52 protein-coding genes and 1 pseudogene (1 of these 53 only partly in view) are annotated in these 55,902 nt (G+C 63.5%); 21 read left to right on the top strand and 32 right to left on the bottom strand.

Annotation, left to right across the window (positions count from 1 at the left end; all coding sequences use genetic code 11):
• Nucleotides 1-2,773, top strand: the 3' portion of a protein-coding gene (locus tag ACFORG_RS14375) for a baseplate multidomain protein megatron (RefSeq protein ID WP_386736231.1). 1,145 nt of this gene lie to the left of the window's left edge; the window shows 2,773 of its 3,918 coding nt (coding positions 1,146-3,918); the start codon falls outside the window, past its left edge; its stop codon occupies nt 2,771-2,773.
• A gap of 3 nt (nt 2,774-2,776) precedes the next feature.
• Nucleotides 2,777-3,073, top strand: a complete 297-nt coding sequence (locus tag ACFORG_RS23825; protein WP_449284308.1) for a DUF7742 family protein — start codon at nt 2,777-2,779, stop codon at nt 3,071-3,073.
• Here the strand turns inward: ACFORG_RS23825 and ACFORG_RS14370 are convergent.
• Nucleotides 3,054-3,392: a TraR/DksA family transcriptional regulator gene (locus tag ACFORG_RS14370; RefSeq protein ID WP_386736230.1), complete on the bottom strand. Its 339-nt coding sequence runs from the start codon at nt 3,390-3,392 to the stop codon at nt 3,054-3,056. The genes ACFORG_RS23825 and ACFORG_RS14370 overlap by 20 nt on opposite strands.
• 84 nt (nt 3,393-3,476) lie before the next feature.
• Between ACFORG_RS14370 and cysE the strand changes: the two genes are divergently transcribed.
• Complete coding sequence (gene cysE / locus ACFORG_RS14365) at nt 3,477-4,286, top strand: serine O-acetyltransferase (RefSeq protein ID WP_386736229.1); 810 nt, start codon at nt 3,477-3,479, stop codon at nt 4,284-4,286.
• 56 nt (nt 4,287-4,342) lie between these two features.
• Here the strand turns inward: cysE and ACFORG_RS14360 are convergent, their stop codons facing one another.
• The 5 genes from ACFORG_RS14360 to ACFORG_RS14340 form a co-directional block, all read right to left on the bottom strand.
• The gene (locus ACFORG_RS14360; protein ID WP_386736228.1) at nt 4,343-5,689 is read right to left on the bottom strand and encodes a pyruvate dehydrogenase complex dihydrolipoamide acetyltransferase; all 1,347 of its coding nucleotides are present in this window, start codon (nt 5,687-5,689) and stop codon (nt 4,343-4,345) included.
• A gap of 12 nt (nt 5,690-5,701) precedes the next feature.
• Entirely contained in the window at nt 5,702-7,099 is a 1,398-nt protein-coding gene (locus ACFORG_RS14355) for a pyruvate dehydrogenase complex E1 component subunit beta (RefSeq protein ID WP_386736227.1), read from the bottom strand.
• Nucleotides 7,100-7,148: 49 nt separating this feature from the next.
• Nucleotides 7,149-8,174, bottom strand: coding sequence for a pyruvate dehydrogenase (acetyl-transferring) E1 component subunit alpha (gene pdhA / locus ACFORG_RS14350; RefSeq protein ID WP_386736226.1), 1,026 nt, complete (start codon nt 8,172-8,174; stop codon nt 7,149-7,151).
• Between the two features lie 90 nt (nt 8,175-8,264).
• Nucleotides 8,265-8,576 carry an FtsB family cell division protein gene (locus tag ACFORG_RS14345; RefSeq protein ID WP_386736225.1) on the bottom strand — a complete coding sequence of 104 codons (312 nt, stop codon included), beginning with the start codon at nt 8,574-8,576 and terminating at the stop codon, nt 8,265-8,267.
• A gap of 107 nt (nt 8,577-8,683) precedes the next feature.
• The gene (locus ACFORG_RS14340) at nt 8,684-9,616 is read right to left on the bottom strand and encodes a hydrogen peroxide-inducible genes activator (RefSeq protein WP_386736224.1); all 933 of its coding nucleotides are present in this window, start codon (nt 9,614-9,616) and stop codon (nt 8,684-8,686) included.
• A 105-nt stretch (nt 9,617-9,721) separates the two neighbouring features.
• Between ACFORG_RS14340 and ACFORG_RS14335 the strand changes: the two genes are divergently transcribed.
• Both ACFORG_RS14335 and ACFORG_RS14330 read left to right on the top strand, forming a co-directional pair.
• Entirely contained in the window at nt 9,722-9,982 is a 261-nt protein-coding gene (locus ACFORG_RS14335; protein WP_386736223.1) for a DUF465 domain-containing protein, read from the top strand.
• Nucleotides 9,979-10,155: a hypothetical protein gene (locus ACFORG_RS14330; protein WP_386736222.1), complete on the top strand. Its 177-nt coding sequence runs from the start codon at nt 9,979-9,981 to the stop codon at nt 10,153-10,155. The genes ACFORG_RS14335 and ACFORG_RS14330 overlap by 4 nt, the downstream gene beginning before the upstream one ends.
• Nucleotides 10,156-10,161: 6 nt before the next feature.
• Here ACFORG_RS14330 and ACFORG_RS14325 read toward each other — a convergent pair whose 3' ends face one another.
• Complete coding sequence (locus tag ACFORG_RS14325; RefSeq protein WP_386736221.1) at nt 10,162-11,373, bottom strand: phosphoglycerate kinase; 1,212 nt, start codon at nt 11,371-11,373, stop codon at nt 10,162-10,164.
• A gap of 135 nt (nt 11,374-11,508) precedes the next feature.
• Here ACFORG_RS14325 and ACFORG_RS14320 point away from each other — a divergent pair, with 135 nt between their 5' ends.
• The 3 genes from ACFORG_RS14320 (at nt 11,509) to ACFORG_RS14310 (ending at nt 13,599) form a co-directional block, all read left to right on the top strand.
• Nucleotides 11,509-12,015, top strand: coding sequence for a peptidylprolyl isomerase (locus tag ACFORG_RS14320; protein ID WP_386736220.1), 507 nt, complete (start codon nt 11,509-11,511; stop codon nt 12,013-12,015).
• On the top strand, nt 12,008-12,553 hold the full coding sequence (locus ACFORG_RS14315; RefSeq protein ID WP_386736219.1) for a peptidylprolyl isomerase: 546 nt from the start codon (nt 12,008-12,010) through the stop codon (nt 12,551-12,553). The genes ACFORG_RS14320 and ACFORG_RS14315 overlap by 8 nt, the downstream gene beginning before the upstream one ends.
• Nucleotides 12,554-12,636: 83 nt before the next feature.
• Nucleotides 12,637-13,599, top strand: coding sequence for a DUF3179 domain-containing protein (locus ACFORG_RS14310; RefSeq protein ID WP_386736218.1), 963 nt, complete (start codon nt 12,637-12,639; stop codon nt 13,597-13,599).
• A gap of 72 nt (nt 13,600-13,671) precedes the next feature.
• Here ACFORG_RS14310 and ACFORG_RS14305 read toward each other — a convergent pair whose 3' ends face one another.
• The 4 genes from ACFORG_RS14305 to bcp form a co-directional block, all read right to left on the bottom strand.
• Nucleotides 13,672-14,208 carry a bactofilin family protein gene (locus tag ACFORG_RS14305; protein ID WP_386736217.1) on the bottom strand — a complete coding sequence of 179 codons (537 nt, stop codon included), beginning with the start codon at nt 14,206-14,208 and terminating at the stop codon, nt 13,672-13,674.
• Nucleotides 14,198-15,526 (bottom strand): DUF5930 domain-containing protein, encoded by a 1,329-nt coding sequence (locus ACFORG_RS14300; RefSeq protein WP_386736216.1) that lies wholly within the window; start codon nt 15,524-15,526, stop codon nt 14,198-14,200. The genes ACFORG_RS14305 and ACFORG_RS14300 overlap by 11 nt, the downstream gene beginning before the upstream one ends.
• Nucleotides 15,527-15,689: 163 nt before the next feature.
• Nucleotides 15,690-16,529 carry a ferritin-like domain-containing protein gene (locus tag ACFORG_RS14295; protein WP_386736215.1) on the bottom strand — a complete coding sequence of 280 codons (840 nt, stop codon included), beginning with the start codon at nt 16,527-16,529 and terminating at the stop codon, nt 15,690-15,692.
• 63 nt (nt 16,530-16,592) lie between these two features.
• Nucleotides 16,593-17,054, bottom strand: a complete 462-nt coding sequence (gene bcp / locus ACFORG_RS14290) for a thioredoxin-dependent thiol peroxidase (RefSeq protein WP_386736214.1) — start codon at nt 17,052-17,054, stop codon at nt 16,593-16,595.
• A 27-nt stretch (nt 17,055-17,081) separates the two neighbouring features.
• On the opposite strand from bcp, the gene ACFORG_RS14285 reads away from it, so the two are divergent.
• The 4 genes from ACFORG_RS14285 to ACFORG_RS14270 all read left to right on the top strand — a co-directional run bounded on the left by ACFORG_RS14285 (nt 17,082) and on the right by ACFORG_RS14270 (nt 23,641).
• Nucleotides 17,082-20,468 (top strand): YhdP family protein, encoded by a 3,387-nt coding sequence (locus ACFORG_RS14285; RefSeq protein WP_386736213.1) that lies wholly within the window; start codon nt 17,082-17,084, stop codon nt 20,466-20,468.
• A 43-nt stretch (nt 20,469-20,511) separates the two neighbouring features.
• Nucleotides 20,512-21,558: a tRNA preQ1(34) S-adenosylmethionine ribosyltransferase-isomerase QueA gene (queA, locus tag ACFORG_RS14280; protein WP_386736212.1), complete on the top strand. Its 1,047-nt coding sequence runs from the start codon at nt 20,512-20,514 to the stop codon at nt 21,556-21,558.
• A gap of 114 nt (nt 21,559-21,672) precedes the next feature.
• The gene (locus tag ACFORG_RS14275) at nt 21,673-22,944 is read left to right on the top strand and encodes an MFS transporter (RefSeq protein WP_386736211.1); all 1,272 of its coding nucleotides are present in this window, start codon (nt 21,673-21,675) and stop codon (nt 22,942-22,944) included.
• A 103-nt stretch (nt 22,945-23,047) separates the two neighbouring features.
• Nucleotides 23,048-23,641, top strand: coding sequence for a DUF924 family protein (locus tag ACFORG_RS14270; protein WP_386736210.1), 594 nt, complete (start codon nt 23,048-23,050; stop codon nt 23,639-23,641).
• Here the strand turns inward: ACFORG_RS14270 and ACFORG_RS14265 are convergent.
• Nucleotides 23,638-24,063 (bottom strand): hypothetical protein, encoded by a 426-nt coding sequence (locus tag ACFORG_RS14265; protein WP_386736209.1) that lies wholly within the window; start codon nt 24,061-24,063, stop codon nt 23,638-23,640. The genes ACFORG_RS14270 and ACFORG_RS14265 overlap by 4 nt on opposite strands.
• A gap of 161 nt (nt 24,064-24,224) precedes the next feature.
• Here ACFORG_RS14265 and lpdA point away from each other — a divergent pair, with 161 nt between their 5' ends.
• A complete protein-coding gene (gene lpdA, locus ACFORG_RS14260) occupies nt 24,225-25,628 on the top strand; it encodes a dihydrolipoyl dehydrogenase (protein WP_386736208.1) in 1,404 nt (467 codons plus the stop codon).
• A 106-nt stretch (nt 25,629-25,734) separates the two neighbouring features.
• On the opposite strand, the gene ACFORG_RS14255 is transcribed toward lpdA, so the two are convergent.
• Nucleotides 25,735-27,384 (bottom strand): hypothetical protein, encoded by a 1,650-nt coding sequence (locus ACFORG_RS14255; RefSeq protein WP_386736207.1) that lies wholly within the window; start codon nt 27,382-27,384, stop codon nt 25,735-25,737.
• A gap of 221 nt (nt 27,385-27,605) precedes the next feature.
• Between ACFORG_RS14255 and uvrA the strand changes: the two genes are divergently transcribed.
• Nucleotides 27,606-30,476, top strand: a complete 2,871-nt coding sequence (gene uvrA, locus ACFORG_RS14250; protein WP_386736206.1) for an excinuclease ABC subunit UvrA — start codon at nt 27,606-27,608, stop codon at nt 30,474-30,476.
• Nucleotides 30,477-30,852: 376 nt separating this feature from the next.
• Here the strand turns inward: uvrA and ACFORG_RS14245 are convergent, their stop codons facing one another.
• From ACFORG_RS14245 to ACFORG_RS14220, 6 genes are all read right to left on the bottom strand, one after another.
• On the bottom strand, nt 30,853-31,203 hold the full coding sequence (locus ACFORG_RS14245; protein WP_386736205.1) for a hypothetical protein: 351 nt from the start codon (nt 31,201-31,203) through the stop codon (nt 30,853-30,855).
• Between the two features lie 101 nt (nt 31,204-31,304).
• Nucleotides 31,305-31,505, bottom strand: a complete 201-nt coding sequence (locus ACFORG_RS14240) for a YgaP family membrane protein (protein WP_386736204.1) — start codon at nt 31,503-31,505, stop codon at nt 31,305-31,307.
• Between the two features lie 125 nt (nt 31,506-31,630).
• Entirely contained in the window at nt 31,631-32,503 is an 873-nt protein-coding gene (gene mmsB, locus ACFORG_RS14235; RefSeq protein ID WP_386736203.1) for a 3-hydroxyisobutyrate dehydrogenase, read from the bottom strand.
• A gap of 3 nt (nt 32,504-32,506) precedes the next feature.
• Entirely contained in the window at nt 32,507-33,547 is a 1,041-nt protein-coding gene (locus ACFORG_RS14230) for an enoyl-CoA hydratase/isomerase family protein (protein ID WP_386736202.1), read from the bottom strand.
• Nucleotides 33,548-33,555: 8 nt separating this feature from the next.
• Nucleotides 33,556-34,698, bottom strand: a complete 1,143-nt coding sequence (locus ACFORG_RS14225; RefSeq protein ID WP_386736201.1) for an acyl-CoA dehydrogenase family protein — start codon at nt 34,696-34,698, stop codon at nt 33,556-33,558.
• A gap of 157 nt (nt 34,699-34,855) precedes the next feature.
• On the bottom strand, nt 34,856-35,971 hold the full coding sequence (locus ACFORG_RS14220) for a carboxylate-amine ligase (RefSeq protein ID WP_386736200.1): 1,116 nt from the start codon (nt 35,969-35,971) through the stop codon (nt 34,856-34,858).
• Nucleotides 35,972-36,120: 149 nt separating this feature from the next.
• Here ACFORG_RS14220 and ACFORG_RS14215 point away from each other — a divergent pair, with 149 nt between their 5' ends.
• The gene (locus tag ACFORG_RS14215; RefSeq protein WP_386736199.1) at nt 36,121-36,963 is read left to right on the top strand and encodes a class I SAM-dependent methyltransferase; all 843 of its coding nucleotides are present in this window, start codon (nt 36,121-36,123) and stop codon (nt 36,961-36,963) included.
• Nucleotides 36,964-37,076: 113 nt separating this feature from the next.
• Nucleotides 37,077-37,544 carry a hypothetical protein gene (locus tag ACFORG_RS14210; protein WP_386736198.1) on the top strand — a complete coding sequence of 156 codons (468 nt, stop codon included), beginning with the start codon at nt 37,077-37,079 and terminating at the stop codon, nt 37,542-37,544.
• Nucleotides 37,545-37,562: 18 nt separating this feature from the next.
• On the opposite strand, the gene ACFORG_RS14205 is transcribed toward ACFORG_RS14210, so the two are convergent.
• The gene (locus ACFORG_RS14205; RefSeq protein ID WP_386736197.1) at nt 37,563-38,165 is read right to left on the bottom strand and encodes a L,D-transpeptidase; all 603 of its coding nucleotides are present in this window, start codon (nt 38,163-38,165) and stop codon (nt 37,563-37,565) included.
• A 121-nt stretch (nt 38,166-38,286) separates the two neighbouring features.
• Nucleotides 38,287-39,345, bottom strand: coding sequence for an NAD(P)H-dependent flavin oxidoreductase (locus ACFORG_RS14200; protein ID WP_386736196.1), 1,059 nt, complete (start codon nt 39,343-39,345; stop codon nt 38,287-38,289).
• 210 nt (nt 39,346-39,555) lie between these two features.
• Here ACFORG_RS14200 and ACFORG_RS14195 point away from each other — a divergent pair, with 210 nt between their 5' ends.
• On the top strand, nt 39,556-40,374 hold the full coding sequence (locus ACFORG_RS14195) for a DUF2189 domain-containing protein (protein WP_386736195.1): 819 nt from the start codon (nt 39,556-39,558) through the stop codon (nt 40,372-40,374).
• A 117-nt stretch (nt 40,375-40,491) separates the two neighbouring features.
• A complete protein-coding gene (locus ACFORG_RS14190; protein ID WP_386736194.1) occupies nt 40,492-42,150 on the top strand; it encodes an AMP-binding protein in 1,659 nt (552 codons plus the stop codon).
• A 44-nt stretch (nt 42,151-42,194) separates the two neighbouring features.
• Here ACFORG_RS14190 and ACFORG_RS14185 read toward each other — a convergent pair whose 3' ends face one another.
• The 9 genes from ACFORG_RS14185 to ACFORG_RS14145 all read right to left on the bottom strand — a co-directional run bounded on the left by ACFORG_RS14185 (nt 42,195) and on the right by ACFORG_RS14145 (nt 51,378).
• Nucleotides 42,195-43,196 (bottom strand): flavin monoamine oxidase family protein, encoded by a 1,002-nt coding sequence (locus tag ACFORG_RS14185; protein WP_386736193.1) that lies wholly within the window; start codon nt 43,194-43,196, stop codon nt 42,195-42,197.
• Nucleotides 43,193-43,864, bottom strand: coding sequence for a cupin domain-containing protein (locus tag ACFORG_RS14180; RefSeq protein WP_386736192.1), 672 nt, complete (start codon nt 43,862-43,864; stop codon nt 43,193-43,195). The genes ACFORG_RS14185 and ACFORG_RS14180 overlap by 4 nt, the downstream gene beginning before the upstream one ends.
• 142 nt (nt 43,865-44,006) lie before the next feature.
• Nucleotides 44,007-44,969, bottom strand: a complete 963-nt coding sequence (locus tag ACFORG_RS14175) for a pirin family protein (RefSeq protein ID WP_386736191.1) — start codon at nt 44,967-44,969, stop codon at nt 44,007-44,009.
• Nucleotides 44,970-45,031: 62 nt separating this feature from the next.
• Nucleotides 45,032-46,615, bottom strand: a complete 1,584-nt coding sequence (locus ACFORG_RS14170) for an MFS transporter (protein ID WP_386736190.1) — start codon at nt 46,613-46,615, stop codon at nt 45,032-45,034.
• On the bottom strand, nt 46,602-46,898 hold the full coding sequence (locus ACFORG_RS14165) for a GNAT family N-acetyltransferase (RefSeq protein WP_386736189.1): 297 nt from the start codon (nt 46,896-46,898) through the stop codon (nt 46,602-46,604). Before ACFORG_RS14165 ends, ACFORG_RS14170 begins: the two co-directional genes overlap by 14 nt.
• 27 nt (nt 46,899-46,925) lie before the next feature.
• Nucleotides 46,926-48,881, bottom strand: coding sequence for an amidohydrolase (locus ACFORG_RS14160; RefSeq protein ID WP_386736188.1), 1,956 nt, complete (start codon nt 48,879-48,881; stop codon nt 46,926-46,928).
• Between the two features lie 76 nt (nt 48,882-48,957).
• Nucleotides 48,958-49,659 (bottom strand): hydrolase, encoded by a 702-nt coding sequence (locus ACFORG_RS14155; RefSeq protein ID WP_386736187.1) that lies wholly within the window; start codon nt 49,657-49,659, stop codon nt 48,958-48,960.
• Nucleotides 49,660-49,810: 151 nt separating this feature from the next.
• Nucleotides 49,811-50,437 carry an alpha/beta hydrolase gene (locus ACFORG_RS14150; protein WP_386736186.1) on the bottom strand — a complete coding sequence of 209 codons (627 nt, stop codon included), beginning with the start codon at nt 50,435-50,437 and terminating at the stop codon, nt 49,811-49,813.
• Between the two features lie 11 nt (nt 50,438-50,448).
• On the bottom strand, nt 50,449-51,378 hold the full coding sequence (locus ACFORG_RS14145) for a VOC family protein (RefSeq protein WP_386736185.1): 930 nt from the start codon (nt 51,376-51,378) through the stop codon (nt 50,449-50,451).
• Nucleotides 51,379-51,488: 110 nt separating this feature from the next.
• Here ACFORG_RS14145 and ACFORG_RS14140 point away from each other — a divergent pair, with 110 nt between their 5' ends.
• Entirely contained in the window at nt 51,489-52,394 is a 906-nt protein-coding gene (locus ACFORG_RS14140; RefSeq protein ID WP_386736184.1) for a LysR family transcriptional regulator, read from the top strand.
• A 43-nt stretch (nt 52,395-52,437) separates the two neighbouring features.
• Here the strand turns inward: ACFORG_RS14140 and ACFORG_RS14135 are convergent, their stop codons facing one another.
• The gene (locus tag ACFORG_RS14135) at nt 52,438-53,391 is read right to left on the bottom strand and encodes a GlxA family transcriptional regulator (protein ID WP_386736183.1); all 954 of its coding nucleotides are present in this window, start codon (nt 53,389-53,391) and stop codon (nt 52,438-52,440) included.
• A gap of 96 nt (nt 53,392-53,487) precedes the next feature.
• Between ACFORG_RS14135 and ACFORG_RS14130 the strand changes: the two genes are divergently transcribed.
• Nucleotides 53,488-54,276 (top strand): class II aldolase/adducin family protein, encoded by a 789-nt coding sequence (locus ACFORG_RS14130; RefSeq protein WP_386736182.1) that lies wholly within the window; start codon nt 53,488-53,490, stop codon nt 54,274-54,276.
• A gap of 147 nt (nt 54,277-54,423) precedes the next feature.
• On the top strand, nt 54,424-55,431 hold the full coding sequence (locus tag ACFORG_RS14125; RefSeq protein WP_386736181.1) for an SH3 domain-containing protein: 1,008 nt from the start codon (nt 54,424-54,426) through the stop codon (nt 55,429-55,431).
• A 204-nt stretch (nt 55,432-55,635) separates the two neighbouring features.
• Here the strand turns inward: ACFORG_RS14125 and ACFORG_RS14120 are convergent.
• Nucleotides 55,636-55,902, bottom strand: a pseudogene (locus tag ACFORG_RS14120) (calcium-binding protein); the annotation flags it as partial.

The following is a 55,902-nucleotide window of genomic DNA, read 5'->3' as shown; positions in this document are numbered from 1 at the left end:
CGAAGATCAGCCCGCGCTGCCATGGAGAGGCCGGATCACCTTGAGCGAGGCGCCGGGTCGGGATGCCTCTCCCGATGGGACGGGCATAGCCGATCTTGAGGTCGCGGCGTTCTTCGGAACGGCTTCGGCCTCGGATTTTCAGGTGAGCGACGGGATCATTCAGTATTCCGGACCCGAGGAATGGGGAATGCGCCGTTTCATCTTGCATTACGCGGCGCTTTGCGCGGCGGCAGGCGGTGTTGACGCATTTTGCATCGGCTCGGAAATGCGCGGCCTGACCCAGATCAGGGGTGCGAACGGGTTTCCGGCCGTGGCCGCGATGCGCACTCTGGCTGCGGATGTGCGAAGCCTGCTGGGGCCAGACGTCAAGATCGGTTACGCTGCGGACTGGAGCGAGTATTTCGGGTACCAGCCGCAAGATGGCAGCGGAGACAGGTATTTCCATCTCGATCCGCTCTGGGCGGACGACAATATCGATTTTATTGGCATCGACAATTACATGCCGCTTTCGGACTGGAGAGACGGGCCGGGCCACCTCGATCATGCGAAAGGCGCGCGCAGTATCTATGACCTCGACTATCTCGGTTCGAATGTCGAAGGGGGTGAGGGGTTCGATTGGTGCTATCGCTCGCGCGAAGCAGCGGAAGCGCAGATACGCACACCAATCGTCGATGAGGCGCACGGAGAACACTGGATCTGGCGTTACAAGGATCTGCGAAGCTGGTGGGAAAACGACCATCATGAGCGGATCGGCGGGATCCGTCAGGCGGAACCCACGGAATGGATCCCCCGGTCCAAGCCTTTCTGGTTTACCGAACTTGGTTGCGCTGCCATCGACAAGGGAACGAACCAGCCGAACAAGTTTCTTGATCCGAAGTCTTCGGAATCGTCGGTGCCACGCTATTCCAACGGGTTGCGGGACGACCTGATCCAGCGGCAATACCTGCGCGCGGTTCTTGGCCATTGGTCACATTCGGAAAACAATCCGGTTTCGCCCGAATACGGCGGGGCGATGGTGGATCTGTCGAATGCCTTTGTCTGGGCATGGGACACGCGACCATTTCCGGCGTTTCCGAACAATCGGAGGCCGTGGGATGACGGCGCGAACTATGCAAGGGGTCATTGGCTCAACGGGCGATCAGGTTCGCGCAGCTTGTCCTCGGTGGTGGCTGAACTGTGCCATCGCTCGGGTGTGACGGCGATCGATACCACAAATCTTCGTGGTGTCGTCCGGGGTTATCATGTCGAGGACATGGGTGACGCCCGTGCGGCATTGCAACCCTTGATGCTGCGCTATGGTTTTGACGCGATCGAGCGCGACGGGATGCTTGTCTTTCGCATGCGCGACGGAGGAGACCCCGTGCCGCTGGACGCGGGAAAGTTGGCGCTCCACCCTGACCTGGAAGGGGATGTGGAAAGGCGTCGGGAATCTGCTGCGGAAATGGCCGGGCGGGTACGGTTGCGTTTCGTACAAGCCGACGCCGATCACGACGTCTTGTCCGAAGAAGCCGTGCTGCCGGACGATCGCACGCATTCCGTGGCGACCAGCGAAGTGGCATTGTCCTTGAGTCGGGCCGAAGCCCGGCAGACGGTCGAAAGGTGGTTGTCCGAAGCGCGGATTTCACGCGATACACTGCGTCTTGCGCTGCCGCCATCGGCCATGGCGCTGGGCGCGGGAGACGTTGTGACCCTTGCCGAACAAAACGAAGCGCTTTACCGGATCGATCGCGTGGAGCAGGGCGAGATGCAACTCCTTGAGGCGGTGCGTATCGAACCGAGCGTATACCATCCCGCGGAAATGCCCGATGACGCACCCGGATACCGGCCCTTCGTGGCGCCGACACCGGTTTATCCAGTATTCCTCGATTTGCCCTTGCTCACCGGAGAAGAAACGCCTCACGCGCCTTACCTCGCCGTGACAGCGCAGCCCTGGCCGGGGAGCGTGTCGGTGTTTTCATCGCTCAGTGGCGAGGATTACGGGTTTGATGCTGTGGTAGATCGGCGTGCCGTCATTGGCGTGACGGAGACTCCCCTGTTAAAGGCGCAGGTCGGTGTCTGGGACCGGGGGCCGGACCTTCAGGTGAAGCTAACGGGAGGTGCATTGGAAACGAAATCCCGAGACTCGATCCTCAACGGGGCGAACCTCGCCGCAATCGGCGACGGAAGCTCGGGCTGCTGGGAGCTGTTCCAATTCACCGAGGCTGAACTGATCGGCCCAAGCACGTATCTGTTGCGGGGGCGTTTGCGGGGACAACTGGGATCCGATGCTTTCATGCCGGAAGCCTGGCCAGAAGGATCTGTATTCGTGTTGATCGACGATGCCGTCCAACAGCTGGAAAGCCCTGGTTCTCAAAGGCGGCTTGCACGCCATTTCCTGATCGGCCCGTCGAGCCGCGGTTACGATGATCCTTCTTTCGTGCATTTGACGGAAGCGTTCGATGGCAACGGGTTGCGTCCGTATTCTCCTGTTCACCTTGCCGCCAAAGTGAATGGCGGAGATCTGAGGATCAGTTGGATCCGGCGAACCCGGATCGACGGTGATGACTGGACGGGTCTCGATGTACCGTTGGCAGAAGAGCGCGAGCACTATCTCGTGCGGGTCGTCAGTAAAGACCGCGTTCTCAGGGAGGTCGATGTCGCTTCACCCGACTGGACGTACACGGCTAATATGCATGCCGAGGATTCCGCCACCGGACCCATCGAAATTCATGTGGCCCAAGTCTCTGCGCGGTTTGGACCGGGGGCTTTTTCCAAACTGCCAGTCGGGGTTTGATCCATGCTTCCAGTTCTGCATGGAGACGTCAGTGCGGCAGCGCGCGCTTTGCTACGTGCACCGGTTGACGGGCGCGGGCGGCTTTGTCGCCGGATGATCGGTGAAGCAGCCCAAGCCTGTGCCCATGTCCGAAAGACCGGGTCTCTGCATCCTCTCTACGGGAACGGGTCTTTGATGTCGGCGGCACGAAAACGGGAACTGGCGGACGAACCTAGCTTCGATGATCCCGAGTATTGCCAGTGCTTTGAAATGGTTTTGCGAGAGATCACCTTGTTTCGGATCAGCCCGAAGCGCAGCTGACGCACCGGGTAGCGGCTGGATCGAGTTCCAGCCGCCCTTTCGCGATCTCTTCTCCGCAATCCTCACAGTAACCGAAGTCGCCCTCTTCGATCCGTTCGAGCGCTGCCAGCAGGCGAACCGTTTCGGTGTCCCGGCGGGTCTGTTGGGCTTTGGCCATGGCCTGGTTCTGCAGCGCATCCATTCGACTGAGACGGCCGACCGCCTGTTGATCGAGCGTGACAACCGATTGACCGTCGCGTCCCGCCTCGGAGCTTTGTTCGAGTTCCCGCAGTCGATCCGATATCAGGCGACTAAAAGCGGCAAGCTCGGTCTCGTTCATTTTCGTTGTGTCCCTTTCAAGGAATTGCGATTGGTCAAATGCAGCTTAGATGGTTAGGTTAAGCGCAGCAGAGGATGTTTGACCATGTTGGAAACACGCTCGAAACTGACGCCGGTCGATCCGGTTTGGAACAGGATCACCGAAGAAGCGGAAGCTGCGGTTCAACGGGAACCGCTCATGGGCGGCTTGGTCCATGCCTGTATCTTGCATCACAAAAGCCTTGCGAGGGCCTTATCCTACCGCATTTCAGCCAAGCTGTGCTCGAACGAAATGTCGATGATGGTGCTGCGAGAGATCGTCGACGAGGCATATGCGGACGAGCCTGCGCTGATCGAGGCGGCGCGCGCCGACCTGATGGCTGTGTACGAGCGTGACCCTGCATGCCACCGACTGCTTCAGCCGGTGCTGTACTTCAAGGGATACCAGGCAATGCAGGCCTACCGCGTCGCGCATTGGCTGTGGCTGAAGGGGCGGATCGATCTGGCCTATTTCCTCCAGATGCGTGTTTCCGAGATTTTCGGGGTCGATATCCACCCGGCCGCCAAGATCGGCAAGGGGATCATGATCGACCATGCGCATTCCATTGTGATCGGTGAGACCGCGGTGGTCGGTGACAACGTCTCGATGCTGCATTCGGTAACGCTTGGCGGGACCGGCAAGGAGGAAGAGGACCGACATCCAAAGATCGGTGACGGTGTTCTGATCGGGGCCGGGGCCAAGGTCCTTGGTAACATCAAGATCGGCCATTGCAGCCGCATCGCCGCAGGCTCGGTTGTTCTGGAAGAGGTGCCGCCGTGCAAGACGGTTGCGGGGATTCCTGCCCGGATCGTGGGTGAGGCGGGATGCGATCAGCCGGCGATCCGGATGGATCACATGCTTGCCCGGTACGAATGACCAACTGAAAGCGTTGGATCGTGAAGGAAGCCGCCCCATTCGGGGCGGCTTTGTCTTCATGCAAGCATGACCATCGGGTTCTCGAGGTTCTCGACGATGGCATGCAACAGCTGCGCACCGAGCGCGCCGTCGATGACGCGGTGATCGACCGAAAGGGTGACCGACATGACGGTGGCGACGCTGACGTCGCCATCGCCAGTCACGATCGGTTTCTTGACCCCGGCTCCAACCGCGAGAATTGCGCCATGCGGCGGATTGATGACCGCGTCGAAGTTGTCGATGCCGAACATGCCGAGATTCGAGATGGCAAAACTGCCGCCCTGATACTCATGCGGTGCAAGCTTGCGGTCGCGGGCGCGGGCAGCGAGGTCCTTCATCTCTGCGGAAAGCGCCGACAGGGATTTCATTTCGGCGTCCTTGAGAACGGGCGTGAACAGGCCACCTTCGATTGCCACGGCCACGGCCACGTCCGACGGTTTAAGCCGCAGCACACGATCACCAGCCCAGACGGCATTTGCGTCAGGCACCGATTGCAAGGCCAAAGCGCACGCCTTGATGATGAAATCGTTCACGGACAGCTTGACGCCGCGCCCTTCGAGTTGTTTGTTGAGCTCGCCACGAAACTTGAGCAGCGCGTCGATGCGGATATCCCGGCGCAGGTAGAAGTGCGGAACCTGCTGCTTCGCCTCGGTGAGGCGCGCAGCGATGGTCTTGCGCATACCGTCGAGTTTGACCTCTTCATAGTCGCGGCCCTCGTAGATCTTGGCGACAGCATCTGCGGAGGGACCGGCCGTCGGCGCGGGCGCTGGAGCCGATGCCTGCGCTTGCGGCTGCGAGGCCTCGGCCGATTGTTCGGCCTTGGCCGGAGCTGCCTGTGCGCCTTCGACATCCGCCTTGACGATACGACCATGAGGGCCGGAGCCCTTGATCGACGCAAGGTCGAGGCCCCTATCGGCAGCGATCCGTCGCGCGAGCGGTGACGCGAAAATGCGTTGTCCGTCAGCGTTTTGTGTCGCAGCGGGAGCAGGGCTTGAAGGCGCGCTTTCGCCACCGGAATAGCCGTTCGCCGCGGGTTCCTTTGCTTCGGCGGGCGCGGTTCCGGTCGCCTGCTCGGCGGGACGCGGAGAGCCGCCGCTTGAGCCGATATCGTCGGCGCTCTCACCCTCCTCGAGCAGCACGGCGATGGGAGTGTTGACCTTGACCCCCTCGGTGCCTTCGCCGATCAGCAGCTTGCCGATCACGCCCTCGTCGACCGCCTCGAATTCCATCGTGGCCTTGTCCGTTTCGATTTCGGCCAGCAGGTCGCCCGAGGAGACTGCGTCGCCCTCCTTTACGAGCCATTTGGCAAGCGTGCCTTCCTCCATCGTCGGCGACAGGGCGGGCATCAGGATTTCCGTTGGCATGGTCCCGTCTCCTCAGCGATAGGTCACTTTGCGAACAGCTTCGATCACCTCGTCCGTGGTGACCAGCGCCATTTTCTCGAGGTTCGCGGCATAGGGCATGGGCACGTCCTTGCCGGTGCAATTGATGACCGGCGCGTCAAGCCAGTCGAACGCCTCCTGCATCACCACCGACGAGATGTAGCTGCCGACCGATCCCTGCGGCCAACCTTCCTCGACGGTGACCAGCCGGTTGGTCTTTTTCACCGACTCGATGATCGCGGGCGTATCCATCGGCCGGATCGTGCGCAGGTCAATCACCTCGGCCTCGATCCCGTCCTGGGCCAGCTTTTCGGCCGCTTCGAGCGCATAGGTCATGCCGATGCCGAAGCTAACGATCGTCACGTCCGACCCTTCGCGCCAGATCCGCGCCTTGCCGAAGGGGATTTCCAGATCGTCGACCTGCGGCACCTCGAAAGACCGGCCATAGAGGATTTCGTTTTCCAGGAAGATGACCGGGTTCGGGTCGCGGATCGCCGCTTTCAGCAAGCCTTTGGCGTCGGCGGCGGAGTAGGGCATCGCCACCTTGAGACCGGGAACCTGCATGTACCAGGCGGCGTAATCCTGGCTGTGCTGGGCTGCCACGCGCGCCGCCGCACCATTGGGGCCGCGGAAGACGATGGGGCTGCCCATCTGCCCGCCGGACATGTAGAGCGTCTTGGCGGCGGAGTTGATGATCTGGTCGATGGCCTGCATAGCGAAGTTGAACGTCATGAATTCCACGATGGGACGCAGCCCGCCAAAGGCCGCGCCGACCGCGATGCCGGCAAAGCCGTGTTCGGTGATGGGGGTATCCATCACACGCCGGCCCCCGAATTCGTCGAGTAGGCCCTGGCTAACCTTGTAGGCGCCCTGGTACTCGGCCACTTCCTCGCCCATCAGGAAGACGTCGCCATCGCGGCGCATCTCTTCGGCCATCGCGTCGCGCAGCGCCTCTCGCACGGTCTGCTGCGCCATCTCGGCGTCTGCAGGCCAGTCGGGCGTGCGGTCGGATTGCAACGCGGGCGCAGGTGGCTTTGCCGCATCAGTCGGCGGTGTCGCGTCGTCTGCGGGCGCGTCGGAGCCCCCCGCAGGGGCTGCCTCCTTGCCCGCGTCGGCTGTCGCCTCCTGCGCTACGGCGTCGACGTCTTCGCCTTCTTCCGCGAGGATCGCGATGGGGGTGTTGACCTTCACCCCCTCGGTGCCCTCGGCAATCAGGATCTTGCCGACCACGCCTTCATCGACGGCCTCGAACTCCATCGTGGCCTTGTCTGTCTCGATCTCGGCCAGAATGTCGCCGGAGGAGACGGTATCTCCCTCCTTGACCAGCCATTTCGCAAGTGTGCCTTCCTCCATCGTGGGGGAGAGGGCGGGCATCAGGATTTTGGTCGCCATGGTTCAGTATTCCCCTTCGGTCCGGGCCAGCGTCGTCATGGTGTTCATCTCACGCCTCCTCCTTCTGCGGGACGGTGTCGGCATAGATGTCCGTCCACAGTTCGTCGGCGGCGGGTTCGGGGCTTTCCTTGGAAAAATCGGCCGATTTGTTGACGATGTCCTTGATTTCCTTGTCGATGGCCTTGAGATCGTCCTCGCTGGCGTGCTTGCCGGACAGAAGCATCGAGCGGACCTGTTCGATCGGGTCACGTTCCTCGCGCATCTTCTGGACTTCTTCACGGGTGCGGTACTTGGCCGGGTCCGACATGGAGTGGCCGCGATAGCGATAGGTCTTGACCTCGAGGATGTAAGGCCCCTTGCCGGCGCGGCAGTGTGCGACCGCCTTTTCGCCCGCATCCTTCACCGCCAGCACGTTCATGCCGTCGACGATCTCGCCCGGGATGCCGAACGGTTCGCCACGCTTGTGGATCTCCTCGGTCGAGGTGGATCGTTTCTGCGCGGTGCCCATGGCGTATTGGTTGTTCTCGATGACGAAGATGACCGGCAGTTCCCAAAGGGCAGCCATGTTGAACGTCTCGTATACCTGGCCCTGGTTCGCCGCGCCGTCGCCGAAATAGGTGAACGTGACACGGTCATTGCCACGATACTTGTCCGAAAAGGCCAGCCCCGCGCCCAATGGCACCTGGGCGCCGACGATGCCGTGGCCGCCGTAAAAATGCTTCTCTTTCGAGAACATGTGCATGGAGCCGCCCTTGCCCTTGGAATAGCCGCCCTCGCGCCCGGTCAGTTCGGCCATCACGCCGTCTGGGTCCATACCGCAGGCCAGCATGTGGCCGTGATCGCGGTAGGAGGTGATGCGCTTGTCGCCTTCCTCGGCGGCAGCTTCCAACCCGACCACGACGGCTTCCTGGCCGATATAGAGGTGGCAGAAGCCACCGATCAGGCCCATGCCATAGAGTTGGCCCGCCTTTTCCTCGAATCGGCGGATTAGCAGCATCTCGCGATAGTAATGCTTGAGTTCGTCGCCAGAGACATTGCTCTTGCGGGCCGTGGGTGTGGTTTTGCGCGTGGCCATCGCTCTTGCGTCCTCCCTGCACACATAGTTTAGCGTTAAACTAATTTTACAGCATTTCGTTCCGCAGTGCGAGGGGGAATCTGAAAGAGTTCAGCGGATGACGATTTCGTCCGACCTGAGCATGCCGAGGATCGAGCGTGCCTGCTCGTCCAGAAGGTCGAGGTCGAGGTAATCGTCCGAGAGTCTGCGGGTAAGGTTCTCCATTTGCGCGATTTCGGCCTGAAGCGCGTTGAGCTCCTCGGTCAGGGCGCTGCGTTCGGCCGCGATTTCGACCCTGCGAAAAAGGCCGTAATCGCCCTGTACCGCGGCAAAGGTGAAGTATGTGCCAAGGCCAAAAGCCACGGTAAAGAATGCCGCGGCGCCAAGACCGGGCCGGTTGGTTCGGAGAGCGGGTCGGGTCACGTTGTTGCTGCCGTATTGTCTGCCTCGGGGTCGCGCCTTGGACGACGCTTTGAGACACTATGGCACAGCCCGATCCGGTTGGGAAAGCGCAGACTGCGGCCAGTTCGTCACTGCGGCATGGGAATCACGGTTTCCGGAAACTCCTTTCGGGCAACGTCCCGGATGATGTCCGCCAGTCGGACGAAAGCTGGCGGATTGCCGGACGTGGCGCGCCACGCAAGACCGATCAGGCGGTGAAGGGCCGGGCGAAAACGAATGGTCTCGACGTCCGGATCGGGTTGCGCGACCTCTGACCGAATGTAAAGCGCGGGCAGAAGCGTCACGCCCATACCGAGGGAAACCATCTGTCGCAGCGCATCCAGACTGGTACCCTCGAAAGCCTCGTTTCGGGTGGCGCCCGAAGTGGCGCAGATATCTGCGACCTGCCTGTGCAGTTGATAGGCCGGACCAAGGCTCAACAGGGTTTCGTCGCTAAGATCGTTGTTTTGCACCACGGTCCGGTCCGCAAGGCGATGCCCTTGTGAAACGGCAAGCCGCAATTCCTCCCGAAACAGCGGCATGGTGCGCAGCTCGTCGTGCCGGACAGGAAGCTGCGTCAGGATCACGTCATGATGTCCGCCGGCCAGTTCCTCGGCCAGATCCTGAGGCGCGCCATCGCGGATGATAAGCTTCAGATCGGGATACTCGCCATGAACCCGCCGCAGCACCCGCGGCATCAGGTATGGACCAATGGTGGGTGTCGAGCCCAGTCTCAGCGTGCCGCTCATGTCGGTTTGCATGGGGCGCGCGAGCAATTTTAACGCCTCGACCTCGCGCAGGATGCGTCGGCTCTGCTCGGCGATCTCGCGCCCTTCCGGGGTAAGGATCAATCCTGTCCGCCGCCGCTCGATCAACCGGGTTCCAAGCGTTTCCTCAAGTGCCGCGATCTGCAGGCTAAGGGACGGTTGGCTTATACCAAGCAATCTTGCGGCGCGCTGGTACTGCAGCGTCTCGCTCAACGCAGAGAAATAGCGGATCTGGCGCAAGGTCAGGTCTGGCATGGGGCAACATAAAATAGGATTTTCCTATATATAAACTCATCAACATTGGCTTCAACAATTTCTGATGACCGCCATCTTGTCTTCTGTGTTAGGAAGGAGACTGAGATGAACAGCAAGAGTTTGAGGGTCCGACGCTTTTCGCTGGACGTAAAGCTTGCCGCACTCAAGGCGCGGCATCTGGAGCTGAAGAAGAAAATCGGCGACGAACTCAAACGCCCCGCCCCCTGCATGGAGTCCTTGCAGAGGCTCAAGCGCCGCCGTTTGCGCATCAAGGACGAAATGGCACGCTACGAAGGATTGTTGCGGACGTTAACGGCGCTTTCGCCCGGCCAGCGTCGTGACCGGGTCGGGGGGGTGTCTGCATGATTCCGTTTTTCTTCAGCACGAATGTCAGGCGATTTCACAGCCCCGATCTGTCGGACATGCAGCGTGCGCTGCTCGAAGACGATCCGCGCGTCAGTTCGGGGACGGGCGCAGCCGCGAGCCCTGTCGAGTTCGACCTGCCGTGGCACCAGGAGCGTCGTACGGTGCGACGGTAAGCCCGCTCAGGCAGGTTCGGTCGTCGGTTCCGCGTCCAGTACGGCGACCCCCGGCAATGTCTTGCCTTCCATCCACTCAAGGAAGGCGCCGCCGGCGGTCGAGATATAGGTGAAATCCGCAGCGGCGCCGGATTTGTTCAGCGCGGCCACGGTATCCCCGCCGCCCGCAACGCTGACCAGATCCCCGGCACGCGTCATCTCGGCCGCCTTGCTGGCGGCTGCATTTGTAGCCATGTCAAACGGTTCGATCTCGAACGCACCCATAGGACCGTTCCAGATCACGGTTCTGGCGGTTTCGAAAACCTCGCGAATGCGATCCACGGTCCGCGGACCTGCATCGAGGATCATGGCGTCGTCAGGGCAGGCATCAACAGCCACCGTTTCGTTGGCGGCGCCGGCCTTGAACTCGCGGGCGACCACCACGTCGACGGGCAGGACGATCTCGCACCCTGTCTTTTCAGCCTTCTCCATGATTTGGCGTGCGGTCGCGGTCATGTCCCGTTCGCATAGCGATTTGCCCACATCCACGCCGCGCGCCGCCAGAAAGGTGTTGGCCATACCGCCGCCGATCACGAGGTATTCCACTTTTTCAACAAGATTGCCGAGCAGTTCCAGCTTGGTCGAGACCTTGGCCCCGCCGACCACGGCAACCACGGGACGCTCCGGCGCTCCAAGCGCGCGTTCCAACGCAGTCAGCTCTGCCTCCATAAGGCGTCCGGCGCAGGACGGCAGACGCCTGGCAACTCCCTCGGTCGAGGCATGGGCGCGATGCGCGGCCGAAAACGCATCGTTGCAATAGACATCGCCGAGTTCCGCAATCTCCGCGCCGAGCGAAGGGTCGTTCTTTTCCTCGCCCGCATGGAAGCGCGTGTTCTCGAGCAGCAGGACAGCGCCCGCGGGCAGGCTTTCCACCGCGGCCCGGGCGGCGGGACCACGGCAATCGGCACAGAAGGCAACTGTCACGCCGAACGCTCTCTCAAGTGCCGGGATCAGCGGTTGCAACGACAGCCCGGGCACATGTTTGCCCTTGGGACGGCCGAAATGTGCAAGCAGGATCGGTGTGCCGCCTTTTGCCAGAATGTCCTGAACGGTCGGGCCCACGCGTTCGATGCGGGTCGCGTCGGTGACGCGTCCGTTTTCGACGGGTACGTTGATGTCCACGCGAACCAGAACCCGCTTGCCGTTCAGGTCCATCTCGTCGAGGGTCTTCCAGCTCATGGCTTTCGCTCCGTGGTGTTCCTGCTTCTCGGGGCGCTCTTTCCCCGGAATCACCCCTCAGGTCAATGCGTGACTTGGCATTGGTCGGGCCGCGGCTTAGGTATGCCGCGAGACACGGAACCACAGGAGGGCCAGATGGCCGAGATCAAGGATCCCGAAAACACCATTCTCATCGAGCTCAAGGGCGGCACCGTCACCATCGAGCTGTTGCCTGATGTCGCGCCCAAACACGCCGAGCGGATGAAGGACCTGGCCCGCGCAGGTGAGTATGACAACGTTGCTTTCCACCGCGTGATCGACGGGTTCATGGCGCAGACCGGCGATGTGCAGCATGGCGACATGGAAGACGGGTTCAACATCCGCATGGCCGGCACCGGTGGTTCGGCGCTGCCCGATCTGCCCGCCGAGTTTTCCAAGCTGCCCCATGATCGCGGCACGCTCGGTGCGGCGCGTTCGGCCAATCCGAACTCCGCCAACTCGCAGTTCTTCATCAACTTCAAGGACAACCATTTCCTGAACGGTCAATACACGGTCTATGGCCGAGTCATCGAGGGGATGGAGCATGTCGATGCGATCACCCGGGGGGAGCCGCCTGCGACGCCCGACCGCATGATCAGCGTCAAGGTGGCCGCAGATGCGTAAGCTGGCCGCGCTTCTCGTCTTTGCCGCAAGTCCGGCGCTTGCTACCGGGCTGGAAATCGAGGTTGCGGGCGAAGCCAACGGCATCGTGACCATCGACCTGTTCGAGGACGTGGCGCCTCGGCATGTGGAGCAGATCACGGCGCTGGCCGCAGCCGGGCAGTATGACGGCGTGGTCTTTCATCGCGTGATCGAAGGGTTCATGGCCCAGACCGGCGACGTGCAGTTTGGTCGCAAGGGAGGAGACATGCGCCGTGCGGGCATGGGTGGATCCGACCGTCCCGATCTTCCGGCAGAGTTCTCGGACATCGCGTTCAAACGCGGTGTCGTGGGGATGGCGCGGGCACAGGATCCCAATTCGGCCAACTCGCAGTTCTTCATTATGTTCGCGCCGGGCGATTTCCTCAACGGTCAGTACACGGTCGTGGGCGAAGTCACCGGCGGCATGGATGTGGTCGACGCGATCAAACTCGGCACCGGCCCCAATGGCGCGGTGGTGGGCGCGCCCGACATGATGCAGAAGGTGACGGTCACCGATTGACCCCACGCGCGGTCACATCCGCGTGGGGGCGTCTTCTCGCATCATTGCCAACAATGCACGATCAGGCGCATGGAGGAGACCCCATGCGCCTTTTCGCTGCCCTGATTGCCTGTTCCCTCGCACTGCCGCTTGCGGCAGATCCCGCGGCGTGGAGCCGCGAGTTCCCCAAAACCGATTTTTCGCAAAGCAGTATCGCCGAATGGTCCGAGATCCGGTCAGGCGGTCCGCCGCGTGACGGCATTCCGGCGCTCAGCTCGCCCGACTTCGTCCCCGCGTCGCAGGACGCCAAGCTGGACGAGCGAGAGCCTGTCATCACGCTTGATATGGACGGGGCACCGGCGCGCGCCTACCCGATCCGTTATCTGCTTTGGCATGAAATCGTGAACGACAGTGTTTCGGGCATACCGGTCGCTGTCACCTATTGCCCGCTTTGCAACTCTGCGCTCAGTTTCGACCGGCGAACTGCGGCGGGCGTGCTGGAATTCGGAGTGACCGGCAAGCTGCGCCATTCCGACATGGTGATGTATGACAGGCAAACCGAAAGCTGGTGGCAACAGGCGCGAGGCGAAGCGATCGTCGGATCGCTGACCGGCACCGAACTGACGCTGCTGCCGTCATGGATGGAAAGCTGGTCCGCCTTCAGGCAGGCGCATCCGGACGGGCTGGTCATGGCCGAGCCGTCCTTTCGCCGGGCATATGGGCAGAATCCTTACCGGGGCTATGACACGTCCCGGCAGCCCTTCCTCTATACCGGCGAGAACCCTCCGCATGGAATAGACCCATTGGCGCGGGTCGTACGCGTGGGGGAAAGGGCTTGGCCGCTGACCCGGCTGCGCGAATCCGGCCAATTGGACGAGGCAGGCCTGTCGCTAACGTGGCAATCTGGTCAGGCTTCGCCGCTGGACACCCGTGAAATCGCCAAGGGTCGGGACGTGGGCAATATCCGTGTGCAGGACGGACAGGGCCATGACGTGCCGCATGATCTGCTTTTCGCCTTCGCCTTCCATGCGTTTTGGCCGGACGGAACGTGGATGCTGGGGCAATAGTGCCAGACAAATGAAAAACGCCGCGGTATCACCGCGGCGTTGCATGTACTTGCACCTGTTCGGGCGCCGTACTCAGTCGGCCGACTGACCAGCAGCGGCGGGCTTGCCCTGAGGGGCGGCCTGAGCGCTGGCGGGGTTGCTGCCGGGCTTGGCGGCGCGGCCGGGGTTCAGCGGGTCGTCCTGACGCTGAACCGAGCCTTCGAAATGCGCGCCCGATTCGATTGCGATCGTCTTGTGGATGATGTCGCCCTCGACCCGCGCGGTGGAAGTCAGCCGCACCTTGAGGCCGCGTACACGTCCGACGATCCGGCCATTGATCACCACGTCATCTGCGGTGACTTCGCCCTTGATCGTCGCGCTTTCGCCGATGGTCAGCAGGTGCGCGCGGATGTCGCCCTCGACGGTGCCCTCGACCTGGATGTCGCCGGTCGTCTTGAGATTGCCGGTGATGTGCAGATCCGAGGACAGAACCGATGCCGGCGGCTTGGCCTTGGGCGCGCTCGGGCGGTGGTCCGACTGCGCGGGGGCCGACGACTGCGGAGTGGCAGGGGCAGGGGAGGGCTTGGCCGTATCCTGAGCGGGCTCGTTGATTTTGCTTTTAGAAAACATTGCGTGCAGCCTTGATGTAGATCATGGGGTTAACCGGGCGTCCGTTCACGCGCACCTCGTAATGCAGATGGGTGCCGGTCGACCGTCCGGTGCTACCCATATCAGCTATGTGGTCCCCGCGCGAGACTCTTTGACCGACTTTGACACGAAGCCGCGTGTTATGCGCGTAAAGCGTCTCGATTCCGAACGCGTGCTTGATCCGGATCAGCCGACCAAAGCCAGACTGCCACCCTGCATGGGTCACAACGCCATCGGCGGTGGCAAAGATGTCGGTCCCGTGCGAAGCCGCGAAATCGACGCCATTGTGCATCCGGCGACCGCCGGTCTTGGGGTCACGGCGGCTGCCGAAGCCGCTGGTGAAACGGAAGGACGACTTGACCGGAATGGCAAAGGGCGCCTGCTGGGCCGCGATGCGGTACAGGTTCAACTGGTCCATCTGTTGCAGGAGGGCATTGGCACGCAGTTCGTCCGCCGATGGCTCCTCACCGCGTGTCGAGAAGGATAAAGGGGTCAGCGGACCGCCCTGACCGCTATAGCCGCGCCGCACCTGTTCGATGATGCTGTCGGTGGGCATGCCCGCGCTGCGGAACATCTTGTCGAGCGGCTCGACCGAAATGGCCATCGCCTCTTCCAACTGGCGGAAGATCTGGTCGTTTCGTTCGCGCATCAGGTCGATTTCTAGCTCCAACTCCTCGCGCTGCTCCAAAGCTGCGCGGGCATCGGCCAGGATCTGGTCGCGTTCGGCTGCGGTATTTGCCAACGCCTCGGCCATGAAGCTCATCTGTGCAGGCGCAGCGGCCGCGACCTGCTGCACGGAACCGTCACCGTTGAGTTTCTGTTCGAACTCGGACGCTGCCATGCGCGCGGCCTCGCGTTCCTTCATGACGGTGCGAAGAGTGGTCTGTATGACCTCGATACCGGTTTCCAGTTCGCGCCTGCGGGTCTCGGATTGCAGCAGATCGGTCTGCATTACCGAGATCTGGCGCAGCGCCGCGTTGAACCGTTCCTGCGCGGCCAACGCCTCTTCGGCGCGGGCATCGCGTTCAGCGGACATCTGGTTAAGGCGTTCCTGGTAGGTCGCCCGGTCCCGCTTGGCCTGTTCCCGAAAATTGCCCGATCCGATGCTGTCCATCAGGATGATCGCTGTCGCAACGATCGTCCAGGCGATTGTGATGGTCACCCCGGCATACGCGGCCAGCTGAGTCCCGGATTTCAACCGGATGAAGCGCGTATCGGTATCGGATTTCAGAAATACCCGACGTTCCGGGAAATGACGCTCGAGCAGAGCATGTATGGTGATTGCCAGACGTGTTCGCACGCCGCCGTCCTTCCTTCCCCAACCTCGTCCGTCCCGGTGAGTATCAGGACGGTCCTTGGAGCGTTTGCATACCGTTGAGGCGGCAATTGGGCAAGAATGTTGACCGAGTGGACAGTTTTTCACCCGATTTGAAGCATTTATGGGCGGAAACCCGCCGATCAGATCACGTGGCGGCCCGGTCGCGGGCCGGCGTTTCCTCGGCAAGCGGCCAGTAGAAATCGGGGGGCAGGCCCGCTTCGGCGCGCTTCTCTTCGTTGAAGGGGGGCTTCAACGCGCCGTGGAAATACCGCCTGACAAGGGTGTGGAACACCTCCTTGGGGTCGACGTCTTCGCGTCCGCACAGGAAGTGAAACCACTTCGAGCCGTAAGCGACATGTGCCACTTCCTCGGCGTAAATCGTTTCGAGCGCGGATACCGCGCCCTCGGCTCCTGCCTTGCGGAAGATCTCGATCATCCCCGGGGTGACGTCCAGACCGCGCGCCTCCAGCACCATGGGGACAACTGCCAGCCGTCCCATTAGGTCCTCGGCCGTATCCTCGGCTGCGCGCCACATCCCGGCATGGGCGGGCAGCGCTCCGTAATGGCTGCCAAGCGCTTCAAGGCAGTCACAGACAAGGTTGAAATGCTTGGATTCCTCGTCGGCGCATTTCACCCAGTCGTCGTAAAACCCGATGGGCATGGGTACGTGACCGAACCGGGCGATGATGTCCCAATGCAGATCGACGGCGTTCAACTCGATATGGGCCACGGCATGCAGCAGCGCGATACGGCCCGCCGGCGATCCGGGCCGCCGGCGCGGCACGTCCCGTGGCGACAGCAGCTCGGGCCGATCTGGCCGGGCCGGGTGCAGGGGCGGATTGGCGGTTCCAATCTCTATGGCCGCCGCCTCTCCCTTGCGGGACGCGACCCATGCGGCTGCATGACGACGCGAAAGCGCTGTTTTTTCTCGGCCATCGGCCGTTGTCAGAACCTCGGTGGCCATCTGCGTCAGGGTCATCATCATGGCGCGATCCTCTCGTTCGTTCCCGCCGCGCGGCTTAGCGCAAGGTGCGCGGCGGGTCGAGGGTCAGGCGTTCTTCACGGCCTCCAGCACCTCTTCGACATGGCCGGGCACCTTTACCTTGCGCCAGACACGGGCGATCTTGCCCTCTTCGTCGATCAGGAAGGTCGAGCGTTCGATCCCCATCGATTTCTTGCCGTACATGTTCTTCTCGACCCATACGCCGTAATCCTCGCAGACCGTGCTTTCGGCATCCGACAGCAAAGGAACCGTCAGGTCGTGCTTGGCGATGAACTTGTCATGCTTGGCCACCGTATCGCGCGAGATACCGAACACGGTTGCCCCAGCTTCGGCAAAGGCGTCCTTGTTCGCGGAAAAGGCGATGGATTCCTTGGTGCAGCCCGGCGTATCATCGCGGGGATAGAAAAACAGAACGACCTTGCCGCCGCGCAGTTCTGACAATGTCACCTCATCGCCGCCATCGCGTGGCAGGGTGAAATCAGGGGCGGTATCGGACGTCTCGGGCATGGGGCACCTCCGGGTTGAATATGTCGAGTGAGTGAGGCGCATAATAGATCGCCAGAGCCGGGTGAAAAGGGCAGTGCGCCCCGACGGCACCGCAAACGCAAGGCCGGGCTGAAAGCCCTCCGCGGCGCGATCGTTCTGGCGGCCTTCGCCGTGCTGGCCGCCGTCATGGTCGTGGGTCAGCGTTTGCACGCGCCCGACTGGCTCAAGACCCGCGTCGAAGCGCGGCTGGAACAAGCGACCGGTGGGCTGCGTGTCACGTTTGGCGACGTGAGTTTCGTCATACACGAGGGGTGGCGTCCGCGCCTGAGGTTGCTCGACCTGCGGCTGACCGACCCTGCCGGCCGCGTGATCGCAGACCTCGAACGCGCCGAGGCCAGCCTTGCCATGCGTCCTTTGTTGAAGGGAGAGGTGCGACCCAAGCGCATTGCCTTGAGCGGCGCGCGGGTGGACCTCCGCCGCGAACGCGATGGCACGCTGGTGCTGTCATCGTTCAACGCGGCCCGCAGCGAACAGGCGCCCGATCTGCCCGCCCTGATGGAACGCTGGGATGCCCTGTTCCTCTCGCCGCAGTTTTCTGCGCTGGCGGGGTTCGAACTGACGGATGTCTCGCTGCAGTACCGAGATCTGCGCGCGGGCCGCTCCTGGACAGCTGACGCGGGGCAGGTGCGGATCACTCGTGAAGGGCAGGAGATGCGGGTCGCGACCGCTTTTTCGGTTCTGGGCGGACGCGATTACGCCAGCAGCGTCGAGGCCAACTACACCAGCCGCCTCGGCGAACCCGAGGCGCGTTTCGGGATTTCCATCGCCGATCTCGCGGCCGAGGATATCGCCAGCCAGAGTCCCGCCCTGCAATGGCTGGGTGTATTGCAGGCGCCCATTTCAGGCAGCTTGCGCGGCAGCGTCGAGGCCGAAGGGCAATTGGGAACCGTGTCTGCGACGCTTCAGATCGGACCGGGCGCGGTGCAGCCCAACGAGGGGACGAAACCCATCCCCTTTACCGGGGCGCGCACCTATTTCACCTATTCGCCCGATCTGCAGCGGCTGGATTTCAACGAAATCGCGATCGAGTCCGCCTGGGGCTCGGCGGTGGCGGATGGTCAGGCCTTCCTGGATGGCGTGGCAGAGGGGCGGTTGGACCGGTTGGTCGGCCAGCTTTCCCTCGGCAATATCCGCGTCAATCCCGATGACGTCTATCCCGAACCGCTGGAAATCGACCACGCGGCGCTCGACCTGTCGCTGCGGCTCGATCCCTTTCGACTGGAGCTTGGGCAGATGAATGTCCGGCACGAGGATCGGACGCTCATTCTCTCCGGAGGGCTGGATGCCAGCACCGAGGGCTGGGCGTTGCGACTTGATGCCTGGATGGATCGCCTGACGCCTGCGCAATTGCTTGGATACTGGCCGGAATCGGTTGCCGACAAACCGCGCGAATGGGTGACCGAGAACCTGCAGGCCGCCGATCTCAGCGACCTCGACCTGGCTTTGCGGCTGAAACCGGACACGCCGCCGGCGCTGCATGCCGATTTCCGGTTTGAAAACGCCCGGATCCGTTTCGCCAAGACGCTTCCCCCTTTGGAGGACGCGCGCGGCCGGGCCAGCCTGCTGGGGCGTCGGTTCTCGGCGACCACGCACGCAGGTGTCGTGCGGCCGGGGACGGGCGGCGAAATCGATGCTTCCGGCAGTTCGTTCATCATCCCCGATATCGGCATCCCCAAGGCCGCGCCGGGCATCGCGCGCCTGCGCGCCGCTGGCGGTGTCACCGAGATGATGGCCATGTTGGACCGCCCACCGCTCGAAGTGTTGAGCAAGGCAGGCCTTCCTGTGGATCTCGCCGAAGGCAAGGTCACGATGCAGGGAACGCTTGCCTTGCCACTGAAGGATCGCGTGCTGGTCGAAGAGCTGGATTTCCATTTCACCGGCGGTGTTTCAGATCTGTCGTCCTCCGTTCTCGTGCCCGGAACTGTGCTGAGCGCCGAGTACCTTTCCCTGCGCGGCGACAACACCGTGGTGGAGCTTTCGGGGCAGGGCCTGTTCGGTGCCGTTCCGGTACAGGCGCGCTGGCGGCAACCGATAGGTGCGCCACCCGAAACGCGCAGCCGCCTGACGGGCACAATCGCCGTTTCCCGGGCGCTGCTGGAGGAGATCGATGCCGCGCTTCCGCCAGATATGCTGTCAGGCGAGGGGCAGGCGGCGTTCGAGATCGACCTGGGCGGCGGCCAGGCGCCGACGCTGACCGCAAACTCGAACCTCGCCGGCGTGATTCTTGCCATTCCGCAACTCGGCTGGCGAAAACCCGCAGGAACGGAAGGGCGGTTCGAGATCGCCGCACGGCTAGGTCCCGACCCGGTGGTCGAACGCCTGTCGCTCGACGCTGCGGGGCTGCGGGCGCGCGGCACGATCGCGTTTCGCTCTGGCGGCGGCTTCGACCGGTTACGGCTGTCCAGCTTCGAGTTGGGCGATTGGCTCGCTGTTCCGGCCGAAATCGTGGGGCGCGGCAGCGCTGCGCCAGACATACGCGTTCTCGGCGGTGTTCTTGACCTGCGCCGCTCGCAGTTCGGAAGCGGCGGCGGGACTGGCGGTGGCGACGCGCCGGGCCTTTCAATTGCGCTCGACCGGCTTCAGATCACCAGCGACATTGCCCTTACCGGCCTGCGCGGCAGGCTGACCACGGCGCGTGGGCTTTCCGGTACGTTCACCGCCAAGCTTAATGGCGGACCGGATCTCACCGGACAGGTGCTGCCCCGCCCGCAAGGGGCGGGCGTCATGGTACAGGCCACAGATGCGGGCTCGGTGTTTCGCGCGGCAGGTATCCTTCAGCAGGCCGTGGGCGGCAGTTTCCAGATGGTGATCGATCCGCTGGAGGCCGAGGGTTACTACGACGCCCAGCTTGCGGTTCGAGACACGCGCATCCGCGACGCCCCGGCAATGGCAGCGCTGCTCAACGCGATCAGCGTTGTCGGCCTGATCGACGAGATGTCGGGGCAGGGCATCCTGTTCTCGGAAATCGACGCGCGGATGCAAATCACGCCGCAGGCGTTGCGGGTGCTCTCGGCCAGCGCCGAGGGACCATCCATCGGTCTGTCGATGGACGGCGTTGTCGATACGCAGCGGCAGTTGCTCAACCTGCGCGGCGTAGTGTCGCCTGTCTACCTGCTCAACTCGATCGGCTCGGTTCTGACGCGGAAAGGCGAGGGCGTGATCGGGTTCAACTACACGCTCAGCGGTTCGACGACCTCGCCACAGGTCAGCATCAACCCGCTCTCGGGTCTTGCACCCGGCTTCCTGCGCGAGATCTTTCGCGAACCTGCGCCATCAGCGCCAGCGCCGCAGACCCCCGCGATACGCGGGCAACAGGCCCCGGCGCAGCCTTCTCCCGCAGCGCCCGCGCCTTCTGGCGGGGGCGGGGATCGCTGAAAACCGGTGGCCGAATCCATTCGGCTTGGATAGGGGCGGTGGCATGAAGCTGAGCGATTTCGATTTCGACCTTCCCGAGGACCTGATCGCGACGCGGCCTGCGCGGCCGCGCTCCTCTGCCCGTCTGCTGGTGGCGCAAGGGGATGCGATACATGATGCCATTGTCCGCGACCTGCCGGACTGGTTGCAGCCCGGGGACCGGCTTGTGCTCAACGACACGCGGGTCATTCCGGCACGCCTTTCGGGACGGCGGCATCGCGACAGTGTCCAGGGGCCGGTCACCGCCGGGATCGAGGCGACGCTTCTCGAACCTCAGGCCGACGGCACGTGGACGGCCCTGCTCAAGCCATTGCGCAAGCTTCGCGAAGGCGAAGAGGTGGTCTTTTCCGATGCGCTGTCGGCGCGGCTTGAACGCGTGGAGGACGGGCAGGGATACCTGCGCTTCAACCTCGCGGGCGAGGATTTCGATGCCGCGCTTGCGCAGGCGGGCGCCATGCCGCTACCGCCCTATATCGCCGCACGCCGTGAGGCGGACGAACAGGACAAGACCGACTATCAAACGGTCTGGGCGCGGCACGCAGGGGCGGTTGCAGCCCCGACCGCGTCACTGCATTTCGACGAACAGCTGCTTCAGGCCCTGCAAGACCGTGGCGTCGGCTTCACCCATGTCACCCTGCATGTCGGTGCCGGAACCTTTCTGCCGGTCAAGGTCGAGGATGTAACGACGCATCGGATGCATGCCGAATGGGGGCGGGTGAGCGAGCAGGCAGCCGACGAGATCGCTGCCGCCAAGGCCGCCGGTGGTCGCGTCATCCCGGTCGGAACGACCGCGCTGCGCCTGATCGAAAGCGCCGCGCGAAACGGCAAGATTGCGCCCTGGGAGGGCGAGACCGATATCTTCATCTATCCCGGCTTCACCTTCAACGTGGCCGATGCACTGATGACGAATTTCCACCTTCCGAAATCGACGCTGCTCATGCTGGTTTCCGCTTTGATGGGGCGCGACCGGATCGGGCTGATCTACGATCACGCGGTAGCGGAGCGATACAGGTTCTTCTCATACGGCGATGCGTCGCTTTTGATCCCGTGAATGGCGTGAACCTCGGGTCATCTGCTTTCCGGGTCGTGGCAGGTCACGTCACAAAGCGGCCCTAACCACCGGGCGAGTCACCGGCAAATCCATCTCGAACACCGGAGGCGACGGATGTTCCAGTTCTTTATCAGCGCATGGGCCCTTCTACTGGGCATGGGTCTGTTGATGGTCGGCAACGGCCTTCAGGGCACACTTCTGGGTGTGCGCGGCGAGATCGAAGGGTTCACCACCTTCGAGATGTCCTTTGTCATGTCGGCCTATTTCCTGGGTTTTCTGGGCGGCTCGCGACTGGCGCCCGAGATGATACGGCGGGTGGGCCACGTTCGCGTCTTCGCGGCGCTGGCTTCGCTGATCTCGGCGGTGATGATCATCTATCCGTTCCTGCCGGAAACCTATGTCTGGGTCGCGGGCCGAGTCCTTGTGGGGTTCTGTTTCTCGGGTGTGTATGTCACCGCCGAAAGCTGGCTCAACAACGCAGCAAACAACGAGAACCGGGGTCAGGCGCTCTCGCTTTACATGATCGTCCAGATGATGGGGATCGTCGCCGCCCAGGGCTTGATGCTGGCGGGCGATCCGGCGGGGTACGAGACCTTCGTCATCGCCTCGATCCTCGTTTCCGTGAGTTTTGCGCCGATCCTTCTGTCGATCTCTCCCACGCCCGCCTTCGAGACGACCAAGCCGATGACCCTGCGCCAGTTGATGGAGACGTCGCCACTGGGATGCGTGGGTATGTTCCTGTTGGGCGGGGTGTTCTCGGCCCAGTTCGGCATGGGCGCGGTCTATGGCGCGCGCGCGGGGCTGAGCCTTGTTGAGATCTCGACCTTCGTGGCGGCCTTCTACGTCGGGGCCATGCTTCTGCAATACCCGCTGGGTTGGTTGTCCGATCGCATGGATCGCCGATTCCTGATCACGCTCGCTGCCGCGTTCGGTGGTGCCGGGGCGGTGATGGGCGTCATTTCGGGGGGTAATTTCGGCCTGTTGCTGGTCGCGGCGTTCTTTATCGGCGGCATGTCGAACCCGCTTTATTCGCTGCTGATCGCCTATACCAACGACTACCTCGATTTCGATGACATGGCGGCTGCTTCGGGTGGTTTGGTCTTCATCAACGGCCTCGGCGCGATCGCCGGCCCGGTGATCACCGGCTGGCTCATGGGGGATGCCGTGTTCGGACCGGGGGGCTTCTTCATTTTCGTCGCGACGCTGCTGTTCGCAATGGCGGTCTACGCGCTTTACCGGATGACCCAACGTGCGGCGACACCGGTCGACGAGACGGGCACGATGGCACCGATCTATCCGACGGCGTCACCCGTTGCCCTCGATATCGCACAGGAAATCGCCATCGAGGCCGATCAGGAGGAAAAGAACGAGCAGGATGTCGCCTAGACGCTGGATTTATGACGAGCCTGTTGCAAGATGTTACTGTGACAGTTTTGTAAAAGGGAATCCAATCTCCTAGACAAAAGGAGAGGAAGCGAAAGGCGATACCATGGTCGGTCCCGACGAGGTTCTGGGGTTCTGGCTCGACGAGATCGGTCCAGAGGGGTGGTACAAGCAGGACGAGGCGCTCGACGCCGAGATCCGCGAAAGGTTCATGGATGCGTGGCAGCAGGCCACGGAGGGGCGATACTCTCTCTGGCTGACGTATCCGAGCGGAGCGCTGGCCTACATCATCCTGACCGATCAGTTTCCGCGCAACATGTTCCGCGGCGAGGCAAAGGCGTTTTCAACGGACAAACCCGCGCTTGCCGCGGCCAAGGCCGCCGTGGACAAGGGGTGGGACCTCAAGATCGACGAGCCTGCGCGCCAGTTTTTTTACCTGCCCATGATGCATTCGGAAAACCTCTGTGACCAAGAGCGTTGCGTGCGGCTGATGTGCGAAAGAATGCCCGAAACCGGTGCGAACAACCTGCTCCACGCCCGCGCCCATCGCGAAGTAATCAGGGCGTTCGGCCGCTTCCCCCATCGCAACAGCGCGCTGGACCGCGACACCACATCGGTCGAAGCGGCCTATGTCGATGGCGGCGGCTATGGCCGTACGGTGCGCGAATTGCGCGACAGGATCGAGCGGCGGGCCTCCTAGTCCGGCAGCGTACAGCCGCGCAGGTCCGCTATCGATCGCGCCGCCCGATCCGCAGCGGTTTCTATCGTGTGATCGATGAGTTCCTCGGGCGAGCCGAGCGTGTCCGACAGCCTTGTGCCGACCGCGTCGAGGCGTGCCTCCAACGCTTCGGCCCGCGCGCTCAGACGTTGGGCGGCGGCGCTGCTCAGACCGTCCGCGCCTTCGACCAGGGCTGCGAGATCTTGACGCAGCCCCTGCACGTCGTCGCGCATGCCGCCAACCTCTTCGCGCAGCGGGCGCAGCAGCTCGAGATTCGATGCGGCCGTGGCAACCACTCCGTCGACTGTCGACATCAGTTTCCAACCCAGAAACAAACATACCGCAACGAGGATCAATGTTGCATTTAGTAGGGCGAGCAGCAGATCCTTGATCACTTTTCCCATCGAGTGTCCTTTGTTCGTCATCGAATTCGCCTTCGTGTGACAAGCTAGCCGCCGCGCAAGCCTCGGTATAGGCTCGTTTTGCGCGGACGGCCCCATTGATGAAGGCCCGGCGCTGGACTAGGAACGAAAGCGATGCACGGCCTGCGAGCCTGGAGGGATAAATGGCGCAATCATTCGATATCATCGTGATCGGTGCAGGACCCGGCGGCTATGTCGCCGCTATCCGGGCAGCGCAGCTCGGTCTCAAGACCTGCGTTGTCGAACGCGAGCATCTGGGCGGGATCTGCCTTAACTGGGGGTGCATCCCGACCAAGGCCATGCTGCGCTCGGCCGAGGTGTTTCACCTGATGGAGCGCGCCAAGGAATTCGGCCTGTCGGCGGACAAGATCGGCTACGACCTCGACGCGGTGGTCAAACGCTCGCGCGCGGTGGCCAAGCAACTGACCGGGGGCGTCGGGCATCTTCTCAAGAAGAACAAGGTGACCGTCGTCATGGGCGAGGCCACGATCCCCGCCGCTGGAAAATCCGGGGGCAAGGTCAGCGTCAAGACCGAAAAGGGAACCGAGGAACTGACGGCCAAGAATATCATCCTCGCCACGGGCGCGCGAGCGCGCGAATTGCCCGGGCTCGAGGCTGATGGCGATCTCGTCTGGACCTACAAGCACGCGCTGATGCCGTCTCGCATGCCCAAGAAGCTGCTGGTGATCGGCTCCGGTGCAATCGGGATCGAATTCGCGAGTTTCTACAACACGCTGGGCGCGGAAACGACCGTGGTCGAAGTAATGGACCGTATTCTGCCTGTCGAGGACGCGGAAATCAGTGCCTTTGCCAAGAAGCAGTTCGCCAAGCAGGGCATGACCATCATGGAAAAGGCGATGGTCAAGAAGCTGGACCGCGCAAAGGGCAAGGTCACCGCCCATATCGAGGTCAAGGGCAAGGTCGAACAGCATGAGTTCGACACTGTGATCTCTGCGGTGGGTATCGTCGGAAACGTCGAGGGGCTGGGTCTCGAACAGCTTGGGGTCAAGGTCGACCGGACGCATGTCGTGACCGACGAATATTGCCGGACGGGTGTCGAGGGGCTTTATGCCATTGGTGATATCGCGGGCGCGCCGTGGCTTGCGCACAAGGCCAGCCACGAAGGGGTGATGGTCGCCGACCTGATCGCCGGGCAACATGCGCATCCGGTCAAGCCCGAAAGCATCGCCGGCTGCACCTATTGCCAGCCGCAGGTCGCAAGCGTCGGGTTCACCGAGGCGCAGGCCAAGGAAAAAGGCTACGAGGTCAAGGTCGGGCGTTTCCCCTTCATCGGGAATGGCAAGGCGATCGCGCTGGGTGAGGCCGAGGGCATGATCAAGACCGTGTTCGACGCCAAGACCGGCGAACTGCTGGGTGCGCATATGGTGGGCGCAGAGGTGACCGAGCTGATCCAGGGCTATGTCGTCGGGCGGCAGTTGGAAACAACCGAGGAGGACCTGATGCAGACGGTCTTCCCGCATCCGACGCTCAGCGAGATGATGCACGAATCCGTGCTCGACGCCTATGGGCGCGTCATACACATGTAGGACCGGTCCGGGCGGGCGCGATTGACCGTTTTGTACGTCGTGCCACGCCCCGATTGACCGTTTTGTACATCGCGGTACCCCCCATTCGGGGCGCCGCGATCCGCGACTACTCGGCCACGATGATCTGCCGCCGGATCGCGACCTCGTCCCCCAGGAACATGTAGCGCAGCTCGTAGGTGCCGGGCGTGTCGGGCGCGGTGAATGTGACCGGGTTGCGCCCGCGCACATAGGCGAAGTCACGCGCCCGTTCGCCACGCTGCCGGATCTGGATCGTGTCGCCCGGCTGGTCGGGGCCGACCCATTCGACCTCGAAGCTCTCTCCGGGTGCGACGCGGTCGGGGGCAAAGAGCGCGAGGTCCGGGGCTGTGACCTCGAGCGGTTGGCGCAGCAGCACCTCTTCGTCCTGGAACACGTAGCGGACCTCGTAGCTGCCGGGGCGCAGCGGGGCGATCATCCGGACAGGGGCGGCATCCTGCATGAAGGCATAGGTCAGCCCGTCATCGGCTGGGTCGTCGGGCCGGGCGATCTGGACGGTGTCGCCACGCTGGTTCGGGCCGGACCACGCGACCGCAAAGCTGGACCCGCCGGGGATGGTGGCGGGATGGTCCAGCTTCACGGGAACGGGGGTGACGGTGATCGGGCGCGCGATCAGCACCTCGTCGTCGCGGAAGAGATAGCGCAGCTCGTAAGTCCCGGCGCGGGCGGGCGCGACCAGTTCGACCGGGTTGCCCAGCGTGAGGTAGGCGTAATCCTCGTATTCCTCGTCGCCCGGGCTGCTGATCTGGATGTTGTCGCTTGGCTGGCCGGGACCCTGCCATGTGACCTTGAACCGTGCGCCTGCGGGAACCTCCTCGGGGAAGTCGAGCGACAGGTCGATGGCGGTGACGGTGATGGGCTGGGCGACCAGCGTTTCGCGATTGCGGAAGCGGTAGCGCAGCTCGTACAGCCCCGGCGTTGTCGGGGCGAAAAGGCTGGCCGGGTTGCCGGACCGCGTATAGGCGTAATCGGTCGGCGCGCCGTTGCCCGGCGAGGCAATCTCGATGATGTCGCCGGTCTGGTCCGGCCCCTTCCATGTCACGGCAAACTTGGACCCGGCAGGCACGCGGCGCGGCGCGTCGAGCCCAAGCGGCGTCGCGGTCACGGTCAGAGGGCGGGTCAGCAGAACCTGTCCGTCGCGAAAGACATACCGGATTTCGTAGGTGCCCGGGTTCGTGGGTGCGATCAGCCGAGCCGGGTTGCCGGACCGGATATAAGCGAGGTGGCTTTGATCGGGGCTGTCGGGCGGGCCGATGCGGATCGTGTCGGCGCCCTGACCTGGGCCGCGCCACGCGACATCGAAGCTGGTACCGGCTGCGACCTCGGCCGGGTAGGACAGGTTCAGGATCGGCGCGGTGACGCCCAGCGGATTGGTCGCCAGCACCTTGCCCTTCGCGGTCAGGTAGCGCAGCTCGTAAGTGCCCGGTTCGGGCGGCAGGACGATCCGGGCGGGGTTGCCCTTGCGCGTATAGGCCTGCGCCAATGGCCGCCCCGTGCCGGCCACGCTGAGCGTGATGAGATCGCCATCGGCACCGGGACCGGACCAGTCGATGTCGAGTGTCGATCCGCCCTCGGCACGATCCGGATGAGAAAGTGTCGCCTGCAGTTCGGTGGTGGTTTCGGTCTTTGCCTGTGGAACGTTTTCGCCTGCCGGGGATTGTGCAAAGGCGACGCCGGGCAGCAGGCAGGAGAGCAGGGCGAGGGAATGGATGCGCGGCATGGACCGACCTTTTCATGCGTGGATGCCACACGAGGAGAACGCCCGCCGGGTGGCGGTCGCAGGGGCGCGGCGGCGCAATGATGCGGCCTGCGGCGGGAAATCGCAAACCGAAGAGGCAGGACCGGAGAAAATCGACGTGTTCATAGTTTGTTCACTTTTCAGGGTTGGAGACTCGCCCCGCGTCGCCTATTTGGGGAGGTATTGTTGAGCGGGGGCTGTTCATGGCCGAGTTGAAGACGATCGAAGTGCGCGGTGCGCGCGAACATAACCTCAAGGGCATCGACGTGGATATCCCGCGCGACCAGTTGGTGGTGATCACCGGTTTGTCGGGGTCGGGCAAGTCCAGCCTTGCCTTTGACACGATCTATGCCGAGGGGCAGCGCCGCTATGTCGAGTCGCTGTCCGCCTATGCGCGGCAGTTCCTCGACATGATGGAAAAGCCCGATGTCGATCACATCTCGGGCCTGAGCCCCGCGATCTCGATCGAGCAGAAGACGACGAGCAAGAACCCCCGCTCGACCGTCGGCACGGTGACGGAGATATATGATTACCTGCGCCTGCTCTTTGCCCGCGCCGGTACGCCCTATTCGCCCGCCACCGGCCTGCCCATCGAGGCGCAGCAGGTGCAGGACATGGTCGACCGGATCATGGGGCTGGAAGAGGGCGCGCGCGGCTACCTGCTGGCGCCCATCGTGCGCGACCGCAAGGGCGAGTACCGCAAGGAATTCCTGGAGCTGCGCAAGCAGGGCTTTCAGCGCGTCAAGGTCGACGGCGAATTCTACGAACTGGACGAGCCGCCGACACTGGACAAGAAGTTTCGCCACGATATCGACGTGGTCGTGGACCGGATCGTGGTGCGCGAGGGGATGGAAACCCGGCTGGCGGACAGCCTGCGCACGGCGCTGGACCTCGCCGACGGGATCGCCATCCTTGAGACCGCACCGAAAGAGGGCGATCCCGAGCGCATCACCTTTTCCGAGAATTTCGCCTGTCCGGTGTCGGGCTTTACAATCCCCGAGATCGAGCCGCGGCTGTTCTCGTTCAACGCGCCGTTTGGTGCCTGCCCGTCCTGCGACGGGCTGGGGGTGGAGCTGTTCTTTGACGAGCGTCTTGTCGTACCGGACCAGACACTGAAGATTTCCGATGGGGCGCTGGCGCCGTGGCGGAAGGGCAAGTCGCCCTATTTCCTGCAGACGATCGACGCCATCGCGCGCCATTACGAGTTCGACAAGAATACCGCGTGGAAGGACCTGCCGAAGAAGATCCAGCAGGTGTTCCTGCGCGGGTCGGGCGACGAGGATATCCAGTTCCGTTATGACGAGGGCGGGCGCGTCTACCAGGTCAGCCGCACCTTTGAAGGCGTCATTCCGAACATGGAACGGCGCTATCGCGAGACGGATTCCAACTGGATCCGAGAAGAGTTCGAGCGCTACCAGAACAACCGCCCCTGCGGGACCTGCAACGGCTATCGTCTGCGCGAAGAGGCGCTGGCGGTCAAGATCGGCTCCGGTGACGAGCTGCTGCATATCGGGCAGGTGGTCGAGATGTCGATCCGCCAGGCGCTGGCCTGGATCGAGTCGGTGCCGGGCCATCTGAGCCCGCAGAAACAGGAGATCGCCCGCGCCATCGTAAAGGAGATCCGCGAACGCCTTGGGTTCCTGAATAACGTTGGATTGGAATACCTTACGCTGTCGCGTTCAAGTGGCACCTTGAGTGGCGGCGAGAGCCAGCGCATCCGGCTGGCCAGCCAGATCGGTTCGGGCCTGACGGGCGTTCTCTACGTGCTTGACGAGCCGTCGATCGGGTTGCACCAGCGCGACAACGACCGCCTGCTGCTGACGCTCAAGAACCTGCGCGACCAGGGCAATACCGTGATCGTGGTGGAACATGACGAGGAAGCGATCCGCGAGGCGGATTACGTCTTTGACATCGGCCCTGGCGCGGGGGTGCATGGCGGGCGGGTGGTCAGTCATGGAACACCGGCCGAAGTTGCGGCCGACCCGTCCTCGGTCACCGGGCAGTACCTTGCGGGCACGCGCGAGATCTCGGTCCCCGCGACCCGGCGCGACGGCAACGGCAAGGCGGTGACGGTGGTCAAGGCCAGCGGCAACAACCTGCAGGACGTGACCGCCGAGTTTCCGCTGGGCAAGCTGGTCTGCGTGACCGGCGTGTCGGGCGGGGGCAAATCAACGCTGACCATTGAAACGCTGTTCAAGACCGCCTCGATGCGGCTGAACGGTGCGCGCCAGACGCCCGCGCCCTGCGAGACCATCAAGGGGCTGGAGCATCTGGACAAGGTGATCGATATCGACCAGCGCCCGATCGGGCGCACACCGCGGTCGAACCCGGCGACTTACACCGGGGCGTTCACCCCGATCCGAGACTGGTTCGCCGGGCTGCCCGAGGCCAAGGCGCGCGGCTACAAGCCGGGGCGCTTCAGCTTCAACGTCAAGGGCGGTCGCTGCGAGGCGTGCCAGGGCGACGGTGTCATCAAGATCGAGATGCACTTCCTGCCCGATGTCTACGTGACCTGCGAAACCTGCAAGGGCGCGCGCTATAACCGCGAAACGCTCGAGATCAAGTTCAAGGGCAAGAGCATTGCCGACGTTCTGGACATGACGGTCGAGGACGCGCAGGAGTTCTTCAAGGCGGTGCCGTCGATCCGCGAGAAGATGGACGCGCTGATGCGGGTGGGCCTCGGCTATATCAAGGTCGGTCAGCAGGCGACAACGCTGTCCGGCGGCGAGGCGCAGCGGGTCAAACTGTCCAAGGAACTGGCCAGACGCTCGACCGGCCGGACGCTTTACATCCTCGACGAACCGACCACGGGGCTGCATTTCGAGGATGTGCGCAAGCTGCTCGAAGTGCTGCACGAGCTGGTCGAGCAGGGTAACACGGTGGTGGTGATCGAGCACAACCTCGATGTCATCAAGACCGCCGACTGGCTGATCGACATCGGCCCCGAAGGCGGGGACGGTGGCGGAGAGATCGTGGCCATCGGAACCCCGGAGGACGTGGCCGAGGTCGAACGCAGCCATACCGGGCGCTACCTCAAACCCATGCTGGATCCGCGCAACCTGGCTGCGGAGTGATACAAGGCCGCCCCGTGGGGCGGTCCGTGCCGGTGATGTTAGAGCAATAATCGCCCGCAGTATCGGTTGGATTGAGCTGTTCGGATAAAATGCCGTCTTGAACGAAAAGGGGTGTGTGTCTGGACGCCATTTCGTTCAAACAAGCCTTACCAACAGCGGTCATGCAAACCACGCGGCACGACAAACTTGTGACCATGGCACAGTCTAGCACCGCCGAAGAGTCAGTGCTTCGCAGAGCACCAGCTTCCGCGTTGCACGCGGATTTTCTTTGACAGTTATGAGAGAGGCAGGAAGAAACCAGCCGGGCCCGAAGATGACGCTTGTCGCTATCTTCGGGTGCCACGACTGGCATACGGGCTTGCCGAAACGAGCCGCATCAAAAACTGCTATTGGCGAGATGGGTGACGCGTTCGATGACGCGGCGCGAGCCGGGGTCGGCGCGGTAGATCTCTCCATTCGTCTCGAAATACCACCAGCCGCCGCCCGCCGGGGGCAGTCCGTAATAGGCGGTGTTGATCATCACCATGGCGCGGGGCGGCAGCTCGTCGCCGGGTTTGAGCACGTCGCGCGAGTCCATCACCGAGATGCGCTTGGCCTGTCCCGGCGCGGTCACCTCCTGCTGGCAATCAAGGGTTCCGTCGACCAGCGAAAGGGTTCCGCAGGTCGACGCCTGCGCCATTGGGACAAGGAAAAACGCAAGGCCTGCTGCATAGATCACGGATTTCATATCTCTTCCCCTTGTTGACCGTTCTGATGTCAGGACAACTGGAAAGAGTGCCGGATGGTTCCCGATCTTGTCGGGGAGATGGCAGCAGGGCGCAGGCGGCCTCAGTCGCGCGAGCAGGTGTTGATGCCGAGAAGCGCATAGGGCGGGCAGGAACCTATCGCCGCCGTGCCGAGCATCAGCGCGGCCACGACAAGCAGCAGCCATGTCCAGCCGCCCGAGACCGTGAAGAAGGAAATCAGGGCGATCACCCCGATGATGGCCCGTATGATGCGATCCGTCTGGCCCATGTTCTTGGCAAACATCGTGAACACTCCGCGTTCGTTGTCATGTCTTGCGGAGACAGAACGACATATCAAGCGGCAGGCATATGATGCAGATCAAGTTCACGGGGGCGTGACCGGCCCCACCATCCGGGGCCGGTTCCGGGTCAACCGCGGCCGCGCGTCTCGAACCGGGGAAGCATGGCGCTGAAATCGCGTCCGGCGCCGTCCTCGTCCTCGACGAAGCGGGCATAGAGGGCTTGCGCCAGCGCGCCCATCGGCGTGTCGGCATCGGCACTTTCGGCGGCCTGTTGGCTAAGGCGCAGGTCCTTGAGCATCAGGTCGGCGGCGAAGCCGGGCTTGTAGCCGTTATCCGCGGGGCTTTGCGGGCCGACACCGGGGGCGGGGCAATAGGCGTTCATCGACCAGCTGTAACCCGAAGAGGTCGAGACCACATCGAACATCTTTTGCCGGTCAAGGCCCAGCTTGTCGGCCAGCGCGAAGGCCTCGCATGTGGCGATCATGGTCACACCGAGGATCATGTTGTTGCAGATCTTGGCCGCCTGTCCGGCACCGGCCTCGCCGCAATGCACGGCTTTCTGGCCCATGATGTCGAAGAGGGGGCTTGCCCTTTCAAAGGCGGCCTCGGAGCCGCCGGCCATGAAGGTCAGCGTGCCGCCCGCCGCGCCGCCGATGCCACCCGAGACGGGCGCGTCGACCGACAGGAGACCGGCCGCCTGGGCCTGTTCGGCCACGGCGCGCGCGCTGTCGACATCGACGGTCGAGCAGTCGACGAGGGCCGCGCCCTTTGTCATTGCGGGCACGATCTCTTCGGCGACCTTGCGCAGGATCTGGCCGTTGGGCAGCATCGTGATGACGACATCGGCGCCGGTTGCGGCCTCGGCCGCCGAGCCTGCCATCGTCACGCCCTCGACCGAGATATCGGCCATGTCGAAACCCGTGACGTCATGCCCTGCTTTTGCCAGGTTGGCGGCCATCGGCGCGCCCATGTTGCCCAGGCCTATGAACCCGATCTTCATCGCTTATTCCTCCTCGAATGTCAGGGCCTCGGCCCCGAGCGGTTGCAGCATCCGCGAGACGGCCACGGCGGGCACGTCCTGCCCGGCGAATTGCCAGTTCGGGTTGCGGTCCTTGTCGATGATCTGCGCGCGGATGCCTTCCAGGAAATCGCCATGTTCCATCGACCGATGGGTAAAGCGGTATTCCAGTTCCAGCGCCTTGCGGATGGTCAGGGACGGGCCGCGCAGGCGGTGCAGGATCTCGACCGTGCAGGCCATCGACAGGGGTGAGTTGCGCCCCAGCGTCTTGAGCGTTGCCGCGGCGAAGTCGCCGCCATCGGCGCGCAGGGATGCCATGATATCCCCCAATGTCTCGCCGCCGAAATGGCTGTCGATCTGGGGCTGCATGGCTTTCAACTCGCCGTCGGGCGCGGTTTCGGTGTGGCTTTCGATATGGGAGGTATCGCCCGACGCCTCGAGCATCTCGATCAGGTCGGCCCATTTCTCTTGCGGGATGAAATGATCGGCGAAGCCCGCAAGGATCGCGTCGCCCGGCCCCATCCGGGCCCCGCTGATGCCGAGATATTCGCCCAGCCTGCCCGGGGCGAGGGCCAGCATCAGCGTGCCGCCCACGTCCGGGATCAGGCCGATCCCGCATTCCGGCATGGCGATCTTGGAGCTTTCGCCCACAACGCGGTGCGAGCCGTGGCAGCCAAGCCCCACGCCACCACCCATGGTGAAGCCCTGAAGGAAGCTGACGACCGGCTTGGGGTATTCGAAGATCATCGCGTTCATACGGTATTCGTCGCGCCAGAAGGTGCGGCCATAGCCGTAATCGCCCTTGGTGCCCGTATCGTAGAGTTCTGCGATGTCGCCCCCGGCGCAAAACGCCTTTTCCCCCTCGGCGTCGATGATGACCAGCGCGATGTCGTCATCCTCGCGCCAGTTGCGCAGGGCGGTGTCGATGGCCATGCACATGTCATAGCTCATCGCGTTCAGTGCCTGCGGGCGGGTGAGCGTGATCCGGCCTGCACGGCCCGTCACGCGGATATCGATGTCGGCCATGTCGTCCCTCAGCGGTTGGCGAGCATGTGGCGCGCGGTGATCATGCGCATGATCTCGTTCGTGCCTTCAAGGATCTGGTGAACCCGCAGGTCGCGCACCAGCTTCTCGATGCCGTAATCGGCAAGATAGCCATAGCCGCCGTGCAGTTGCAGGCACTGGTCGACGATGCGGCTGCCGGCTTCGGTCACGAATTTCTTGGCCATCGCGCAGAACTTGGTCGCATCGGGCGCGCCATTGTCCAGCTTCCACGCGGCCTGGCGCAGGAAGGTGCGCGCGGCCTGCAGCTCGATCTCCATGTCGGCGAGGCGGAATTGCAGCGCCTGGAACTGGTCGATGGATTTGCCGAAGGCCTTGCGCTCGCCCATGTAGTCGAGCGTCATGTTCAGCGCCGTCTGCGCCGCGCCCAGCGAACAGGCGGCGATGTTGAGCCGCCCGCCATCAAGGCCCATCATCGCGTATTTGAAACCGTCGCCCTCGGTCCCGACGAGGTTGTCGCCAGAGATCTTGCAATCGTCGAACTGAACCTGCGCGGTGGGTTGGCTGCGCCATCCCATCTTGTCCTCGAGCCCGCCGAAGCTCAGCCCCGGTGTGCCATCCTCGACATAGACGGTCGAAATGCCCTTGGGGCCATCTTCGCCCGTGCGCACCATGCAGACATAGGCGTCGGAATAGCCGCCGCCCGAGATGAAGGCCTTGGTGCCGTTCAGCGTGTAGCCCTCGTTCGTGCGTTCGGCCCGCGTCTTGAGGGCGGCTGCGTCCGAGCCCGAGCCGGGTTCGGTCAGGCAGTAGCTGAGCACGGTGTTCAGGGTTAGCACGTCGGGCATCACGCGCGATTTCAGCTCGTCCGAACCGAAAGTGTCGATCATCTTGGCGCACATGTTGTGGATCGACAGGAAGGCCGCGACAGATGGGCAAGCCATGCTGAGCGCTTCGAAGACCAGCGTCGCGTCGAGCCGCGACAGGCCCGCGCCGCCGCCCTCTTCGGAGACGTAGAGCCCACCGAAGCCCAACTCGCCCACGCGGGGCCACAGGTCCTTGGGGATGGTGCCCTCGGCCTCCCACTGGCGGGCGAAGGGGGCGATATGTTCCTGCCCGAAGGCCTGGGCCATATCGAAGATGGCGGTCTGTTCCTCGGTCAAAGCGAAATCCATGACGTCTCCTCTTCCGGCATGTGCCCGATGGGGCATAAATGAACGCTCGTTTAATTGCCTACGCCCGCATTTGCGCAGGATCAAGCGTCAATCCCGCAAAGGCGGCTTGCAGCCCTGCAAATCACGCGGGTTCTGGCGCGGACCGGCGGCCGGTGGCCTACAGATCGGCGTGAAACTCCTCGATCAGGTGGCGGACCACGGCGCGTCCGGCATCCTGGCCGCCGGCCTCGGCCTCGGCGTGGATGCGACGCTGTCGGGTGGCGGATGTTCCTTCGCTGGCGATGCGGGGCAGGCGGGCGATCTCGGCCATGGTTCCGAGCGCCTCGGCATCTTCGGCCAGAAGGCCCACAAGTTCCTCCATCAGGGCCGAGACCGGTTTGATCGTGCGATCCCCGAAATCAATGAGCCCCTCGCCGGTGCCGTAGCGCTGTGCGCGCCAGCGGTTCTCGGCGATGAGGAACCTGTCATAGGCGCGCCAGCGCAGGTTGCGGTCGCGCAGGCGGCACAGCATCCGAACCAGCGCCTGCACCATTGCCGCCAGCGTCAGCGCATCCTCGAGCCGGGGCGAGACGTCCATGATCCGTGTCTCGAGCGTGGGGTAGCTGTGCGAGGGGCGCAGATCCCACCATATCTTGCTGGTATCCTCGATCAGGCCAAGGTCGATCAATGTGCCGGTGGTACGTTCGAATTCCGACCAGCTGGCAAAGGCCGGGGGCAGACCGGTGCGCGGCAGATTGTCGAAGACGGTCAGCCGGTAGGAACTGAGCCCGGTATCCTCGCCGTTCCAGAAAGGGGAGGAGGCCGACAGCGCCAGCATGTGCGGCAAAAAATAGGATAGCTGCGGCATCAGGTCGGTGCGCAGGCTGCGATCCTCGACGCCGACATGGACATGCATCCCGCAGATCAGCATCCGCCGTGCCACGCCGCCGAGTGCATTCTGCAGGGAATCGTAGCGCTCCTTGTGGGTGTGATGCTGGTCGCGCCAATTGGCAAAGGGGTGGCAGGAAACCGCGATGGGCGAAAGGTTGTGCTCGGCCGCCCGCGCCGAGACGCAGGAGCGGAGCCGCTTGAGATCTTCGCGCGCACCTTCCAGCGTCGCGTGCGGGCGGGTGCCGACCTCGATCTGGCATTGCAGGAATTCCGGGCTGACCTGGCCTTCGAAATCGGCCTGGCAGGCGGCCATCAGCGCATCGGGCGCCTCGGCCAGTTCCAGCGTGTCGCGATCGACGAGCAGGTATTCCTCTTCGATGCCGATGGTGAAATCCTGCTGCATGCGCGTCTCCCTGCCTTGTCTCAGGCAGTCAATCGCGAAAGGCGCGGTTTGTGAAGAGGGGCGTACGGTGCGGCGCGGGCATATGTCGCTGGCGATAGCGTGCAGGGCGGGCTAAGCAACGCGCAGCCCTTTCGTACCGGAGACCGCCGATGAAGCCCCGCAAGTTCGCCCGCCTCAACCGACAGATCGACCGGTTCGGGGTGCGCCTGATCGACCGGGCGCCCGAGCGGGAGGAGCGCGCGCGGCTGGAGGAGCGCGAGGCGGCCGGACATCTCGATCGCCCGGTCTATGCGCTGTCGCCGGGCATGGAGGGGTTCGATATCACCCAGCTTGCAGCGGAATGGACCGAATACCGCGAGGCGCTGGACGCGCTGAAGGCGGGGCGCAACCAGACCGGATATGCCCAGCCCAACGGGTATTACGACAGTCCCGATGCCGATGCGCTGTACCTGATGATGCGGCGGTTCCGCCCCGCGCGGGTGATCGAGGTGGGCTGCGGCAACTCTACTAGGGTTACCCGTCAGGCGGCGATAGATGGCGGGTTCGAGACGCAGATCACGGCCATCGATCCCTGGCCGCGCGCCGATATCGCCCATGTGGTGGACCGGTTCGAGCAGGGCCGGGTCGAGGCAGTTGATCCGGCGCTGTTTGCTAGCCTGAAATCTGGCGATGTGCTGTTCATCGATTCAAGCCACGTGGCCCGTATCGCCAATGACGTGGCGCACCTGTTCTGCAACATCATCCCGGCATTGGCACCGGGCGTGGTGATCCATGTGCACGACGTGTTCCTGCCCTACGAATATCCCAAGCGTTTCTTCTATGATTGTCCGGGATGGGGCGAGCAATACGTGCTGCATGCCATGCTGCAAGCGGGTCGGTACGAGATGCTGTGGCCCGGTTACTACCTGCAGCGCGCGCGTCCCGACGCGGTCGGGGCCCTGCCGTGCCTTGGCGAAGGGCGGGCGCAGTCGATCTGGGTGCGCAAGACCTGAAAGGCACAGCGCCCGGCCGATTGTGCCCCGGTCCCTTGCCGCTGCGCGGGGGTGCGGGCAATCTGCGCCCAAGGCAGCCCCCCGACAGAGGGGGCGCAACGAGAGGCAGTGATATGAGAGTTCTGGCGGCGGCCGCTGTTGCGGCGTTTTTCGCGGCAGGTCAGCACGATGCGCAGGCGGGACCCGACCGGGTGTCGATCCTTTTGGGGTCGCATCATGTTGGTGCCACGCGAAATTTCGAGGAGTTCAACCCCGGCATCATCCTCGTCTGGGACGAGAGGGTGTGGCGCGGCAACCTCGATATCGCCGCGGGGGCTTATCGCAACAGCTATGGCGACGGCTCGCTGGCGCTGTCGTTGGCCTATCCGTTCGTCAAGACCGATGACTGGGGGCTGGACCTGTTCGGCGGGTTCTCATGGTACCCGGGCAACGGGCAACAGTTCAGCCACGCCATCGGAGACGTGGTGCCGATTGCCGGGCTTCAGGCGCGCTATCGCAACGTGTTCATGCAGGCGATCCCGGCAGGCGGGCAGGCGGCCGATGCGGTGTTCAGCTTCGGCCTGACCTTCGCGATGGAGTGAGCGCCGCGCAGGCGCGTCTCAGACGAGGCGCACTTGCGTGCCGACCTGAACCAGTTCGTAGAGCTCTTCGACATGCTGGTTGTAAAGGCCGATGCAGCCCGAAGAGCTTTGCCGCCCGATCTTGCGCGTGTCATGCGTGCCATGCACGAGGTAGGCCGGCCAGCCCAGATACATCGCGCGCGTGCCAAGCGGGTTTCCGGGTTCGCCGCCTTCCATGCGGACCGGCAGGGTCGGGTCGCGCTCGCGCATCGAGGCGGTTGGCGTCCAGCTGGGAAACTCGGTCTTGCGGACCACCGAGGTATAACCGCGCTTGGTCAGTTCCTCGGTCATCGGGACGGACGAGGGGTAGAGCCGGTAGGTCACGCCGTCAGGACCCCAGTAATGCACCGCGCGGCTGGAGATATCGGCCAGCAGGCAGCCCTGGCCGAGCTGGCTGAAATGATCCTGCCATTCCTGCTTGCGAAAGGCCGAAGAGTTGCGGCGTGTCGGAACCTGGTCACGGATGACCTCTTCGTTCTGCGGAAAGGCATCGAGGCTTTGCGCCCGCACGAGGGCAGGGCTGGCCAGCGTGGCGGCCGCGCCAAGAAGGGCGCCTCGACGCGTGATGCGATACTGCGACATGGTGGACCTCCGGTGGACTGCTCGACATTCGGGTGCAGGAATATGGCCTGACGCCTTTCAGGTCCAGCCTGCGGACCTGAAATTTGCGTGAGCCTGTGTCCTGTCGGTGAAAACCCGCCGGTCAGCCGGCGGGGACGAGCGCCTTTTGCGCATCGGTCACCAGTTGGTCGAACCGGTCACGGGCCGATCCGGCGGGACGCAGGGCTGCGGATTGGCCGTAGAGCGCGAAGTGATGCGGCTCTGGATCGGCCGCCTGCAGCGGGCGGGTGTAGTGATACATCAGCGGGAAAGGTGCAGATGTGACGTCTTTCATCCGGGTCAGCCACGGCGTGCGGTGGGCGCGGGCCGGGCGGCCGGAAACCGCCGATGAGATCATCGTGCTGTCGTCATGCCCCTCCTGCAAGGCGGCGATATGCCAGTCGCGTTGCGCGGCCTCGGCGCAGTCGATGAAGGCGGTGCCGATCTGCACACCAGACGCCCCCAGCGCAAAGGCCGCCGCGATCCCGCGCCCGTCCGCGATACCGCCCGCGGCGATCACGGGCACCGCCACCGCATCCACGATTTGCGGCAGCAGCGCGAAGAGGCCGACTTGGGCATCGTTCTCGACATCGAGGAACACGCCCCTGTGGCCGCCGGCTTCCCACCCCTGGGCTATGATGGCATCGGCGCCGCGCTCTGCGAGCCAGCGGGCCTCGGCGACGGTGGTGGCAGAGGCGAGGATTTTGCAGCCAGCGGTTTTCAGCGCGGCGATGGCGTCGGGGTCCGGCAGGCCGAAATGGAAACTCGCCACGGCGGGCGGATGGGCAAGGAGGAGCGCAAGCTCTGCCGGGCCGAAGGCGCGTGGCGAGGCCACCTCGGGCATGTTCGAGGGCGGGTTTGCCCCGGCGCGCTGGTAATCGGGGGCGAGCTCGGCCAGCAGATCGCTATGCGCCGCCTCGGACATCTCGGGTTTCGCATGGCAGAAGAAGTTGAGGTTGACCGCGCCATTGGTGGCCGCGCGCATCTCGGTCATGTCGCGTTCCAGCGTCTCGGGGGAGAGCGCGGCGCAACCATGACTGCCCATGCCACCGGCATTTGCGATCGCGGCCACCAGCGCTGGCGTCGTGGTGCCGGCCATGGGCGCCTGAATGATCGGATGTTCGATGCCCAGAAGGCGGGTCAGTCTGTCATCAGGCCACATGGTGTCCTCCCTCGGTTGCCGCGTGCCACGTTAGCGGACGGGGGGAGGGGTTCAACTCATTCGTCGGGGCGCGGGGTGGTGGCGGAGGTCAAGCCTTGCCCTTGTGCCGGTGCTGATGCAAGCTTGACCACGGAGGAGAGATGTCTGTTTCACGGCCGGTTCCGTCGGGCGACGGGCCGGTGCGATGCCATGCTTTGGGAGGGGTATGTCATGACATCCAGCACTGAAGGGGCGACACCCCCGGACAATCTGGCGCCGCAGCAACCGAGCATGCCCGAAGTCAACAAGATCACCGCGGCCGACATATCGGACTCGCTCAGGGCCGGGTTCTCCGATTTCCTTGCACGCCCGGTGATGAGCGGGTTTTTCGGGCTGTTCTACGCGGTTTTCGGATTGCTATTCGTCTGGACGCTGGTCTGGCTCGGCAAGATCTGGATGATCATTCCCGCCGCCGTCGGCTTTCCGCTGGTCGCGCCGTTCGCCGCCGCCGGGCTGTACGAGATGTCGCGCCGGTTGCAGACGGGCGAGAGTTTCGGTTGGTTCGAGATCCTGACCGTCATGGCCCATCAGCGCAAACGCGAAATGGGTTGGATGGCTTTTGTCACGCTGTTCATCTTCTGGGTCTGGACCTACCAGATCCGGCTGTGGCTGGCGATCATCCTGCAAAATGCATCCTTTTCGGATTTCGAAGGGTTCCTGAACATCGTGTTCTTTACCCCCGAGGGCTGGATCTTCCTGGCGATCGGTACCTGTGTCGGCGCGTTCCTGTCGGCCGTGCTGTTCACGGTGACGGTTGTGGCGATGCCCATGCTGATGGACCGGGAGACGGATTTCGTGACCGCCATGCTGACATCGGTTCAGGTGGTCCGCGAAAACCCGGTGGTGATGCTGTCCTGGGCGGCGATCATCTCGGTCACCATGCTGTTGTCGCTGGTTCCGGCGTTCCTGGGCCTGATATTCACCCTGCCGATCCTTGGCCACACAACCTGGCACCTTTACCAGCGGGCGGTGGTGCCAGTCGAAAGCTGACCGATCGCGCCATCGGTTTCAGCGGGGCGGTGTGCGGGGCGGGCCAATGCCCGGCCGTAGAAAACCTGGCGGTTTCGTCGCATGCTGGAGCCTGGCCCAAGTAGAAGGACCAACGATATGTCCGACCGATCCGATGCAACGCCCCGACGTTCCTATTCCGAGGCTCGCCGCGACTTTGACCTGAACCGGGCCAAGTCGGAGTTTGTCGGCAGTTTCTCGGATGGTGTGAATGCATGTGCCGAGTGCTGCGACCGCTATGCGACCGGCGACCGAAAGGCGCTGGACTGGATCGCGCTGGATGGGCGGCATGAGACGCGCAGCTTCGCCCAGCTGAAGCAGGACACCGCGCGGTTTGCGAATTTTCTTGTCGAGCAAGGGATCAGGCCCGGAGACGTTGTTGCCGGGCTCTTGCCGCGCACGCCCGATCTGGTCGTCACGATCCTAGGCACCCTTCGCGCCGGGGCGGTGTATCAGCCGCTGTTCACCGCGTTCGGGCCGAAAGCGATCCAGGACCGACTTGCCATGAGCGGTGCCCGGCTGGTCGTGACGGATCGCGCCAATCTCGGCAAGCTGAACGATGTCGCAAGCTGCCCGCCTGTCGCGGTTTATGCTGAGACGGATGCGCAAACGGACGGTACCGAGGTCGATCTGCGTCGGGCGTTGGCCGCGCAATCCGACCGGTTCGAACCCGTTCTGCGGCATGGTGACGACCTCATGTTCATGATGGCGACGTCAGGAACGACGGGCCCCGCGAAAGGTGTGCCTGTTCCGCTCAGCGCCATGATCGCCATCCGGGCCTACATGGTGGATGGCATCGATCTGCGCCCAGACGATGTATTCTGGAATATCGCCGATCCGGGCTGGGCCTATGGCTTGTACTACGCCGTGCTGGGGCCGCTGCTGCTGGGTCACCAGACGACCCTTGTCGAGGCGGGGTTCACGGTCGATGCCACCTTCGATGTGATCTCGCGGCTGGGCGTTTCGAACTTTGCAGGCGCGCCGACAGCCTATCGCCTGATCATTGCCTCGGGCGCAGAGCGCGCGGAGAACCTGCGTGGCAGCCTGCGCTGCGTCAGCAGCGCAGGGGAGCCGCTGAACCCGGAAGTGATCCGGTGGTTCGATGACGTTCTGGACGTCTCGATAAAGGATCACTACGGGCAGACCGAAACCGGTATGCTGGTAAACAACCATCATCGGCTGGATCATCCTGTCCGGCCGGGATCCGCCGGGTACGAGATGCCGGGCTACCGCGTCGAGGTTCTGGCCGAGGATGGCAGCGTCGCCGCGCCTGATGAGCCCGGTCAGTTGGCGGTCGATATCGAGAAGTCGCCGCTGCTGTGGTTCAAGGGCTATCTGGATCAACCATCGAAGTCGATCGAAGGCGGGTTTTACCTGACTGGCGACACGGTCGAGCGCGATGCGCAGGGCTGTATCTCTTTCGTGGGGCGCAGCGACGATGTGATCACCTCTTCGGGTTATCGTATCGGGCCGTTTGATGTCGAAAGCGCGCTGATCGAGCATCCGGCAGTGACCGAAGCGGCCGTCATCGGAGTCCCCGACAAGGAGCGGACCGAGGTGGTGAAGGCCGTGATCGTCCTGGCCGCAGGGCATGAGCCGGGCGAAAGCCTGTCTGCCGAGTTGCAAGACTATGTAAAGACACGCCTTTCGGCCCACGCCTATCCACGGCTGATCGAGTTCGTGTCCGATTTGCCAAAGACGCCGAGCGGCAAGATACAGCGTTTTCTGCTGCGGAAGGGTTTGACGCCGGACAGCTGAACGTAATCCTGGTTTGTACAAACCTGGCCCTGGGATTGCCCGTTTCAGAAGCTGGCGTAGTCTTTCAGCAGCTGTTCACGTGCTGTTTCGGCGGCCTCGAGCGCGCCTTCGAGAAAGCCACCTTCGACAAGAGCGGTTTCTGTTCCGGCAAAGATCACCTTTTGCGTCGGGCGGATCGCCCTGTACCGGGGATGGGCGGCGGGAGGTGTCTGATCGGCCTGTACCGACGTCGCTGGGTCCGTGCTCCAGTCCTTGATGAACACGTGGCGGGGGGTGGCGGCCTCTGGCCCGAACAGCCGGGCGAGCTGGTCCATCGCCCGACTGCGGAACTCGGGATCCCGGGCCGCGCCGGGCATTGCGAAACCGAACATGGCACCTTCGGTCGCATCCATGGGGGAAGCGTCGTGGATTTCGGCCAACGGGCCGCGATGGGAAATCGCGTCGCCGTTCAGCCCTTGGTTCCGCCAGAACGGGCTGTCGAACACCGCGACGAGCTTGGCGTGGCCTGCCATCCAGGTCGGCACGTCGGGAACGGATAGCCCCAGACCGACCGTGAGGCGCGGCGGCAGGGCGACGACAACACGCTCGGCGCGCAGTGTGAATTCCTGCCCGGTGACCGTGACGCCGCCGGGTTCTTCAATGACCTGCTGAACAAGGCGCCCCAGATGCAGGATATCGCCGAGATCCCGCGCAAGCGCGTCCGTGACCATCGACAGCCCACCGACGACGCGCAGTGCGCCACCCATGGTCGCGAAATCGAGATCGCGCCTGACGGATCCGTGCGCGTCTTCGAACACGAGCTTGCCGTCGCTGTGCTGCGCAAAGAGTTGCAACCCGAGCCGGTCGGCAAGGGCCAGCATGCGACGGTTGTGCGGCCAGATCCAGGCCGGGCCGAGGTCGTAGCCATCCTGCGACAGGACGCGGCCGCCGGGACGGTCGCGTGCCTCTAGCAGGACCACGTTGCGTCCTTCGGTCCGCAGAGACTGCGCAAGCGCGAGGCCCGAAAGCCCCGCACCGATGATGGCGACCTCGGTATCGGGCGTCATGCCGCCCGTTCGGTGACGTGGCGCAGGTGGCCCGTCTTGATCCAGACGCGGGCGCCTTCGGGCCCTGCCGCCGCCTCGAACCGGGTACCGACCGGCAGGCGCAGCCAGTCCCACCGGTTCAGGCTGTCGCCGCCTTCGGTGATTGCGCCTTCGATCACGAAGACCTCCAACCCGCCCGAGGCGTCGAGCGCACGGGTCACGCCGGGTTCCCACCGCTCCATGACGACGGTTTCGCGATCATCCTCGTGAAGGGGCAGGGCGACGACCCCTTCAGCCGTTTCCGTCCAATCCGCCTTGCCGCTGTCGATCTGCACCTGCTTGCGGTCGCGCAAGTCGAACTGATGCAGCTTTACAAGGATCGTCGCCCCGTCCTGCGCCGCAGGCGTGTGGGACGAGGTCGGCGGGTTGCGCACGTAAGAGCCGATCGGGAAATCCCCGTCCTCGTCCTGAAACGTGCCGTCGAGCACGAGGTACTCTTCGCCCCCGTCATGGGTGTGGGCGGAAAATGCGCTGCCGGGGGCGAAACGGACGATGGTGGTCGCGCGCGCAACCTCGTCGCCGATCCGGTCCAGCATCTTGCGTTCGACGCCGGCCATCGGTGAGGGAACCCAGTCGTTCTCGTCGAAGCGGACGAGGGTGCGTTCGCTGAAATCCGCGTTCACGCGCATGGTCTGTTCTCCTTCTCGGTCTCGCCTGCTCAGGCACAAAGGGATACTGGTCAGCTTGTGACAGATTGGCCGGGCGGGTCGGTTTAGCAAGCGGCTTGACGCCTTCGTGAAGTCACTGGCCCTATACAAACACGCGGCGCTGTCATTTTGCGCGCGGCATCATGCGCTCCAGTTCTGGCGTGATCGGGATATGTTCGTCCTCGTCCCCCGGCGGCAGCCGGAAAAGACCGTCGCCCCAGTTCTCCGCCTTCCACGCCTCTTTCGCCTCTTCGATCCGGTCGAGCGAAGAGGACACGAAGTTCCACCAGATGTAACGGCTCTCGTTCATGGTGGCGCCGCCAAGCGCCATGAGCCGCGCCCCCTGCGCACCCGCGCGAACGCTGATGCGGTCGCCGGGCCGGAAAACCATCATGCGGCCTGCGTCAAAGGTCTCCCCTGCGATTTCGACGGAACCCTGGGTGATGTAGAGGCCGCGATCCTCGTGATTTTCGGGCAGGGGGAAATGCGCGCCGGGCTCAAGCACCACGTCAAGGTAGAAGGTCTCGGACTGCATGGTGACCGGGCTTGTCTCGCCATAGGCGTTGCCGAGGATCAGACGCGCCTGCACACCATTGTCGTCGATCATGGGCAGGACCGCTTCCTTGTGATGCTCGAAATCTGGTGCCATGTCCTCGCGGTCTTCGGGCAGTGCGATCCATGTCTGGATGCCGAACAGCTTGTGCCGCGTGGCACGGGTATCGGCGCTGGTGCGTTCGGAATGGGTGACGCCGCGGCCCGCGACCATCCAGTTCACCTCGCCCGGATAGATCATCTGGTGCGTGCCGAGGCTGTCGCGGTGCTCGAACTCGCCCTCGTACAGGTAGGTGACGGTGCCCAGGCCGATATGCGGATGCGGGCGCACGTCGATGCCGCCCTCGGTGATGAATTCTGCGGGCCCCATCTGGTCGAAGAAGATGAACGGGCCGACCATCTGGCGTTTGGGGCTTGGCAGGGCGCGGCGCACCTCGAACCCGCCCAGATCGCGGGCGCGCGGGATGATCAGCGTCTCGAGAGCGTCGAGCCCGGATTGTGGGCATTCAGGGTTCTGACTTGGGTTCCAGCTCATCTTCGGGCTTCCTTGATCAAAAGGTGTTCAAAACGGTTATAGCAGCCAAATCGCGCGCGGCTTTACCCCGGTGCAAGAAAATGCCGAACGACGGGGCCGGAGGGCCGGATGTCGAAGGATCGCACGCGGTTCTGGAGATCGGCATCGTGGCGCGTGACGCGTTCATGCTGTTCGAGATGTTCGTTCCAGCTGGGCAGGTGAAAGCTCTCGATCCAGAGTTCGGTGTCTTCGACGCCTTGATGCAGGTCCCAGCGCGTCGCGCCGTTGCGAAGCCTTTCGCCCGAGAACGAGCGGATGGCGGTCAGAAACGCATCGCGCTGGGCGTCCGCTATGCGATACTCCACGACCACCATAGCGGGCTGATCGGGTGAAGACGCGGTATCGAGCGTCGGTGCCTGCGGCCAGATCGATGCGGCGGCGAGGTCGAGGCCTTCTCCCTGGCCGACGGTGAAACGGCGGGTGGCGAGGAGACCGGCGATCAGGCCGATGGCCGCCACGAGGAGTGCAGTCTGGACAGAGCTTGCGGCCGCCAACTGGCCCCACAGGATCGAGCCCAGCGCCATGGAGCCGAAAAAGCCCATCAGGAATACCGCAAGACCGCGTGCGCGCACCCAGTCGGGCAGCGCCGTTTGCGCCGACACGTTGAAGGACGTCAGCACCGCTATCCAGCTGAGCCCGCCGAGAAACGCCGCGGCCATCAGGGCAGACCCTGCGCCGGACACCGCAAGCGCGACAAGGGCTATTGCCGTGCCCACCGTTCCGATCTGCACGGTTCGGTCGGAGGTGAGGCGGTTTTGCATGCGCGGCAGCAGCAATGCGCCCGTGACCGCACCGGCACCGATCAGGGCCATGAGCGCGCCGTAAAGCTCGGACCCGCCGCCCTCGACGCTGCGCGCGATCAGTGGAAGCAGCGACCAGTAGGCGGAGGCAAACAGAAAGAACGCCAGCGCGCGTACCAAAGTGGCCCGCATAGGACCGTTATGGCGAACATGGCGCAGGCCTGTCGCCATTTCGGACAGGATGCTGCCCGTGCGCCGCCGGTCTGGCCGCGGTTCGGGACGCCAGAGCAGCAGCGCGGCGATGATGACAAGGTGGCTTGCCGCGTTGAGCGCGAAGGGAGCGGCAAGCCCCACGCTTGCGATCAGAAGCCCGGCAAGCGCCGGACCGATAGCGCGGCTGATGTTGATGCCCATCGAATTGAGCGCAATCGCGGGTTTCAGGTTGTCGCGGGGAACCAGTTGCGGCACCACTGCCTGCCAGGCCGGCGCCATGAAGGCAGCGCCGGTTCCGATGGCGAGGGTGAACAGGATCAGCAGCAGCGGGGTCATCAGCCCCAGCCAGACCAATGCGGCCAGCAAGGCGATGATCCCGAACAGGCCCACGTTGATGGCGATCAGCATGCGCCGTTTGTCCAGCCGGTCGGCCAGCGCGCCGGCAAAGAGCGCGAAGAGGAATACTGGCAGTGTCGTTGCAGCCTGCACCAGCGTCACGACGGCGGGGCTGGGGTTGAGCGTCGTCATCAACCAGCCGGCGCCCACGTCGTGCATCCAGGTGCCGATGTTCGAGATCAGCGTCGCCGTCCACAGCAGGGCAAAGGCGCGATGGGCAAAGGGCGCGAAGGCGCCCGTCGACCTAGCCGAGGACATCTGATGTCTCCTCGCGGTGGCGATCCATGTAACCGCGCAGGAAGGGGCACAGCGGGACGATCTTTTGCCCCGCCGCCCGCGCGTCGGAGATGACGCGGAGGGCCAGCGCACCGGCAACCCCCATGCCACGCATGCTGTCCGGCACCGCCGTGTGATCGACGATGATCATGGTTTCCGACGCCTTGGAGAAGGTCATCTCACCTTCACCTTCGACGCCGGTGATCGTTGCCACGTAGCGCCCCTTGGTGTCGCTGTCTTCACGGGTGATCGCGATGTCGGACATGCTTGTATCTCCTGAACGGGTTGGGGGTTAAACGGCGAAGCAGGAGCAGCCGAGCGCGCCCCAGAAGGCGGATTTGTCGCGAACCGGGATCGGCGCGGTCCAGGCGATACCGTGGCTGTGCCCATGCATGCCGCATCCCGAGGAACAGCCATCGTGGCAGGAGCGCTGTTGCACCGCGGCCGGGGCCAGGGGGACCTCGCGTTCGGCGGGGCTGGCGAACAGCTTGTTCACCGACCAGTCGGGCGAGGCGGGCGGCAGCGGCGGGTTGTGGACCGAGAACTCGCCATCGGCAAACACCACTCGACCGCCAACCACCGTCAATACCGAGGTGATCGAACGGATGCGATTGTCCGGCACGGTCATCAGGTCGTCGGACAGGACGGCGAGGTCGGCATACATGCCCGGCATGAGCTTGCCCTTGACCTCCTGCTCTCCGGAGAACCAGGCCGAACCGGTGGTCCAGATGGCCAGCGCCTCTTCGCGGGTCAGCAGGTTGTCCTCGCCATAGAGCGTGAGCCCGCCGACCGTCTTGCCGGTCGTCAGCCAGTGCATGGCGACCCAGGGGTCATAGCTGGCCACACGCGTGGCATCGGTGCCGCCGCCAACGGGCAGGCCGGTCTTCAGCATCTCGCGGATCGGCGGGGTTGCCTGCGCGGCCTCGGCCCCGTAGCGGTCGACGAAATACTCCCCTTGAAAGGCCATGCGGTGCTGGGTGGCGATCCCGCCGCCAAGCGCCTTGATCCGCTCGATATTGCGGGGGCTGACCGTCTCGGCGTGGTCGATGATGAAGCGGGTCTTGAATGGCTGGCGCTGGTTCACGCGCTCGAAGACGGTCAGGAAGCGGTCGATCGTCTCGTCATAGGTGGCGTGAATGCGGAAGGGCCATTCATTGGTGGCCAGCAGTTCCACGATCTTTTCAAGCTCTGCCTCCATCACGGGGGCAGGGTCGGGGCGCGGTTCGAGGAAATTCTCGAAATCGGCGGCGGACCATGCAAGGTTTTCGCCGGCACCATTCATGCGCAGCCAGTCGTCGCCTGCGCCGGGTTCGGTCATACCGATCCACTTTTCATAATCGCTCAACTCCTGACCGGCGTTTTGCGCAAACAGGTTATAGGCGATGCGCAGGGTCAGCTGATCATCGTCATGCAGTTTCTGCACGACGTCGTAATCCTCGGGATAGTTCTGCCCGCCGCCACCGGCGTCGATCACGCTGGTCACGCCAAGCCGGTTCAACTCGCGCATGAAATGGCGGGTGGAGTTGATCTGGTCCTCGATAGGCAATTTCGGGCCCTGCGCCAGTGTCGAATAGAGGATCAGCGCGGATGGCCGCGCGATAAGCATACCCGTGGGATTGCCATTTGCGTCGCGTTCGATCTCGCCACCCGGCGGGTTGGGCGTGTTCTTGTCGATCCCAAGCGCCCTCAGGGCGGCTTGGTTCAGAAGCGCCCGCGCGTAAAGATGGAGGATGAAGACCGGGGTATCGGGCGCGGCCTCGTTGATTTCGTCCAGCGTCGGCATGCGACGCTCGGCAAACTGGAATTCGGACCACCCGCCGACGACACGGACCCATTGGGGCGCGGGCGTGTTTGCCGCCTGTCGGCGCAGCATGGCGAGCGCGTCCGAGACGGACGGGACGTTTTCCCACCGCAGTTCCATGTTGTAGCTCAAACCGCCGCGGATCACATGCGTGTGGCTGTCGTTCAGACCGGGAATGACCCTCCGGCCGCTCAGGTCGATGACCTCGGTGTCGCTGCCGGACATCTGCATGATCTCGGCATCGCTGCCGGTTGCAAGCACGCGCCCGTCGGAAATGGCGATGGCGGTCGCATCGGGGCTGGCCGGATCCAACGTGGTGATCCGGCCGTTTCGCAAGACAAGGTCGGGTGCGGTCATGGTCTGGCTCCAGGCTAGGTGTGGACGAGCGGCGCCAAGGGCGGCCATCGCTCCGATGCCGGCAAGCAGGCTGCGGCGACGTGTGGTCATTTTCCGTTCTCCATCGTTAAGGGCCTGCCGGAGGCGTGCTTGGGAGGAGGACAAGTGCCCCCGACAGGCAGGCTGGTCACTCCGCCGCCGAAGGGGCGGGTACCGGTTCCAGCCTTTGGCCTGTGTGGGTCGTGCGGTGGGGGGCCTTGTGTACCATCGTGTAGGCGTAATCGACGCCCATGCCGTATGCGCCCGAATGCTCCTGCACGAGAGAGATAACGGCGTCGTATGTCTCCTTTCGGGCCCAGTCGCGTTGCCATTCCAGCAGTACCTGTTGCCAGGTGACGGGGATGACACCGGCCTGGATCATCCGGTCCATCGCGTATTTATGCGCATCCTCGGACGTGCCGCCCGAGGCATCGGCCACCATGTAGATCTCGTAATCGGTGTCTTTCAGCGCGGACAGCGCGAAGGTCAGGTTACACACTTCTGTCCAGAGGCCGGAGACAACGATTTTCTTGCGTCCGTCCGCGGCCCCCTTGGCCAGCGCATCGCGGACTTTCTGGTCATCCCACGAGTTCATCGACGTACGCTCCAGCAGCGGCGCATCGGGGTGGATGTCGAGCAGTTCGGGGTAGGTATGGCCCGAGAAGCTCTCGGTCTCGACCGTGGTGATGATCGTCGGAACGTCGAAGATCTTGCCGGCCTTGGCCAGCGCGACGGTGTTGTTCTTGAGCGTTTGCCGATCGATCGACTGAACGCCGAATGCCATCTGCGGCTGGTGGTCGATAAAGATCAACTGACTGTTGCCAAGTGTCAGTACGTCGAGTTTCGACATGGTGTTTCTCCGTTTGCTCAGCTTGCCGGGTAGGTGTGACGGGACAGGTGATCGGTTTGGTATTCGGGCAGGGACGCGGGTATCGGGTGAGGGGCGGGCGGGATCGGCCCGCCCCGCTGACCGCGATGCGGGATGACCGGGGATAACCGTTTCATGCCGCACCGTTTCCGGCGGGAGACTGCAACAACTGCGCCAGCGCGTAGGCCTCTTGCTGGCGCAATTCGTGGCCGCCATCGTGGACCGAGGTGGACACCTGAGCGCCCTGCGCCCCGGCCCAGTCCACAAGGCGCTGCGTAAGCGGCCAAGGGCAGATCGGATCGTGCCGGCCGGCGGAGATCAGAACCTGCCTGTCGATCAGCCCCTGCGTCGGTTCGGGCTCCCACGGGATCAGCGGATGCAGCAGGCCGACCCGGTCGAACAGATCGGGACGCGCCATCATCACCGAGGCGAGGATATTGGCACCGTTCGAATAGCCGAATCCGTAGATCGGCCGCCCGGGATGCTTCGTTTTCCAGTCGTTCACGAAAGCGGCCATCTTGAGTGTCGCCCGCGCAAGGTCGTCCATGTCGTAGACGCCTTCGCCTGTGCGCCGGAAGAAGCGCGCGGCGCCCCTTTCCGACACATCTCCGCGCGGCGAAACCACGCCTGCCTCGGGCAGCAGTTCCTGGGCGAAGCCGAAGAACTGATTTTCGTCACCACCCGTCCCGTGGAAGGCAAAGACGAGTGGCGCGGTGCCCGAAGGCTCCTTGATCAACGAGACGTAGTCTTGCGATGTCATGGACGGGTTCTTCAGGCGAGTTCCGGCAAGCGGGCTTCGATCTGATCGCGGAAGGGACGATACCGTTCCGGCAGCTTCAGCGCCTCGCCCAGGTGAGCGGTGTCTTCGTCCCGGTCGAAGCCGGGTTCGTTGGTGGCAATCTCGAAGAGCACGCCGCCCGGTGTCCGGAAATAGATCGCCCAGAAGTAATCGCGGTCGATCACCGGCGTGACCTGGTAGCCGGTGTCGAGCAGAGCCTTGCGCACCTCGGCCTGCGCCGCCCGGTCTTCGACCGCGAAGGCGATATGGTGGACAGAGCCGGACCCCTGCCGGGCCGCATTTGCCTGCGGCAGTTCCTCGAGGTCGATCGTGCGGGCCGCGTTGCCACCCTCGATGCGGTAACGGGTGACGGACCCTTCGGTCTCGTCTTTCTCATAGCCCATGAAGCGCAGCAATTCTCCGGTCGCCGCAGCGTCGCGCAACCTGAAACGCGCGCCGTGAAAGCCGAGGATACCGACGCTGTCATCGACACCGCTGCCCGTCCAGGCCAAGCGGCCTTCGGGATCGCTTTCGACCAGTGCGAAGCTGTCGCCGTCGGGTCCGTTGAAGGACAGGCGCGCTTCTCCGACGAAGCTGTCCTGCCGCAATCCCTGGACGCCCTCGTTGGCAAGCCGCTCTTTCCAGAAGCCAAGCGAGCCGGTGGGCACGGCGAATTCGGTAACGCCGACCTCTCCGGTGCCGCGTGCCCCTCGTGGCATGTGGCCGAACGGGAAGTAAGTCATGACGGAGCCGGGGGTGCCGTGCTCGTCGCCGTAGTACAGGTGGTAGACCTCGGGCGCGTCGAAGTTCACGGTCTTCTTGACCCGGCGCAGCCCAAGGGTCTGGGTGAAAAACGCGTTGTTCTGGTTCGCATTCGCCGCCATCGACGTGATGTGGTGAAGCCCTTTGATGTGCTTTTCCATTTCGGCCTCTTGGAGTTCCGTGGTTGTTGCGTAACAAGATAGAAATTTGGCCGTTGATCGGAATAATAATTGTTTTGCATTGATTGTTGCACTGAGGGTAATAATCCCGCATGCAGGAACTGAAGCCGATCCGTGTTTTCCTCGAAGTTGCTGCCCTGCAAAGCTTTGCAGCGGCTGCGAAATCCCTGCGCATGACGCCGGCCTCGGTCACCCGAGTCGTCGCGCGTCTGGAGGAGGAGCTTGGCCAGCAGCTGCTTGTGCGCACGACGCGGCAGGTCTCGCTGACATCCGCCGGCGCGGTCGTCGCCGCACGTTACCGGCCCCTTGTCGAGGCGTTCGACAACGTCAGGGACGAGTTGGACCGCGAGATGCAGCCGCATCGGGGGCGGCTGGCGATCAACGCGCCGATGTCGTTCGGGCTCCGGCTTTTGCCCCGGTTGTTGAGCAGCTTCAAACTGGCCTATCCGAATATCGACCTGAGCGTGATGCTGACCGACCGCCTGGTGGATATCGTCGCCGAGGAGTGCGACCTTGCGATCCGGGTGTCCGAGCCGCCGCGCGACAAGTCCACGATCTGGCGCAAGATCTGCGAGGTGCCGCGCCTTGCCATCGCCTCGCCGAGCCTATTCGAACGCTACGGCCATCCAGACGATCCCGAAACCCTCGACCCGGATCTGTGTCTTTCTTACGGCGCGGGTGACGCGCGGGAGACATGGCGGTTCCGCAAAGGGGCATTGAAACGATCCGTCAGGACAGGATCGGGCATTCACTCAAACAACGGCGACTTCCTGTATTCGATGGTGTTGAACGGGGCAGGGATGGCTGTCTTGCCAAGGTTCATCGCAGCCGAGGGGCTCAAAAACGGAGAGGTGGAAACCGTTCTGCCGGATTGGTCCGTGCCATCGCTCTGGCTGTCGCTCTATTATCCGCCCTACGAGGCGCTGCCGCCCTTGGTGGCAACGTTCACGGATTTCTTCGAGGCGTTCCTGGCCGACATGGATGGGTTCGAATTCTGACCCGATCGATGGCCGGTAATGTGAGGCCCCTCCTGCAAACCAATCAAGACCGGGTTTTTGCAGCCGGCCTGCTGTTCTGTCTTCGGAACCTGAGGGGCGGCGATCCGAAGTAATTGCGGAACGCCCTGGAAAATGCTGCGGCAGAACCGAAGCCGCACCTCAGGCCGATATCCGTCATGCTCATCTGTGTATCGAGCACGAGTGTCCGCGCCGTATCGAGCCGCAGGGTAAGGTAGTAATCGGCCGGTGTCTGCCCCAGGTGGCGGGCGCATCGTTGGCGCAGAACCTTTGCGCTGATACCGAGCCTAGCGGCGAGTTCCGAAAGGGGCAGGGGCGTTTCCATGTGCAGATGCATCAGCGAAACCATCTCTTGCAAGACAGGATCGGTATTCGGCAACAGGCGCTGTCGCTCCCCGGCTTCGCGCACCCTGCCATGCACCATCGCCTCGCTGCAGCGGGCGGCGAGGTCGGGCGTTTCCGATGCGGCAATCCATGCCAGCATGGCGTCGCCGGTGGCCGTGCCGCCTGCGGCGGTCAGGATCCTTCCGTCAAAATGAAAGATGGTATCGCGCAGGTCGATATCCGGCCGGAACTCGCGGAAACTGGCCTCGGCCTCGTGGTGGACGACGGCGGCCCGTCCATTGAGATAACCAAGCCGTGCCAGCAGGACCGTGCCAGTGTCGACCGCGCCCAGTACCGCGCCGTGACCGGATGCGCGGGCAAGAAAGGCGCGCGCTCGTGCCGGTACCGTGACCGGAACGTCGTATCCCGCGCAGATCAAGACCAGGTCGGCCTGCGCAGGGTCCGGCCAATCCTGCCGGTCCGGGGCGATCCAGCTGTTGTTCGAGGCCTGTATCGGCCCGTCGTCCAAGCCGCGCGTGTCCCAGGTGAAAACCGGGCGTCCGGCGCATTTGTTCGCAATCCGCAAGGTTTCGCAGGCCAGCACATAGGCGAGGCTTTGAAAGCCGGGCACGAGTATGAACGTTACGTGAGGCATTGCGCGGTCGCTGAAGTCAAGAAACGGGCTGTTGAAGGTAAGAAATACCCAAAGTGCCGGAATACCCTACCGAAAATTTGGCGGGAGACCACGATCATGAACATCCAGACACCGAACCCTTCGGGACAACGACCGGCGAACTGCTCGGACGCGGAATGGGACGCCCGCTGCGAGCTTGCCGCGATCTACAATGCGCTGGTCAAGTACCGGCTGACGGATCTGACGAACCAATGGCATGCGGTGCGCGTGCCGGGCGAAGAGGCACTTTTGACGCATCATTACGGGTGGATGCACGAAGAGGTCACTGCCTCGAACCTGATCAAGGTCGGTTTCGACCGGACCAATCACAATCCCCAGAATGGGGAGCCCAACCCCTCGGCCACGGAGATCGGCAAGCTGTTTTTCGAAGCCGAGCCGGACATGAACTGCATCATGCATGTTCATACCAAGGCGATCATGGGCGTTTCGGCACAGGAGGACGGGCTGTTGCCCTATTCGCAGGCCTACCTGATGATCGGCGGCGGCGATGTGTTGGGCTACACCGATTACGAGTTCGAGTGCACCGACGACTTCCTCACCGGATTGCTGGCTGCGGGACGCGGCAAGAAGGCCATCATGGAGGCGTGGCACGGCGCGTTCGTCTTTGGCCGTGACGCCGGAGAGGCGTTCTTTCGGGCCTTCTACCTCGATCAGGCCTGCGCGGTGCAACTCGAGGTTCAGAAATCTGGGGCGGGCGGGGCCAGGATCCGGAAGATTCCGCAAACCGAACAGGACCGCCACCTGCGCGACATGGCCGCCAGCGACTGGTACGGCTACGAAGGTGAGCTTGAATGGTGCGCCATCCGCAGACGCCTTGACGTCGAAGCGCCGCATTACAGGGGCTGACGGGGCACAATTCGACCCGAGCCATTCCGATGATTGTGGCGGTCGCAAACTGCGGCCGCCGCCTGCATTTCCTGAAATGTGGCAGGGATGGTTCCGGCAAAGCTGACGGGCGGGTGATAACCAGGGAGCGGGCCGGCGCAGGGCGGTATGATTGATACCCGCGTCGATCGCCTCGTGCTATGTTCTGCACGAGTGCGCGTTTGTCGCCTGTTCAAGGGAGAGGATGAATTGAAATCAGTATCGTTGAGGCGCGGGGCCATCCTGCCATTGGTTGCATGTGCGGCGCTTTCACTGGCGGGCACGGCGCAGGCCGATATGCCGGTATTCTCGGCGGATTGTCCGATGGGATTGCGCGTGACCTCGGATGCCGGCGGGAATGTGCGTGTGAACGGTGCCCCGGCCAGCGTGAGGATGTACAATCCCGATTATTTCGAGGCAACGGCCGGTGGGATCGATTTCACCATCAGTACCGAAGAGGATGGAAGCGGCCTAATCGTCGGATATGTGCCGCCCGGCAGCGCGGGTGGTTATTGCACCATCGTGTCCGGGGAGAGCGCCCCGGCCCCCGAGACCTTAACCGGCGAGCCCGATCATTTCGAAGTCAACGTGGATTCGAGGCTCATCGTTCATTCACGCCCGTCGACTTCCTCTCCGATGGTGAGCAAACTGCCTGGAGGTGCCGTTGTCGAAAACCTCGGCTGCATGCAGGCCGAAGGGCGCGAATGGTGCCATGTCAGCGACGGACGGGTCTCGGGCTGGGCGGCGGCGGAATTCCTTGTTGCGTCGGACGGTCCGGTTCGAGCGGCTCGTGCGACCCCAGTTGCCGAGGAAGGAGACCCTGATCATACGGTCGAACGTGTCACCTTTCCCAGCGGGTCGAGCGGTACCGAGTTCACCGACAGCCTGAACCCCGGTGACTCGCGCCATTATGTCGTGGGAGCACGAAGCGGACAGTTCTTCTCTTTCAAGATCACGGCCAATGGTCCGGGCCTGACCTACGTGATCTACAACCCGGATGGTTCCGTGCTCCTCGACGAGATATCCGCGTCCGAGGAATATCGCGGCCAGTTGTGGCAAAGCGGCGATCATGTCGTTGCCATTTACAACGCAACCAACGGGTCGCAATCCTATGAGCTGGTCTTCGGCATCGACTAGGTTCAATCGCCATCATCGCGAACGCCATTGAAGGTTTATGGGCGTCCGATGTGTCCGAGGGTCCGAGCGCCAACTCGGCTTGTGGCGGGATGACGACGACTGCTCCGCGAGGCCGAACTGTTTGGTCGTGACCCACGGGGATGACGGGCAAGAAAAACGGCCCCGGGACCAGCCCGGGGCCGTTTCGTTTTTCGTTCTGCCGGATCAGAAGATGAAATCCCCCGCGGTCAGGTTTGCGGCAGTTTCGGTGATCAGCAGGATCTGGTCGCCCGCGCCGTAGTCGATGCGCACGTCGGCACCGACCTGGGTGATGGTCAGCGCGGCGTAGTTGGCGGCCCCGGTCAAGAACTGGATCTTGTCGACGCCATCATTGTAGTCGAGGATCGTGTCGTTGCCGTTGCCCGACCAGAACTGGAACACGTCGGCGCCGAGCCCGCCGCGCAGCGTGTCGTCGCCCTTGTTCCCGGCGAT

This window comes from Lutimaribacter marinistellae (genome assembly GCF_042648365.1).
Classification (GTDB): domain Bacteria; phylum Pseudomonadota; class Alphaproteobacteria; order Rhodobacterales; family Rhodobacteraceae; genus Lutimaribacter_A; species Lutimaribacter_A marinistellae.
The sequence above is the reverse complement of the archived record's forward strand: the minus strand, read 5'-3'. Positions and strand labels throughout refer to the sequence as shown.

Excerpts from the sequence above, each read along its gene's own strand:
- ACFORG_RS23825 (WP_449284308.1), top strand. The coding sequence starts at position 2,777 with ATGCTTCCAGTTCTGCATGGAGACGTCAGTGCGGCAGCGCGCGCTTTG.
- ACFORG_RS14370 (WP_386736230.1), bottom strand. The coding sequence starts at position 3,392 with ATGAACGAGACCGAGCTTGCCGCTTTTAGTCGCCTGATATCGGATCGA.
- cysE (WP_386736229.1), top strand. The coding sequence starts at position 3,477 with ATGTTGGAAACACGCTCGAAACTGACGCCGGTCGATCCGGTTTGGAAC.
- ACFORG_RS14360 (WP_386736228.1), bottom strand. The coding sequence starts at position 5,689 with ATGCCAACGGAAATCCTGATGCCCGCCCTGTCGCCGACGATGGAGGAA.
- ACFORG_RS14355 (WP_386736227.1), bottom strand. The coding sequence starts at position 7,099 with ATGGCGACCAAAATCCTGATGCCCGCCCTCTCCCCCACGATGGAGGAA.
- pdhA (WP_386736226.1), bottom strand. The coding sequence starts at position 8,174 with ATGGCCACGCGCAAAACCACACCCACGGCCCGCAAGAGCAATGTCTCT.
- ACFORG_RS14340 (WP_386736224.1), bottom strand. The coding sequence starts at position 9,616 with ATGCCAGACCTGACCTTGCGCCAGATCCGCTATTTCTCTGCGTTGAGC.
- ACFORG_RS14335 (WP_386736223.1), top strand. The coding sequence starts at position 9,722 with ATGAACAGCAAGAGTTTGAGGGTCCGACGCTTTTCGCTGGACGTAAAG.
- ACFORG_RS14330 (WP_386736222.1), top strand. The coding sequence starts at position 9,979 with ATGATTCCGTTTTTCTTCAGCACGAATGTCAGGCGATTTCACAGCCCC.
- ACFORG_RS14325 (WP_386736221.1), bottom strand. The coding sequence starts at position 11,373 with ATGAGCTGGAAGACCCTCGACGAGATGGACCTGAACGGCAAGCGGGTT.
- ACFORG_RS14320 (WP_386736220.1), top strand. The coding sequence starts at position 11,509 with ATGGCCGAGATCAAGGATCCCGAAAACACCATTCTCATCGAGCTCAAG.
- ACFORG_RS14315 (WP_386736219.1), top strand. The coding sequence starts at position 12,008 with ATGCGTAAGCTGGCCGCGCTTCTCGTCTTTGCCGCAAGTCCGGCGCTT.
- ACFORG_RS14310 (WP_386736218.1), top strand. The coding sequence starts at position 12,637 with ATGCGCCTTTTCGCTGCCCTGATTGCCTGTTCCCTCGCACTGCCGCTT.
- ACFORG_RS14305 (WP_386736217.1), bottom strand. The coding sequence starts at position 14,208 with ATGTTTTCTAAAAGCAAAATCAACGAGCCCGCTCAGGATACGGCCAAG.
- ACFORG_RS14295 (WP_386736215.1), bottom strand. The coding sequence starts at position 16,529 with ATGATGATGACCCTGACGCAGATGGCCACCGAGGTTCTGACAACGGCC.
- bcp (WP_386736214.1), bottom strand. The coding sequence starts at position 17,054 with ATGCCCGAGACGTCCGATACCGCCCCTGATTTCACCCTGCCACGCGAT.
- queA (WP_386736212.1), top strand. The coding sequence starts at position 20,512 with ATGAAGCTGAGCGATTTCGATTTCGACCTTCCCGAGGACCTGATCGCG.
- ACFORG_RS14275 (WP_386736211.1), top strand. The coding sequence starts at position 21,673 with ATGTTCCAGTTCTTTATCAGCGCATGGGCCCTTCTACTGGGCATGGGT.
- ACFORG_RS14270 (WP_386736210.1), top strand. The coding sequence starts at position 23,048 with ATGGTCGGTCCCGACGAGGTTCTGGGGTTCTGGCTCGACGAGATCGGT.
- ACFORG_RS14265 (WP_386736209.1), bottom strand. The coding sequence starts at position 24,063 with ATGGGAAAAGTGATCAAGGATCTGCTGCTCGCCCTACTAAATGCAACA.
- lpdA (WP_386736208.1), top strand. The coding sequence starts at position 24,225 with ATGGCGCAATCATTCGATATCATCGTGATCGGTGCAGGACCCGGCGGC.
- ACFORG_RS14255 (WP_386736207.1), bottom strand. The coding sequence starts at position 27,384 with ATGCCGCGCATCCATTCCCTCGCCCTGCTCTCCTGCCTGCTGCCCGGC.
- uvrA (WP_386736206.1), top strand. The coding sequence starts at position 27,606 with ATGGCCGAGTTGAAGACGATCGAAGTGCGCGGTGCGCGCGAACATAAC.
- ACFORG_RS14245 (WP_386736205.1), bottom strand. The coding sequence starts at position 31,203 with ATGAAATCCGTGATCTATGCAGCAGGCCTTGCGTTTTTCCTTGTCCCA.
- ACFORG_RS14240 (WP_386736204.1), bottom strand. The coding sequence starts at position 31,505 with ATGTTTGCCAAGAACATGGGCCAGACGGATCGCATCATACGGGCCATC.
- mmsB (WP_386736203.1), bottom strand. The coding sequence starts at position 32,503 with ATGAAGATCGGGTTCATAGGCCTGGGCAACATGGGCGCGCCGATGGCC.
- ACFORG_RS14230 (WP_386736202.1), bottom strand. The coding sequence starts at position 33,547 with ATGGCCGACATCGATATCCGCGTGACGGGCCGTGCAGGCCGGATCACG.
- ACFORG_RS14225 (WP_386736201.1), bottom strand. The coding sequence starts at position 34,698 with ATGGATTTCGCTTTGACCGAGGAACAGACCGCCATCTTCGATATGGCC.
- ACFORG_RS14220 (WP_386736200.1), bottom strand. The coding sequence starts at position 35,971 with ATGCAGCAGGATTTCACCATCGGCATCGAAGAGGAATACCTGCTCGTC.
- ACFORG_RS14215 (WP_386736199.1), top strand. The coding sequence starts at position 36,121 with ATGAAGCCCCGCAAGTTCGCCCGCCTCAACCGACAGATCGACCGGTTC.
- ACFORG_RS14210 (WP_386736198.1), top strand. The coding sequence starts at position 37,077 with ATGAGAGTTCTGGCGGCGGCCGCTGTTGCGGCGTTTTTCGCGGCAGGT.
- ACFORG_RS14205 (WP_386736197.1), bottom strand. The coding sequence starts at position 38,165 with ATGTCGCAGTATCGCATCACGCGTCGAGGCGCCCTTCTTGGCGCGGCC.
- ACFORG_RS14200 (WP_386736196.1), bottom strand. The coding sequence starts at position 39,345 with ATGTGGCCTGATGACAGACTGACCCGCCTTCTGGGCATCGAACATCCG.
- ACFORG_RS14195 (WP_386736195.1), top strand. The coding sequence starts at position 39,556 with ATGACATCCAGCACTGAAGGGGCGACACCCCCGGACAATCTGGCGCCG.
- ACFORG_RS14190 (WP_386736194.1), top strand. The coding sequence starts at position 40,492 with ATGTCCGACCGATCCGATGCAACGCCCCGACGTTCCTATTCCGAGGCT.
- ACFORG_RS14185 (WP_386736193.1), bottom strand. The coding sequence starts at position 43,196 with ATGACGCCCGATACCGAGGTCGCCATCATCGGTGCGGGGCTTTCGGGC.
- ACFORG_RS14180 (WP_386736192.1), bottom strand. The coding sequence starts at position 43,864 with ATGCGCGTGAACGCGGATTTCAGCGAACGCACCCTCGTCCGCTTCGAC.
- ACFORG_RS14175 (WP_386736191.1), bottom strand. The coding sequence starts at position 44,969 with ATGAGCTGGAACCCAAGTCAGAACCCTGAATGCCCACAATCCGGGCTC.
- ACFORG_RS14170 (WP_386736190.1), bottom strand. The coding sequence starts at position 46,615 with ATGTCCTCGGCTAGGTCGACGGGCGCCTTCGCGCCCTTTGCCCATCGC.
- ACFORG_RS14165 (WP_386736189.1), bottom strand. The coding sequence starts at position 46,898 with ATGTCCGACATCGCGATCACCCGTGAAGACAGCGACACCAAGGGGCGC.
- ACFORG_RS14160 (WP_386736188.1), bottom strand. The coding sequence starts at position 48,881 with ATGACCACACGTCGCCGCAGCCTGCTTGCCGGCATCGGAGCGATGGCC.
- ACFORG_RS14155 (WP_386736187.1), bottom strand. The coding sequence starts at position 49,659 with ATGTCGAAACTCGACGTACTGACACTTGGCAACAGTCAGTTGATCTTT.
- ACFORG_RS14150 (WP_386736186.1), bottom strand. The coding sequence starts at position 50,437 with ATGACATCGCAAGACTACGTCTCGTTGATCAAGGAGCCTTCGGGCACC.
- ACFORG_RS14145 (WP_386736185.1), bottom strand. The coding sequence starts at position 51,378 with ATGGAAAAGCACATCAAAGGGCTTCACCACATCACGTCGATGGCGGCG.
- ACFORG_RS14140 (WP_386736184.1), top strand. The coding sequence starts at position 51,489 with ATGCAGGAACTGAAGCCGATCCGTGTTTTCCTCGAAGTTGCTGCCCTG.
- ACFORG_RS14135 (WP_386736183.1), bottom strand. The coding sequence starts at position 53,391 with ATGCCTCACGTAACGTTCATACTCGTGCCCGGCTTTCAAAGCCTCGCC.
- ACFORG_RS14130 (WP_386736182.1), top strand. The coding sequence starts at position 53,488 with ATGAACATCCAGACACCGAACCCTTCGGGACAACGACCGGCGAACTGC.
- ACFORG_RS14125 (WP_386736181.1), top strand. The coding sequence starts at position 54,424 with ATGATTGATACCCGCGTCGATCGCCTCGTGCTATGTTCTGCACGAGTG.